Source organism: Microvirga sp. HS2, assembly GCF_055792805.1.
On record NZ_JBVVAJ010000027.1, the window covers coordinates 1 to 57177 of the forward strand.

The following is a 57177-nucleotide window of genomic DNA, read 5'->3' on the forward strand; positions in this document are numbered from 1 at the left end:
CCGCCGCCTGGGAAGCCGAGCGCAATCGCAACAGAGCCAAGGCGCATTGGCATTTCACCACCACGCAGGCTCGCTCCAAACTACGGCGGCTCTATCCTGCATGATCCCTGTGGCAAAGGACTACATGGCGATCATCGTAGGGTCCGTTCCCATCCTGAAGGACGGGAACCGCGAGGAGGCCCTTGCCGTCGCGCGTCAGGCCGCCGCCATGAACGTGGTCGCCGGCAAGCATTTCAATCGAGGGCAGCGGGCTTTCTTCTTCTCGCTCGCCTATCTCGGCTGGTTCGTCAGCGCTTATCTGTTTATTGGGGCGACGGCGGCCGTTCTGTTCGTCATGTGGCGCCGCCAGTTCATTTCCGATGCGCATGACGCGGCCCTGGGGCGTGAGAATGGTTAGAAACGTGAATTTGGAAGAACTCGAAGCCGTCCTGCTCTCGCTTCTCGACGAGCGCGGGCCCGGCAAGACCATCGGTCCGGTCGATGTGGCCCAGGCCGTCGGCGGGAATCAGCCGGAAGGCTGGGGGCCTCTCATGCAGCCGGTGCGGAAGGTGGCCGTGCGCCTGATGAAGGAAGGGCGGATCGTGATCCTGCGAAAGGGACGTCCGGTCGACCCCGACGATTTTCGCGGCACCTACAGGCTCGCGCTTCCCGCCGCCGCCGGTGAGGCGTGAGGGGCGGGGAACAGCACGTTCATGCGGCCTGTCAGGTAATAGCCAACGAGCCCGGCCCATTCCTTCGTGGCGACGTCGAGCCGCCGCAACCCGTCGGAAATGGACGCGAAGATGTAGAGATTGCTCGCGCCGCTGGTGCGGAAATCCACCGGATAGGGCGTGACGGGAAAGCCGACCTTGTCGAAGACGCCGACGGCACGGGGCATGTGCCACGCCGAGGTCACGAGCAGCCAGCGCTCGCCTTCCTGGGGCTGCACCAGCGCGCGCGAATAGATCGCGTTCTCGGACGTCGTACGCGAGCGATCCTCGATGATCATGCGAGCAGGATCGATGCCGATGCTCTTGAAGTAATCCGCGACGACGGGCGCCTCGTCGACGCCGTTGCCGAAGACCGTGCCGCCGCCACCGGAGATCAGGATGCGCGCCTGCGGATAGCGATGGGCCAACTCGATCGTGCCGAGGATGCGCTCCGCCGCCTCGTTGGCGGCGATGCTGCCCCGCGCAACGGAGTCCGACGCGTCGATGGCGCCGCCGAGAAGGACAATGCCGTCCACGGGCTTTCCGTCGTCCTTGAACTGGGGAAAGCGTTCTTCCAGAGGCACCATGAGAAAGGTGGCGATGGGCAGAAGGCCGAGGGCGATCGTCGTCACGGTCGTAATGAGCGCAAGGCCCAATCCGAAGGTCCGCAGGCGGCGGAACAGGGCGACGAGGAGGCTCAGCACGATCAGGCTGAGAAGCAGGTTGGATGGCGTGGCGAAGAACCAGGCGATCTTAGAGACGTAGTAAAACACCAGCCATCCTTCTGCGTTTGAGGTTTAAGCCTTCGACTCGGCTTCGTAGCGGGCCTTCGTTTCCGCGTTCGGCGGATAGAGGCCGGGGAGGGGAACGCCCTTCTCCACTTCGCGCATCACCCACAGCTCGTAGCGCTCCTGCTCGACGGCCGCTTTCGCCACGTCTGCGACGATGGCGGCGGGAATGACGACCACGCCGTCGCGGTCGGCAACGATCACGTCATCGGGGAAGATGGCGACGCCGCCGCACCCGATGGGCTCCTGCCAGCCGACGAAGGTAAGGCCCGCTACGGAGGGCGGCGCAGCCACGCCCGCGCACCAGACCGGAAGGTTCGTGCCTTCCACGCCCACGGCATCGCGCACGACGCCGTCCGTGATGAGCGCCGCGACGCCGCGCTTCTGCATGCGGGCCGTGAGAATGTCGCCGAAGATCCCGGCATCGGTCACGCCCATGGAATCGACGACCGCGATGCAACCCTCCGGCATGGCTTCGATGGCCGCGCGCGTGGAGATCGGGGAAGCCCAGGATTCCGGCGTCGCCAGATCTTCGCGGGCGGGAACGAAGCGCAGCGTGAAGGCGCGGCCCACCATCTTCTCCGTCGCGTTGAAGGCGGGCATGGGCCCCTTCATCCAGCAGCGGCGAATGCCTTTTTTCAGCAGAACCGTGGTGATGGTGGCGGTGGAGGCAGCGCGCAGGGCGTCGGCGATCGTCTTGTCGAGGGTCATGAGAGTTTCCTGACGTTAGGATAGGTTACTCATAGCGGGCGAGCGCGCGGAACGCCACCGCAAGACCTGCCATTCCTATGCACTATTATTTCGTGGTTGCAAGGGGCCAGGAATCACGTCTCGTTGATGGGCGCCCAGCGATGCGCGTCGTCCCCGCTGTCCCTGCCGTTCGCAGGAGCTTGTCTTTCAACGCTGTCACGGGAACGTGTGGACGATCTGAGCAAAATGCCGCATCTTTTTCCCGATGTCCGTCCGAAGCCACTCTGAATGGCGAGTTGACCTGGATGGGTGGCGGGTTCTTATGGCGATGGCCGGGAGCCGAGTCGCGCGTTCTGACACAGCGGCTGTTGAGGGGCAGAACATGTCGAAATTCCAGCGGGGCGGAAGTGCGGTTGCCGCAGGTGCCGATATGAGTGCCGAGCGTCCTTGGGTCGTGTTCAAACAGATCGGGCTGGTGGCGGCGCTGATCCTCCTGCCGCTCTTCTACGCTCTCGTCCCGCCGCTGGAGGATTACCCGAACCATCTGGCGCGGATGTACGCTCTTGCGACCATTCCCGGGAACGAGGCCTTGTCCCGCTTCTATGAGGTGGCCTGGGCGCCGGTCCCGAACCTCATCATGGACCTGATCGTTCCACCGCTGACGCCACTTCTCGGCGTCTATGCCGCGGGGCGGGTCTTCGTCGGGCTCACGCTCCTCCTCATGCTGCTGGGTCCCGTCGTGCTGCAGAGGGTTCTCAACGGCCGCTGGTCCGCCTGGCCTCTCGTCGGCGGCCTGTTCGTCTATAACGGCTTTCTCTTCACCGGCTTGATGAACTACCTGTTTGGGGTCGGCGTCGCTGTCTTCGGCCTCGCCGTCTGGATGGCCCTTTGCGACAGGCCTGTCGTCGTCCGGGCCATAGCCAGCGTCGCGTTCTGCGCCGTGCTCTATGTCTGCCACCTTTCGGCGCTGGGCCTCTATGGCCTCGGCATCGCCAGCTTCGAATTCTGGCGCCTGTGGACGCAAAAGGCGTGGCGGCCGATGCCGCTCGTGAGGAGCGCCTTGGCCCTCGGCGTGCCGTTCCTGCCGTTCCTCTATCTTCTCGTCACGAGCCCCACATGGGGACTCTCGAACGATGTCGTCTGGGAATCGCAAGGGAAGTTCGAGGCGATCACGCTGTTCTTCTCCGTCTACTCGGACTTTACCGACATTCCGTTCCTGATCCTCATTGCCGCGGCGATCGGGATCGCCATCCGGCGCGGACTGGTCCGCTTCCACCCGGCGGGTGTGATCGTGGCGGGCATTCTGACGATCGCTTTCCTGGCAATGCCCCGGATGGCGTTCGGCTCGTGGATGGCGGATCAGCGGCTGGTCGTCGGCATCTTCTTCATGACTCTCGGCTTCATCTCGGTCGATCTGAAGAAACTCGAAAACCACAACGCGTTCTTCGCGATCTGCCTTGTCGCCATCGCGTTTCGCATCGTCGACGTCTCCGCGCATTGGGTCGCCATTTCCCAGCCCCTTCTGGAACTCAAATCCTCGCTGCGCATGATGCAGCCCGGGTCGCGGCTCCTCGTCACTCAGGCGGACGATCCCGCCGAGGGTGCCATCGACGTGGCCCTGGCGCATGCGCCCAATCTGGCCCTGATCGAGAGGTCGGCTCTGGTGTCGCGGCTGTTCATCGTGCCGGGCAAGCAGATCCTGCACGCCCGCGCGGATCATGCCGCGCATGTGGATACGGAAGACGGCGACACGCCGACCATCAGCCGCGTGATCGTCGATGCCGACACGCACGGAGCTTCGGCCGACGGGCCGCATTATTGGGACCGCTGGCCGAACTTTTACGATTATCTGATCGTGCTCGGCACCGACCCCGACGAGACGGCCAATCCGGCGCCGGATCTCCTGCAGATCATGCACAACGGGCGAGGGTTCCAGCTCTACAAGGTCCGCAGGTCGTCCTAATTCCGGCTGGCGTGACCTATGCCGTCTTCGCGAACAGCTCGCGGCCGATCAGCATGCGTCGGATCTCGCTGGTGCCCGCGCCGATCTCGTAGAGCTTCGCATCGCGCAACAGGCGGCCTGTCGGGTAGTCGTTGATGTAGCCGTTGCCGCCGAGAAGCTGGATGGCGTCGAGAGCGCATTGCGTGGCTTTCTCCGCCGCATAGAGGATAGCGCCGGCGGCATCCTCGCGGGTGGTCTCACTCCGGTCGCAGGCTCTCGCCACCGCATAGACATAGGCCTTGGCGGCGTTCATGGTCACGTACATGTCGGCGACCTTGCCCTGGACGAGCTGGAATTCCCCGATGGGCTGGCCGAACTGCCTGCGCTCGTGAATGTAGGGAAGCACCACGTCCATGCAGGCCTGCATGATGCCTAAAGGCCCCGCGGCGAGCACGGCGCGCTCGTAGTCGAGGCCCGACATGAGCACGTTCACGCCCTTGCCGACCTGACCCAGCACGTTCTCCTCCGGCACCTCGCAATCCTCGAACACCAGTTCGCAGGTATCGGAGCCGCGCATGCCGAGCTTGTCGAGCTTCTGGTGCGTGGAAAAGCCCTTGAAACTTTTCTCGATGAGAAAGGCCGTGATGCCGCGCGGGCCGGCCTCCGGATCAGTCTTGGCGTAGACCACGAGAGTCTCGGCAATGGGCCCGTTGGTGATCCACATCTTGTTGCCGTTGAGAACGTAACGGTCCCCGCGCTTGTTCGCGCGGGTGCGCATGGAGACCACATCTGATCCGGAGCCGGGCTCCGACATCGCCAACGCGCCCACATGCTCGCCGGAAATCAGCTTCGGCAGATAGCGGCGCTTCTGATCGTCCGTGCCGTTGCGGCGGATCTGGTTGACGCAGAGATTGGAATGTGCGCCGTAGGAGAGGCCGACGGAAGCGGAGGCGCGGGAGATCTCCTCCATCGCGATCACGTGCTCGAGATAGCCGAGGCCGGTGCCGCCGTATTCCTCCTCGACCGTGATGCCATGGAGGCCGAGCTCGCCCATCTGAGGCCAGAGATCGCGTGGGAACTGGTTCGTGCGGTCGATCTCCTCGGCGCGGGGCGCGATCTTCTCCTGCGCGAAGTCGCGCACGGTCTCGCGGATCGCATCGGCGGTCTCGCCGAGGTCGAAATTGAAGGCTTGGGCGTTGCGTAGCATTCTTCCCTCCGGCTCCATTCCGCGATCCGGGATGGCCGGACCCGCGACGGGCATTGATTTTGTCCCCGCTATTTTGGTCAGCGTTGCTGCCCTTTTCAAGCTGACGCCAATTGGAAAATAGAGCAAGGCCGAAAGCACGGCGATGGGAGACGGCCTCGGCAAAATAAAACTCCCCCGTCGTTGGACGGGGGAGCTCGAGGACCACCTTCTCTTCTCGCTCCGGAAAGGAGAAAAGCCGGTCGGTTTTTCTCAGATCCTCACAGGATGAAGTCTCCGATCTTGAGATGGGCCTTGTTGCCGATCTTGATCTCGAACTCCGCGGCGGCATCCTTGTCCGTGTTGCCGTAGATGATGCCGTCCTTGTAGAGCAACTGGCCGGCCGCCGTGAACTTCTTGTTGCCGAACAGGAGCTTCGTGAAGGCGTTGTTGCCTTTCTTGGTGACGTTGGCGTCGATCTTGCTCAGATCGATGCGGTCCTGGCCGTGCGTGAAGTCGGTGATGAGCGCACGCCCCTTACCCTTGCCCGCATCCGCGGCGCTGCCGAAGGCGAAGATATCCTTGCCGGACTTGCCGGTGAGAACGTCCTTGCCTTGTCCGGCCTTGATGAAATCGTCGCCGCGGCTGCCATTCTTGAGGGCCTGCCACACGTCGTCGATCTCCCAGACCGCGCCGTCCGAGAACGCGATGTTCTCGAGGTAACCGCCATTGGGGGTCACGACGAAGTAGTCGTCGATGACGAGCCTCTGGCCATGCAGGAAGATCGCCAGATCGGCCTGGTCGTCGCCTGTCCTGGAGACGGAGACCTCCCTGGACGCGGCGAGGATGCTCAAGGTATCGACGCCATTGGAATCCGCGATGGTGTCGTTGCCGCCGCCGAAGGCCCAGCGATAGGTGTCGTTGCCGGCCCCGCCCATGAGCATGTCGTCTCCGGCGCCGCCGTCGAGCGTATCGTTGCCCAGGCCGCCCTGGAGGATGTCATTGCCGGTCGTGCCGAGAATGAGCTGATCGCCCTCCTGAGGAGGCAGAGGCGGGTCTTCGGGATCCGGATCGGGCTTCGGATTCGGAGCCGGATCCTCGTGCGGCGGAGGAGGTGGGTCTTCGGGATCCGGGATGGGTTCCGGATTGGGCGATGGGTCCGGGTCAGGGAACGGGCTTGGCCAGGGGCCGGGCGCCTCCTGGAGCACGGCAAGAACGTCGTTCAGGCTCCACTCGACACCATTTGCGAAGACGAGCTTCTCGATCTGACCGTTCTTGAAGGGCTCGTCGCTGAAGTATCCTTCGATGTAGAGGCGCGCCTCGATGTCGTCGCCGAACTGGATGATGAGCGGATAGCCCGGCTCGCCCAGGTGCGTATAGAACTTCAGCTGATCCGGCGTAGCATCGATGACGACCCTGTCGTCTCCGCCGTAATCGCGCACCACATCGCTGCCCTTGCCCGGGCCCCAGATATAGGTGTCGTCGCCCTCAGCGCCTTCGAGCAGATCCCGGCCGGCGCCGCCGTCGAGAGTGTCGTTTCCGTCGTATCCGTAGATGAGATTGTCGTCGTCTCCGCCGACAAGCACATCGTTTCCGGAGGTGCCGTGGATTTCCCGTGGCCAATGAGGCGGCTCCTCGGGCGGCGGCGGGGGCTCTTCCGGCGGATGCCCGTCGAGAATTCGGACCACATCCTCCAGATGCCACACGACGTGATCGGGCCCGAAGATCAGGTTCTCCACATAGCCGCCGTCTTCTCCGGCCAGGAAGTAGTTCCTGATCGTGACGCTCTCGCCATTGCGCAGGATGATCAGATCCGCATCGTTCGCCCCGCGGGCCAAAGTGACTTCGCTGTGCGAGAAATCCAGCACGAGCGTGTCGGTGCCGCCGTCGTCGATGATCTCATCGTTGCCGGATGCGCCGGGGCCCCAGGCGTAGACATCGTCGCCGTGCCCGCCTTGCAGGACATCGTTGCCGGCTTCTCCCTGAAGGACATCGTTGCCGTTGCCGCCGATGAGGGTGTCATCGCCGTCATGACCGAGGATGATGTTGTCCTCATCGCCGCCCACGAGCACGTCGTTGCCGTTGGTACCTTCGATCATTCCGGGCGGGTTTTCCGGCGGAGAGGGATCGCCAGGAGGCGGATAGGGCAGGCGCTCCAGAACATCCGCGCGGGTCAGAACGTCGCCGTTCGAAAAGACAAAGCGCTGAATGCTGCTCGCTTCGCTGTAGAAGTCCATGACGGTGAGCACGCCATTGGACGTGGCGAGGAGCAGATCGTCGTCCCCGATCGCATAGGACCAGGTGATGGAGCCGTCGAAGTCGATGCGCACAGTGTCGTCGCCGCTGTTGTCGACGATGACGTCGTCGCTGCCGCCGTCCCAAACGTAAACGTCGTTGCCGTCACCGCCGAAAAGGACGTCGTGGCCGTTGCCCCCGACAAGGGTGTCGTTGCCCTCGTATCCGAAGATGTGGTCGTCCTCGTCGGAGCCGACAAGCGCATCGTCACCGGAAGTGCCGTGGATTTCCCCCGGCCAGTGAGGCGGCTCCTCGGGCGGCGGTGGGGGCTCTTCCGGCGGAGGAGGCGGGGCCTCACCGGACACGGCCGCCAGCACCTCATCGAGATGCCAGACGGTTCCATCCGAGAAGACGATCTTCTCGATGTGGAGCGTGGGGTTGAAATAGCCCTGGACTTCGAGGACCGCCTCGCCGGAGGTGATCCGCAGCGTGGTCGTGTTCGGATCCTGCGTGAAGGTCAGTTGGGCCGACGTCGCATCGATCCGGATCGTGTCGTCACCCATGCCATCGAAGATGACGTCATGTGTGCCCGCCATAGGGCTGCCAGATGTAGGTGTCGTTGCCCCATCCCCCATTCAGCACGTCGTTGCCGGCGCCGCCGTCGAGGGTGTCGTCCCCATCGCCTCCGTCGAGCCAATCGTTCCCGCCGAGCCCCGCGATGGAGGTACCCTCCGCAGGCGCTCTGATGAAATCGTCGTAATCCGTCCCCACGATGGATGGAGAATCGTCGGTTGTACTCATAATGCCCCTCCAAGTGGCCAAGCCACCGGAGCATCTATGAAACTTTTCCTCCTTCTGGGAACTCTCCGAACGGGGAGGTTCAATCAGAAGATGCGCTCGATCCGGCGAAATCGGTGGGCGTGAACGTTGTTCCGCCTTCTGATCGAGCATCGGGTCCCAAGGGCACCGTTTTTGCGTCGAACAATGCTCGAAATTCAGAAGGGGAAAGCCGCGGACGGGGTGCTGTCACGTCCGACATTTGAGAATGTCTCGCAGCCCACCGCCCTTTTCCTCCCCTTGGGGCGAGGGAGCGGCTAGATGAGCCTACATCCAGCAAGACGCAGACCCAACCTCTCCCGTGCGAGAGAGGTCGACGCGCGTCGGAGCGTCGGGTGAGGGTTGCGCGCTCTCCGGAAAGACCTGTCACCCCTCACCCCAACCCTCTCCCTCAGGGAGAGGGAGCGCGCGGTCGCGACGGTTGTGCATTCTTGAGCATGCGCATCGCTCTGACTTTCCGCCCTCTATCCTCAATCCCTCCCTATGCAGGCGAGGGGGCGGTACAACTTATGGTGCAGGTAAGCCCACTCGCGGACATGCCCGCGAGGGTTGGGAGAGGAAAGCGCGTATGTCGAGGTTCTGTCGAGCCTAGTCGTCGATGCTCGCCGTCTGGACCGGATCGAGACCCTGGCACTTTCCGGCAGAGGCGAGCCTGCGGTAGTCGCGCGGGTCGCAGGCGCTCTGGACGAACATGCGCCACTGGTTCTCGGTGCCGTAGAACGTATTGCGGTCCACGTCGCCGTCGATGCCCGGCACGCGGCCGGTGGTGGTGAATTGCCAGAAGGTCCAGCGGCGGTCGGCGTAGCGCTCGTGCGGCTCTGCGGCGGTGCTGCGGATCCAGAAGGGATAATCGGTGAACTCGCCTTCCAAGATTTCCTTATGGAAGGTGATGTCTGTGTAGATGATCGGGCGCTTGCCAGTGTGCGCTTCCATCTCGCGCAGCATCACGCCGATCATGGCGAGGGCCTGCTCGCGCGGAACCTTCTTCGGGCAGTTTACGGACTGGCCGTTCCATTCCACGTCGAGGACCGGGGGGAGGGCCTCCGGGTCGGCCGGCACGTTCCTCTTGAACCAAGCCGCCTGCTCGTGGGCCGGACGGCACCAGAACACGAAGTGATAGGCCCCGCGCGGAACGCCGGCCTTCTTCGCGCCGTGCCAGTTTTCCATGAAGCGGCTGTCGATGTGGTCCCCGCCTTCGGTGGCCTTGATGAAGGCGAATTTCGTCCCCGCCTGACGCAGCGACGCCCAATCCACCGGTCCCTGCCACTTGGAGATGTCCACCCCGTGGATCGGGAGCCTGTGGGCGGTCGCAACGCCCTGGTGCGGGCGCGCGTCGCCCTTGGCCGGGTAGCGGCTCGTGGGGGAGATCGCGCAGGAGGCCAGTCCGAATGCGATGGCAGTCAGGGTGCCGAGGCGGGCAGCCCGAAAGATCGTCGTCAGACCGGAGCTTCTGGAGCGGCGGGAGGAACGGCGGCGTGTCGTCATCGGGCTTATCTGTCAGGAACGCAGAACTTGATCGCACCAGGGATGCCCCCAAACGGGTTAACATCCTCCTTACGACCAAGCTCTTGAAATCCTATTACAGATTAAACCACAGCGTGGCTATACCCAGGAAGGAGAAGAAGCCGACGATATCGGTGATGGTGGTGACGAAGGGGCCGGAGGAGACGGCGGGGTCCACGCCGAGGCGGTTGAGCCCCAGGGGCACGAAGATGCCGCCGAGCGCCGCGAAGATCAGGACGGTGATGAGGGCGAGCCCGATCACGAGGCCGATCTCGGGTGTCTGGAACCACAAAGCCGCCAGGCCGCCCATGATGACGGCGAAGACGATGCCGTTGAGAAGGCCGACCGCCGCCTCGCGCGAGATGATGCGCCAGGCGTTGGAGCGTCCGAGATCGCGGGTGGCCAGCGCCCGGACAGCCACCGTCATGGTCTGCGTTCCCGCATTGCCGCCCATGGAGGCGACGATGGGCATGAGGATGGCGAGCGCCACCATGTGCTGCAGCGAATGCTCGAACATGCGGATGACGCCCGCTGACAGAAAGGCGGTGCACATGTTGGCGAAGAGCCAGGGGAAGCGGCTGCGCTGAATGTAGAAGACGGTGTCCGACAGTTCCTCTTCCGGCTTCACGCCGCCGAGCTGCTTGATGTCGGCATCGGCCTCCTCTTCCAGCACGTCGACGATGTCGTCGACCAGGATCACGCCGACGAGGCGGTTCTCGGCATCCACCACGGCGGCGGAGACGAGGTTGAACCGTTCGAAGAGGCGGGCGACGTCCTCCTGGTGGTCTGTGGCCTCCACCCGGTCCGGCTCGTCGTCCATGATCTCCTGGATCGTGATGGGACGCTTCGAGCGCAGCAGCCGGTCGAGGGCGACCGCGCCGAGAAGATGCCCCGCCGGATCGATGACGAAGATCTCGTAGAACGTATCGGGCAGGTCCGCCGTCTCGCGCATGAAGTCGATGGTCTGGCCCACCGTCCAGAAGGGCGGCACGGCGATGAACTCGGTCTGCATGCGCCGGCCGGCGCTGTCTTCCGGGTAGTCGAGGGAGCGCTGGAGGGCGACGCGCTCCATGGCCGGAAGCTGATCGAGAACCTCGGCCTTTTCCTCTTCCGGCAGGCTTTCGAGAATCGTGACGGCGTCGTCGGAATCGAGGTCGCGCACGCCTTCCGCGACGGTCGAGGTTTCGAGCTCTTCGAGAATCTCCTCGCGGACGGCTTCGTCCACCTCGGTGAGCGCGGTGAAGTCGAAGGCCGATCCGAGCAGCTCGATCAGGCGCGGGCGCTGTTCCGGCGCCAGCGCTTCGAGGAGGTCGCCGAGTTCGGATTCGTGGAAGTCCTCCACCAGTTGCTGCAGGCGCTCGGAATCGGACGCGTCGATGGCGTCGGAGGCGGCGGCGAGGAATTCCGGATTGAGTTCGCCTTCCTCGTCCCGGAAGGTCAGAGGCTGAGGAACCGGCCCGTTGGGCGGTGGAAGAGTCGGGTTGTTGTCGACTTCCAGCATGAGCCTGTCCTCGGAATAGTGAGCGGGCCTTTTAGGGGCGTGAGGGCATGGGTGCAACGCGCCTGAAAGTCTCGTTCAGGGGATTGGTTAGTCGCCGTTCCTGCAAGATTGATTCAGGTTCACGAGAGTGAGCTTCGGGAACCTAGTGCGTTATGGGGAATGCGCAACAAAAAAGGCCCCGGAAGGGGGCCTTCTTGTCATGCCCGAAGGCATCCGATGAGTTGGTGCGGCCAAGAGGACTCGAACCTCCACGGGTCTCCCCACTAGCACCTCAAGCTAGCGCGTCTACCAATTCCGCCATGGCCGCGGAACTCGTCTTCAGGAGTGTCGCTCCCGAAGTGGTGGTGGCTCTAACAGATCGATCCGGGCGCCGCAAGCCCATCTTTTCACTCTGTCGCGAAACTCGACATTTCCTATGGGAAGATGTGCATCGCGAGACCATCAATCCCCATATGAAGGGCGGGTTCGGGGGGAATCGCGTGTTGACCGTCGTGGTTTTCCGGGCCCACAACATCGCGACATTGAGCAGAAGGTGAGAAGGTGTCGAACCTGCGGGACAGCTTGGCCGATCGGTTTTTGAGCGAGAGCGGATCCGATTCCGTGGAATGGGCGATCTCCGAGGGGCTGACGCCCTATGAGGCGGCGGTCGCCTTCATGGAGGCGCGGGTCCAGGCCATCGCCGACGGCGAGGCGCGCGAACTCGTCTGGCTCGTGGAGCATCCTCCGCTCTATACGGCCGGAACCTCGGCGCAGCCCGCGGATCTGGTGGATCCGAACCGGTTTCCGGTTCATCAGACTGGGCGGGGAGGGCAATACACCTATCACGGCCCCGGCCAGCGCGTGGCCTATGTGATGCTCGACCTGAAACGCCGGCAGCCCGATCTGCGGCGCTATGTGGCGGCCCTCGAAGCCTGGCTGATCGGGACGCTCGCGGAATTCAACGTCCGGGGCGAGCGCCGGGAGGACAGGGTCGGCGTGTGGGTGCGCCGTCCCGACAAGGGCGAGACGACCGAGGACAAGATCGCGGCCATCGGCATCCGGGTCCGGCGCTGGGCGACCTTTCACGGGATCAGCCTCAACGTGGAGCCGGACCTCTCCCATTTCAGCGGCATCGTTCCCTGCGGCGTGACCCAACATGGGGTGACGAGTCTGGTGGATCTTGGGATTCCCGTGACCATGCCGGAGGTCGACGCGGTCATGCGCAAAGCCTTCGAGGACATCTTCGGCCCGACCGAAAGAGTGGAGGCACCGTTGCTTCCTGGCCACGAGGGGTAGTTTTTCACATCCGCCATGGTCAGGCTTCTCCTCCTGGCCGCTTCGTGCTCTAAGCTAGAGCAAACGGATGATCATTGGCGGATATTTCATGCAGCGCACCCTCCTTGCTTCCCTTCTTCTCCTCGGCGTCTCGGCCTGCAGTTATCATCCCGATCCGACGGATCTGGTGAAGGTCGTCGATTCTCCTGCCGACGTGCGGGTATGCCAGCGCCTCGGAGAGGTGAGCCCCGTGGTTCCGACCACCCCCGGCTTCGGCTCTGCGTTCGACGGCATGAAGGAGGCGGTGGTCGCCCTGGGCGGCACGCATCTTTATCTGCAGCAGACCTCTCAGGACTGGTCCCTCGTGCGCGGCATCGCCTATCGCTGCGGCTCCAAGGTCATCCAGAGAGAGACCGTCATCCGGGCCAAGGGCTGACGACAGCTTCACGACGGCGCTGTGAGGGCTCCCTCGTCCCGGCGACTGACGGAGAGCCCTCCGGTTCAGCCGTGAAGGAGCCACCACAACAGGGAGCCTGACGCCGTGCCCGTCATAGCCACTTCCGCCGACCTCACGTCGGACAATGCGCGGGCGAACCGCGCCGCCTGGGCGGACCTCGCCCACGATCTCCAGGCCAAGCGGCAGGCCGCCGCCGAGGGCGGGCCTGCGAAGGCCCGGGAGCGCCATCTCGCACGCGGCAAGCTGCTACCGCGCGAGCGGGTGATGCGCCTCATCGATCCGGGCGCTCCCTTCCTGGAGATCGGCTCTCTCGCGGCCTACGGCATGTACGAGGACGCCATTCACGGGGCCGGGATCATCACCGGCATCGGGCGGGTCGAAGGCCGCGAGGTCATGATCGTCTGCAACGATTCGACCATCAAGGGCGGCACCTATTATCCGATGACCGTGAAGAAGCATCTCCGCGCGCAGGAGATCGCCCGCGAGAACCGTCTGCCCTGCATCTATCTGGTCGATTCCGGCGGCGCGAACCTGCCGCACCAGACGGAGGTCTTTCCGGATCGCGACCATTTCGGCCGCATCTTCTACAACCAGGCGACCCTGTCCTCGATGGGAATCCCGCAGATCGCCTGCGTCATGGGTTCTTGCACAGCAGGCGGCGCCTATGTGCCCGCCATGTCGGACGAGACCGTCATCGTGCGCCGCCAGGGCACGATTTTCCTGGGCGGCCCACCCCTGGTCAAGGCGGCGACGGGCGAGGTGGTCTCGGCGGAGGATCTCGGCGGCGCGGACGTCCATGCCCGCCAGTCGGGCGTCGCGGATCATTACGCCACCGACGACGTGCATGCGCTGGCCATCGTGCGCCGCATCGTCGGCACGCTCAACACGCGCAAGCGGATCGACATCGATCTCGCCGAGCCGGTGGAGCCGAAATACGCGATCGACGATCTCGATGCGATCGTGCCCACCGATCTCAAGAAGCAATACGACATCCGCGAGGTCATCGCGCGCCTCGTCGATGGTTCGGAGTTCGACGAATTCAAGCGGCTCTATGGCACCACGCTCGTGACGGGCTTCGCCCGGATCTGGGGCATGCCGGTTGGCATCGTCGCCAACAACGGCATCCTGTTTTCGGAAAGTGCGCAGAAGGGCGCGCATTTCATCGAGCTGTGCTGCCAGCGGCGCATCCCGCTGCTCTTCCTCCAGAACATCTCCGGATTCATGGTCGGCCGTCAGTACGAAGCGGGCGGCATCGCCAAGGATGGCGCGAAGCTCGTCACGGCCGTGGCCTGCGCCCAGGTGCCGAAGATCACGCTGCTCGTCGGCGGCTCGTTCGGCGCGGGCAATTACGGCATGTGTGGCCGCGCCTATTCTCCGCGCTTCCTGTTCACCTGGCCGAATTCGCGCATCTCGGTGATGGGCGGCGAGCAGGCGGCGAGCGTCCTCGCCACCGTGCGGCGCGACAACCTCGAAGCCGAAGGCAAGAGCTGGAGCGCGGAAGAGGAAGAGGCGTTCAAGGCTCCCATCCGCAGCAAGTACGAGGAGGAGGGCTCTCCTTATCATGCAACGGCCCGGCTTTGGGACGACGGCATCATCCTGCCCTCCGAGACCCGCCGGGTGCTGGCGCTGGCCTTCTCCGCCGCCTTGAACGCCCCCGTTCCGGAAACGAAATTCGGCGTGTTCAGGATGTAAGGTGCAGAATGGGGCTCGCTTTCGGAACCGGCCGGGGTTCGTCGGGATTTTCACGGCATGCCTACGAGCGCGCTTGAGACATACCGCTCCGACTACGCCGAGCAGATCGCGCGCCTGACCGATCTTCGTGACAGGCGCATCGAGAGGGCGTTCGCCACGGTTCCCCGCGAGGCATTTGTGCCTCCGCCCCCATGGACCACCATCAGCGCGGGAGTGGCTGTCCCGACGTCGGACATCGCCGCCATCTACGACAACGTCCTGATCGCCATCGATCCCGAGCGCGGCATCAACAACGGCGAACCCGCGCTTCATGCCGCCTGGCTCGACGCGGTGAGCCCCCAGCCGGGTGAAACGGTGGTCCATGTGGGTGCAGGGACAGGATACTACACGGCGATCCTGGCGCATCTCGTGGAGCCTGGCGGCCATGTGGACGCCTTCGAGTACGAGGCTGACCTCGCCGCGCAGGCGGCGCGCAACCTGGCGGGGTACACCCCTGTGACCGTCCATGCCGGATCGGCTTTCGGGCGGCCGTTGCCCGAGGCGGACGTGATCTACGTCAATGCCGGCGTCGTGGCGCCGGATGCCGAATGGCTGAAGGCCCTCAAGCCGGGCGGGCGGCTCATCTTTCCATGGCAGCCCCATAAGGGCTGGGGGCCTGCCATTCTGGTCCGTCGCAGGACAAGGGGCTTCAGCGCGAGGCCGCTCATGACCGTGGGCTTCATTTCGTGCAGCGGGACGACGGAGCGTTCCAAGTCTGCCGGCAAGCCTGCCGAGGCCGACCTTGGCGCCGTACGCTCGGTCTGGCTCGTCAGCGACCGCCTTCCCGACCGAACCGCACTGGCCGTCTACGAGCAGGTCTGGTTCTCGTCGGCTGAAGTCGAAGCTTAGGATACGCGGGCTTTGTGCGCGCCCGCACCTTACCTAGCGGAATCATCGGTTAGACTTTCCGTATAGGGAAGTGGTGAATGCCGGGCCGGAAGGTCTGTTATAGAGTATCCGACAGGTGGTTGAATTTGTTGCCTCCAAGCAACACCCAGAAACCTTCCTCATCCTGCCGTTCTTGGCCCGAGCGTCGCCGCGATCCCGCCATAAAGGGCGATCACCTGTAAAAGCCAGCTAAAGTGCTTCTAAACCAACGCTTTATGACGAAGCGCTCCAGGGGTATTGCCGATTAACTCTGTCGGACGGCCTGTTGCGAGGATCATTGCATCGGTGGCGCAGCACATGGCAGATCACGAAAGTTCCATCCTGGTGGGGGCTCTCGTGAGAACCGGATGGAAAAGAGATAAAAATCCATGCACGCGCGCCTGATCGACATATCGAAGTTGATGAACCGTCACATGACGGTAGCCGTCTGCGCGTTGGTCTTGCTCGGCTCGTCTTCTGCCTTTGCTCTCGACGCCGCGCCGCGTCCTCAGCCTCTCACGCCGGCGCTCGCGCCCGGCCTAGTTCCGACCGTGAAATACGGCTCGGTCCGCGAGGCCCTGCGCACAGGGATGCGCGATTACAACGCGGGCGACAAGCTCGGCGCCGCTGCAGCGCTCGAATACGCGGCGGGACAGGGGCACACCCTGGCGCTCTGGAAGCTGGGGCGGATGTATGCGGATGGCGACGGCGTCGAGCACGACGACCTGAGGGCATTCGAATATTTTTCCAGGCTCGCGGACCAGCATGCGGACGAGAGCCCGGATTCTCCGAACGCGATGGTCGTCTCAAGCGCCTTCGTGGCGCTCGGCTCCTATTTTCTCGACGGGATCAAGGGCACCTACGTGACGGCCAATCCGGGCCGGGCCGTGGAGATGTTCAACTACGCCGCGTCCTATTTCAGTGATTCCAACGCCCAGTACAATCTCGCCCGCCTCTACATGGAAGGAACGGGCGTTTCCCAGGATGTGCGGCAGGCCGCGCGCTGGTTCAACCTAGCGGCCGAGAAGGGGCATTCCCCGTCCCAGGCGCTCCTCGGACATATGCTGATCAATGGCCAGGGCGTGCCGCGCCAGCGGGCCAAGGGGCTCATGTGGCTGACGCTCGCCCGCGAATCCGCGGCGGCTTCCGGCAAGGACCAATGGATCGAGAGCCTGTATCAGGAAGCCTTCTCGTCCGCCGACGAGAGCGACCGCAAGCTCGCCCTCGCTCTTCTCGAGCAATACATCCAGTCGCGCCACTAGAGCATCGGATCGCGCGGCGTTCGATGCGGACCTGTCGTCGCGCTGACGGCGATTAGGCGATCTCCAGATCCACCATCACGGGCACGTGGTCGGAGGGCTTGTCCCAGCCGCGCACTTCCTTGCGGATCGACGCGCTTGTGAGCCTGTCCTGCGCCTGCGGAGACAGGAGGAGATGGTCGATGCGGATGCCGTTGTTCCGCTGGAAGGCTCCCGCCTGATAATCCCAGAACGAGTAGAGCCCCGCCTGGTCGCTGCAGGCGCGCAGGGCATCCGAGAAACCCAGGTTCAGCAGTTCCCGGAATTTTCTGCGGCTTTCCGGCTGGAAGAGGGCATCGTTCGCCCATGCCTCAGGATTGGCCGCGTCCTTGGGGTCCGGAATCACGTTGTAGTCGCCGCTGAGCACGAGGGGCTCCTCCAGCGCGAGAAGGCGGCGCGCATGGGTGTTCAGCCGGTCCATCCAGGCGAGCTTGTAGTCGAATTTGGGCGTGCCGATGGGGTTGCCGTTGGGCAGATAGATGGAGGCGACCCGCACGACGCCTTCCGACGTGGGGACGATGCCCTCGAGGTAGCGGGCCTGCTCGTCGCCTTCGTCCCCCGGCAGCCCTCGCCGCACATCCTCGAGCGGGCGCTTGGAGAGGATCGCGACGCCGTTATAGGTCTTCTGGCCGTGGGTGACGACGTTGTAGCCGAGCGCCTCGACCTCGGCCCTGGGAAACGCCTCGTCCATGCATTTCAGCTCCTGGAGGCAAAGCACGTCGGGATCGGCGCTCTTCACGAAGGTGGCGAGATGATCCAGTCGCTGCTTGATCGAGTTCACGTTCCAGGTGGCTATGCGCATCGTGTCCGTCTCGTCTTTCTCTGACAGCTTTCTTCGGATTTTCACGGAGAGCTTGCAAGGGGAACCGGACGCCATCCCCATGGCATCCCATAAAACCGTCCCGGTTCCATGCCATCGACAGCGCGACATGCTTTGCGCTACCACTCGGCGCGCCTGCGCTTTGGCGTGTCTTGAACGCGCCAGTGCCATGGGTCTGACGCTGGCAGCGCTCGTCCGCGCTCCCGAGGAAAGGTGACCGATGTCCCGCATTGAAATCCATGGCTATGCCATCGTCTCGGACAACGATTGCATTGCCGATGCGACGGGCCGGACGCCGGACGTGCTGCGCAACGATGCGGATTGGGCCTATTTCCAGGCGGAGCTCAACCGGTCCGACCTGACGGTCCTGGGGCGTCTGGGGCACGAGGCGAACCCGAATCCCCGAAACCGGACCCGCATGATCCTGTCCTCCTCGTCGCGGGGAATCGAGAGGCGCGCGGACGGCTGGTGGTGGAACCCGCAGGCTCTGTCGTGGGAGGAGGCCGTTCGCATGGTTCTGCCCTATGGCGGCCGAGTCGCGGTGCCGGGAGGGCGGCGGGTTTTCGATCTCTTCCTTCAGATCGGTTACGACGCCTTCCATCTCACGCGGGCCGAGGGAACCGTCGTCCCCGATGGCGTCCCGCTTTTCTCGGGATGCGAGGGCGGAACGAGAGCCGAGGCGATCCTCGCCGGGGCGGGCCTCAGGCCCGGCAATCGGCAGGTGATTGATCCGGCGGGCCCCGTCAGCCTTGTGGTATGGCGTCGCTGATCTGAAACTTCCCGAGCCTGCGCAGAGTTGATGTGCGGAACCCTTGTCGGGAGAAGCACATGCGCTTCACGATTCCAGCCGTTCGGATCGTCGCCGGCCTCGCGGCCGGCACTGCCTGGGCCCAGGGCTCGTCATCCGGAGGCTCGGGCTCCGGTGGGGGTGGCACGGGATCCTCTTCCGGCAGCACAGGAACCTCCGGCGGCACAGGGTCCTCCACCGGCAGCACAGGATCATCGTCCGGCGGCATGACGACAGCCCCGTCGACGGGCACGGCTCCCACGCCCGACAGCACCTCCACGCTCTCGCGTCCCATGCCGGGCGCGCAGACCCCCGCCAGCCCCGCGACCAATGCACGCCGGACTTCGCCGCCGCCGGATGGGGCGAACACTCCGCCGACCCCTCCGCCGGGCAGCGAGGGCAGCACGGGCGGCGCTGCGGAGAACAATGCGGCCGCCACGACCACGGGCGGCATCTCCGGCAACAACCAGCGTCCGGGGCAGCCCTCGGCCGTCCCGCCCTCTACAAGAGAGCAAAAGCTCCTCGAGGAAGGCCGGGAACTGGAGGAGAAGGCCAAGGAGGGCATCTGCCAGGGGTGTTGAGGCGCCGTCCTTGCCGCCGATCCGCGTATGCGCCCTTTTCCGGCCGGAATGATCCGGTTTCGAAAGGCCGGTAGAACAATGGCTTTCGCCGTCTCCGTAAGCATTCGTTAACCATGCGCGCGCATTCTTTTCCCGCGGCCGATGGAAGTGTTCCAGGCGATTCACCGGGGGTAGCGCTCATGACCGAAAAGAGTTTCGCAGACACGATCCGTGAGAGGATCGCGGCTGTTGAGGTGGTGACGGAGGCGATCGCGGGGCAGGGGAACGAAACCGACCTGCGGGATTTGCGCGTCCTGCTCATCAACACCATGAGCCTCCTGAGCCGCGACCCGGGCGTCGAAGCCGCCGTAGACGATCTCTACGCCGCTGCCCGGGAGACCGTGAAGGATGCCGTGGCCGGCGTTCATCCCGTGTCCAGGAACGTGCGCATTCTGCGCAGCGCCCTTGCCCGCTTCGCCGAGAGAGTGCCGGTCGTCTCCGGCCTGTCGGACGACGCCGACGACGCCCTTCGTTTCCGCGGCCTGGAGGCGGCTTACGCGGTTCAGCTCGAGCGCAGCTCGACAGAGGTTGCCGACGAAGAGCCGGAGGTTCGTTCCGCGGCCTGATTTTTTATGCTGCTCTCCAGCATTGGGCAGGCTGATCTTCCAGGAATTTTGCCCTGGTACAAGGTTCATTAAACGAGGGACATATCGTCATGTTCCTCGCACGGCGTGCCTATCGCGTCGCCGGGGTTCCTGATGTCACCACGATCACGGATTGCGATGTCGCCGACGGTGCGACCAGGCTGAACAATGCCATTCTCAAGAAGCTGACCAGAACGGGCGTGCTGAGCCCGAGCGTCTTCGTTGTCGGCAGCAAGGCGCACGATAAGAACGATTACATCATCTACAGCGGGAACAGGGGCACCCTGTCGTACGATCCGGATGGATCGGGGGCATTCCAGTCCCATTCTGTTCGAGAAGCTCAAGCCGGGTCTTGCAATCACGCACAGTGATTTCATAGTGATCTAGAGCATTTTTCCGCGAAGCGGTTCCGGTCGCCCTTTAAAATTCCCGTGCTCCCCAAACAAAAAGCCTCCCCGGATCGCTCCGGGGAGGCTCATTTTTTGGTTGGCCTTTAGATGACGATGAAGTCGGCGTAGGTCATCTTCAGGTTCTTGTCGAGCTGAGCGAACTTGACCGCAGCACCCTTGCCAGACCCGTCGGCATCGTAAGAGAGCGCGCCGGTCTTGTTGTCGTAGATGATGTAGTCGTTCGCGTCCTTCGCCTTCGGACCGATGGTGAAGAAGTCCTTGTTCAGCGTGCCCGTCTTGGTGAGCTTCTTGAAGATGGCGTTCTCCAGGTGGATCGTGTCGTCCGTCACGCTGAAGGCGGTGATGGTGTCCACGTTCGACTTGGCGTTCAGCGTCGTGTTGAACACGAACACATCCTTGCCTGCGTTACCGTTCAGGAGATCGTTGCCCAGGCCGCCATACAGCTTGTCGTTGCCGCTGCCGCCGGAGAGAGTGTCGTTCTTGGCTCCGCCGACGATGACGTCGTTTCCGGAGGTGCCGACGACCTTCTCGACCGCGACGTCGGTGACGCCGATGGTGAGGTACTCGATGTAGGTCCCGCCCTTGGCGTCCGTCACCTGCACCTTCACCTTGTGGCTCTTCGCCTGCTCGAAGTCGAGGGCGACACCGTTCGCAACCACCAGCTTGTTCCCGCTGATCGCGAACCGCCCGCCTGCGCTGTCGAGCAGCTTGTAGGTGAAGGTTTCCTCAGGATCCGAATCCTCGGCCGTGAGGGTCCCGATGACGGTCCCCTTGGCTGCGAACTCGGCAACGAGCGCCCCGGAGAGGGCGATATCCGTGGGTTTGTCGTTCTTCGTATCGATGACGAAGTTCCCACTGATCTCCCCGGTGCCCGCATTGCCCGCCACGTCCGCGAAGCCGTCCTTCACGGTAATGACGTTCGCCACGCCCTCGAAGCCTTCAGTCGGCGTGAACGTCGCCGTCCAGGTCAGGCCGTCTGCGGAGGCAAGGTTGGACAACTTTCCGTTTTCCACCTCGAGGTCGTCCAGACTCAGCTTCACCTTCTCCGAGAACGTGATGGTCACGCCAGCCGTCTCGCCGGTCCTCAGCACCGTGTCGCTCATGGCGATCGACTCGACGGTCGGGCCCTGAGTGTCGACGGTGAAGCGGTAGGTGGAGTTGGTGACGCGTCCGTTCGCAGCCTTGTCGAACGATGCAGCCGTGACGGTGTAGGTGCCGTCGGGCAGATCGCCGGTCGAAGGCAGCTCCCACTTCCCGCCCGCGTCCGCAACCGTCCAGAACTGGTATTCCTGACCGTTGTCGCCGGAGAGGATCACCAGGACCTTGCTGTCCACTTCGGCCGTGCCGCTGATCGTCTGAACGTTGACGTTCGTGATCCGGTCCGTGCCGTTCGAGCCCGTATCGTCGGAGATGCCGGTGATCTTGGGCGCCACCGACGTGGCGTCGATGGTGACCTCGATCGCGGCCGTCGTGGAGCTGTTGCCAGCCAGATCCGTGACGACGGCACGGAACCGGTACTCGCCATCGGCCAGGTTCTTCTGGGCAGCGGTCGTGGTTTCCCACTCTCCGTCATCCTTCGACACCTGATAGAGTACGGTAGCGCCAGGCTCGATATTCGACAGCGTCAGATCGAACGTCTTGTCCTGGGTGATGCCGTCGATGCTGCCGTCATTGTCGTCCAGGTTGTCGAAGGCCAGCGTGCCGGCATCCGGGGCTTCGGTGTCGAGGGTGAAGGTGATCGGCGTGATGTCCGACACGTTGCCGGCCTTGTCCGTCACGCGGACTGCGACCGTATGCTCGCCCTCGGCCAGAGCGCTCGGATCGTAGTCCTCGCTCCAGTCGCCGTCATCCACCTGATACCAAACCGTGGCGCCTTCCTCGGCGGTGACCGTCAGCGCACCATTGTTGGTGAGAAGATCGTCATCCGTGCCGCTGTCCTGGGTCAGCGCCACCTCCGGAGCATCCGGAGCCGTGGTGTCGATGGTGATCACCTTCGTGGTGGTGGTGAGGTTGCCAGCGGCATCCTTGGTCACCACCGTGATGGTGTGTTCGCCATCTTCGAGCACGGTCGCGTCGAAGGAGTAGCCGTCCTCCGTTTCCGTCAGATCGGTATCGCCGATCTTGGCGGACACGATGTCAGCGCCGGCTTCAGGCGTGATCGCCACGGCAACCGCATCGGTGGCCTCGGCCTTGCTGATGCCGTTCGCCTCACCGTCGACCGTGATCGCGGCATCCACCGGAGCCGTGGTGTCGATGGTGATCACCTTCGTGGTGATGGTCTCGTTGCCAGCGTCATCCCTGGTCACCACCGTGATGGTGTGATCGCCCTCTGCCAGTTCAGTGGCGTCGAAGGAGTAGACCCCATCCGTCACCGTGAGATCGGTATCGCCGATCTTGGCGGACACGATGGTCGCGCCGTCTTCGGGGGTGATCGTCACAGCAACCGCGTCGGTAGCCTCGTCCTTGTTGAGGCCATCGGTCTCGCCGGCGACCGTGATCGCGGCATTGGCCGGAGCGGTCCTGTCGAGGGTGAAGGTGATCGGCGTGATGTCCGACACGTTGCCGGCCTTGTCCGTCACGCGAACGACGACCGTATGCTCGCCGTCATCCAGGGCGCTGGGGTCGTAGTCCTCGATCCAATCGCCGCCATCCACCTGGTACTCGACCGTGGCGCCTTCCTCGGCATCGACCGTCAGCGCACCATTGTTGGTGAGAAGATCGCCGTCCGTGCCGCTGTCCTGGGTCAGCGCCACCACCGGAGCGTCCGGAGCCGTGGTGTCGATGGAGATCACCTTCGTGGTGGTGGTCTCGTTGCCGGCGGCATCCTTGGTCACCACGGTGATGGTGTGGTTGCCCTCTGCCAGCTTGGTTGCGTCGAAGGAGTAGACCCCATCCGTTACCGTGAGATCGGTATCGCCGATCTTGGCGGACACGATGGTCGCGCCGGTTTCGGGGGCGATGGTCACGGCGACCGCATCGGTGGCCTCGTCTTTGTTGAGGCCCTCGGTCTCACCGTCCACGTTGATCTCGGCATGCGCCGGGGGCGTGGAGTCGACGGTGATCACCTTCGTAGTGGTCGTCTGGTTTCCAGCGGCATCCTCCGTGACCACTTCGATAGCGTAGCTGCCGCTATTCAACGTGGGCAGGTGGAAGGAGTAGACGCCATCCGTCTCCGTGAGATGAACGTTGGAGCCGATCGTGGCCGACACGATCCGGATGCCAGGTTCCACATCGATGGACACGATCACGGGCTCAGCGAGCTCGGATGCGTTCAGGCTGTTCTCCTCGCCGGCCACGGCGATCACGGCCTCAGCGGGAGGCGTCTTGTCGAGGGTGAAGGTGACCGACGTCGAGGCTGACGCATTTCCGGCGTCATCCTTGGCGCGGACCTGGACCGTGTGTTCACCATTCGCGAGGCCGGTCGGGTCGTAGGTGGTGCTCCAGGTGGTGCCTCCATCCAGCGAGTACTCGACCGTGGCGCCGTTCTCCACGCCCTCGATCGTCAGCTCACCGCTATTGGTGATGCTGTCATCTGCCAAACCGCTGTCGGTCGTCAGGGCCACCGTCGGAACGGCCGGAGCCTTGGTGTCGATGGAGATCGCCTTGGTGGTGGTGGTCTCGTTGCCGGCGGCATCCTTGGTCACCACGGTGATGGTGTGGTTGCCCTCTGCCAGCTTGGTTGCGTCGAAGGAGTAGACCCCATCCGTCACCGTGAGATCGGTACCGCCGATCTTGGCCGACACTATGGTCGCACCGACTTCGGGCGTGATCGTCACGGCAACCGCATCGGTGGCCTCGGCCTTGTTGAGGCCATCGGCCTCACCGGCGACCGCAATTGCCGCATCCACCGGAGCCTTGGTGTCGAGCGTGAAGGTCACCTGGCTCACCTGGGACACGTTGCCGGCCGTGTCGGTCGCACGGACCTCGACCGTGTAGGCGCCGTCCGCCAGAGCGTTCGGATTGTAGGTTTCGGTCCAGGCGCCGCCATTCACCTTGTACTCGACCTTTGCGCCTGCCTCGGCGTTCACGGTCAGCGCGGCGCTGTTGGTGATGCTGTCGCCTGCCGAAGCGCTGTCGGTCGTCAGAGCCACCGCCGGAGCGACCGGAGCGGTGGTGTCGATGGTGACGTTGAGCGGAGCCGAAACAACAGATTCGTTGCCAGCCGCATCGGTTGCCTTGGCGGTCAGCGAATGCTGTCCGGAGGTCAGGGCGTTCGTCGTGACCGACCAGCTGCCACCGGCGTCAGCGGTGGCGCTTCCGATCACGTCGCCGTTGCCGTCATACACGGTGACGGTCGCGCCAGCTTCCGCCGTGCCCGTGAGGGTCGGGGTGGTGTCGCTGGTGATGCCGTCGTTGCTGGAAGCGCCTGTGTCGCTTGCCGCCGTCAGGACCGGAGCCGAGGGAGCGGCTGGCGCCAAGGTGTCGAAGGTCAGCGACGGGGCAGCGGCTGCGCCGCCTTCGTTGTTAGCCGCATCGGTGTATTTGCCTGCCGCGACCGTGATGCTGGCCGAGCCGCCGTTGGTTTTGTCATTCGGCGTGAAGGTCGCGGTGCGGGTCGTCCCGGTGCCGGAGAGGGCGCTGAGCGTGCCGCCGTCCACGACGATATCGTCCAGGGCGAAGCTCGCGCCCGGATCCTCGCTGAAGGTGAAGGTGATCGTGGCGGTCTCGCCGATCTTCAGCGCGGGCTTGTCCGACGTGATCGTCAGAGTCGGAGCTTTCGTGTCGACGGCGTAGCTGTCGCTGGAGAGGCCCGTGCCCGCGTTGCCAGCGGCATCGGTGAAGCCCGAGCCGACGGTCACCACGTTGTCACCGTCTTCGATGTCGGTGTCGGGCGTGAGGGTCCCGGTCCAGGTGATTCCGCCATCGGCTGAGGCGAGCCCGCCGATCGTGCCGTTGCCGACCGTCAGGTCGGACACGTCGAAGCCGGCGACCGCTTCAGAGAAGGTGATCGTCACAGTGGCCGTTTCGCCAGCCTTCAGGGCGGTGTCGCTCAGCGTCACCGACTGAACGGTCGGGGCGGTGGTGTCGAAGGACTGACCCGTCAGCGTCTTGTGTCCCGCGTTGCCGGCGAGGTCGGTCACGGTCGAGGTGATGGCGACGGACTCTGAGCCGTCGAATGCGTCCGGCTTGGCGGTGTAAACGTCCTTGCCGTTCTCCAGGGTGACGGTGAACAGGGTCGTCAGGTCAGTGACCGGGGCGCTATCCACGGTCACGGCAATGGCCGTGCCCGCATCGACCGAGAAGCTGTTGCCCGAGACGACGGGCGTGGGCGCTGTCGGGGCCTGGTTGTCGATGGTGACGGAGATGACATCCGAGACGGATGCGTTGCCTGCGTCGTCGGTGACCACGGCGCGGAACTGATACGCGCCGTCTGCCAAGTCGGACTGAGCGGCTATCGTCGTCGTCCAGCTAGCGCCGCCATCCGTGGAAACCTCATAGGCGACGGTAGAGCCGGGCTCGTTGCCGCTCAGGGTGAGGTCGAAGCTCTTGTCTTGAGTGATGAAATCCGAAGCGCTCGATCCGGTGTCGTCGAGGCCCGAGAAGGTGAGCGTACCGGCGGCCGGGGCAGCGGTGTCGACCGTCAGGGGACGCTCCACGGAGTCGAGCTCTGTGTCGCTTCCGTCAAAGAACTTTACTGTTACAGGACCGCTTAGCAGGCCACCGACTACCTCCGCGTCCAGCGTGTAGCTCCAGGTGGTGGCACCTTCGGTAAGCGGGATTGGGTATTCCACACCACCAATGTTGAGCGTTAGGTGATCGCCCAAAGCTGCGCCCTGAGGCAGCGTTCCCGTAATTGTCAGCGATTGACCGGCCTCGCTGGCATTGATGATATCGTCGGATGCAATAACATCCAGGGTAATAAATTCACCCATCTCAAACCCCCAGTGCTCGCCCTTTGGGCGAGTCTTGTCCATGTCGTCAGGCCGTCGAGAACGGCCCTTGTTCTGATTCGTGCTGGTGCCCTGCCGCTGCCAACCACGCGGGTAAGGGCTGTTCGTGGTTTCCGAAACGACATGAGCATACCCACGATGGGGTCTTCACTACCCAAACGGATAGTATGTGCCGGAGCGTTAGCTACCCAAATGGGCAGTGACGCCGGTCGGGCTCTCTATCCAAATGGGTAGGTCTGCTGCTCTGTGCTTTTCGGTCGCACAACAAGTGTCTGGCATCCGGGAAGCGGTTTGCTTTCTTTGCCTAGGCATGTTGTCCTTGCCGGAAAGAGGGATACTTCTGGCCTGTCAGAAGCGGCAATCGCCTAGAAAAAAGAAAACATAATGCCAGTAGCGGAAGCATTTTATGAGGCGGCGATCATTCCTGAGCTCTGGGGGAGGGCTCTCAATGTCGCCAGCTCGGCCTGGGGAGCTGACGGGATCGTCCTTTCGACCTATCCCGACTGCCTGGCGGGCCTGATCGGCTCGGAGGGGATGGACGAGTTCTGTGCCCGCTTCACCGCCGAGGGATGGCACAAGCGCGATATCCGCGCGGCGCGCGGCGTCCCATATGTCCGCAAGGGCAACGAGATCGTGACGGATCTCGACATCTTCTCGGAAGACGAGATGAAGCAACTGCCCTTCTACACCGATTTCCTGCAGGAGCTTGGCTTCACCTGGTTCGCCGGGACCATCCTGAACGAGGTCGGCGGTGTCCTCGTCAACCTCTCGGTTCACCGGCGTGCCGGACGGGAGCCTTTCTCGGAGGAGGATCTGGCCCCGCTTCGGCGCGATCTTCTGGACGTGAAGAGAGCGGCCCGCCTGACGGCCCGGAGCAGCCTTGCCTATGCCGAGGGCCTCGTCGACAGCCTCGAGCGTTTCGATTGCGGCGCCGTGCTGATCGACCGGGTCGGCCGCGTCATCCAGATGAACAAGAAGGCCGAAACCTATCTGGGAGAGCATCTGCAGATCGTTTCGTCCCGCCTCCGGTCCCCGCACCGGGAGGCCAACAAGGCGCTGCAGGAACTCGTGACGCACAGCGTTCAGCCGGTCGCCGAAGGCAAGGGCGGACCAGCCTCCGCCGTTCTCCAGCGCCCCAGCGATCTTCCGCTCGTGGTGCATTCCTACCCAATCATCCGGCAGGCGACGGATATCTTCCAGGGCGCACGCGCGCTCCTGCTGATCAGCAACCCCGGGCAGCGGCGCCCCCTGGCTCTGAAAGTGCTCCAGGAGGTCTTCCAGCTGACGCCCGCCGAGCTGCGCATCGCCGCATCACTCCTGCGCGGTCTGAATACGCAGCAGATCGCGGAAGAGCACCGGATAGGTCAGCAGACGGTCCGCTACCATCTGAAATCCATCTTCGCCAAGACGGACACATCCCATCAGGCGCAGCTCGTCAGCCTGCTGGCCCAATTCATCGACCATCAGCCGTAGACCTCGCAGAGCATCGGACGTGAGCAATCGGCCTCGAGCCGGGCCGGAGCGGCCTTCAGGGCATCGCTCCCGTCAGCGACGCGGCGAGGCGCGCGGCCAGGGCGGCGTTGTTCTTGACCAGGGCGATGTTGGTGGACAAGCTGCGTCCGCCGGTGGACTCGAACAGGAACGACAGCAGGAACGGCGTCACGGCCTTTCCGGTCACGCCTCGGTGTGCGGCCTCGGCAATCGCTTTTTCGATGAAGCCCTTCATTTCCCGCGCCGGAATCTCGGCGGCCTCCGGCACCGGGTTGGCGACGAGGGTGCCGCCTGTCAGATGCAGCGCCTCCGTGGTGCGGATGAGGTCGGCGATGGCATCGGGCGTGTCGAGCCTGACGGGAATGGGTAATCCGCTCGCCCGGCTCCAGAACGCCGGAAACTCGTCGGTCCGGTACCCGACGACCGGCACGCCCCGCGTCTCGAGATATTCCAGGGTCCGCGGCAGATCGAGGATCGCCTTGGCGCCGGCGCAGACCACCGCGACAGGCGTCCGGGCGAGTTCGTCGAGATCGGCCGAGATGTCCATGGTGCTCTCGACTCCCTGATGAACGCCGCCGATCCCGCCCGTGGCGAACACACGAATGCCCGCGAGGTGGGCGCAGATCATGGTCGCGGCGACCGTCGTCGCTCCGTGGCGCTTCGAGGCCACGGCATAGGGCAGGTCGGCACGGCTGAGCTTCATCACGTCCCGCGCGGTTCCCAGCCAGTCGAGATCCCTGTCCGCGAGGCCGATCTTGATGCGCCCGGCGATGACGGCGATCGTCGCAGGGACCGCGCCGTTCTCCCGCACGATGGCTTCGACCTCCCGCGCCGTCGCCACGTTCTGCGGGTGCGGCATGCCGTGGGTGATGATGGTGGATTCGAGAGCCACGACGGCTTTGCCCGTGTCGAGGGCCGCTCTCACCTCAGGCGCGACGTCGAGGAAGCGGCCAACCCTGTCATGGCCCATCAGAATTCTCCTTCACGATCCGGTCGGCATCCCGCGCCATGGCGGATTCCAGCAGCGCAAGCGAGAGATCCGGGCGCACGCTGGCCGGACACTCCATGGTCAATGCCGCCGCTACCGTACCCATTCGCACGGCCTGCGCCAAGGATCGGCCTTCGAGCAGGGCGACGAGCGTGGCGGCGATGAGAGCGTCACCGGCGCCGGTCGCGTCCACGACCCAGGCCGGGAGCGCGCCGACCCTCGTGCAGTCCGTGCGATCCATCGCGATCAGCCCGTCCCCGCCAAGCGTCAGGACGACCCGCTCGGGGCCGCGGGCGAGCAGCGCGGCCGCCGTTGCCTGGGGCGATGCGCCGGAATCGCCCAGAAGGGCCCGCGCCTCGTCCATGTTGAGGAACAGGAGCCCGACGCCGGTCAGGTCGCGTGGCAGGCGCATGACCTTTGCCGCCGAGACGGCGTCGATGGTGAGCATCGGGCAGCGCCCCCGGGCGAGCCCGATCAGCTCGTGCAGGGTGGGCGAGGGCAGATTGCAATCGGCGAAGATCCAGGACGGGGCAATCTCCGCCCAGATCCGGCGGAGGAAGGATGGGGTGAGAGCATCGAAGATCGCCATGTCGGCAAGCCCGAGGGAAAGATCGCCACCGGGCTCGAGGACGGCGACATATTCCGCCGTGGCGTGGTCGCCCGAGATCCCCACATGCCGGATGTCGATCGCCAGGCGTGTGAGCTCCGTCCGGATCGCGCGCCCGTTCTCGTCGTCTCCCAGAAGCGAGACGAGGGAGGATTTGGTCCCGAGCCGGGCGATGTTCTCCGCCACGTTTCGGGCCACTCCGCCGAACGAGCGCTCGGCCGTCGCAGGATTGGAGGTCCTTGGCTGGATGGGTGCGCGGGTGCGGTATTTCCGGTCGACGGTCGCCCCGCCGATGCAGACAACCCGCCGTGCTTCGGGATTCATCCATCCAGGCCTTTCGGGTGTGAGGTCTTGTCGGGCCGCAGGATACGGGAAGTCCTTAGCGAAGCCCATTTGGGGGCCATGACGACAGAAGAGAGGTACGCACGTCGTCCGCTGCCGGAGCCCTCGACGCGAAAGCCGGTCAAGCGAGCATCGCCGAATTTGATAATTTGGGACCAGTGCTGACTAATTCGGATAAGACAGCGGGCCGGTCATCCGCATTCGTTGAATCGCCGCGTTCGTCCATTAACATATGTGAACTTGATGAAAATCAAAGCTGTTTGTGCCCGAGTTTGGTCTTGATCGCTTTAAAGTGCGCCTGTTCCGATTATTTCTTTTAACCTATTGCGAGCAGCCATGGTGTCCGATCACATCGTGACTCCGTCCATGCCGGGTCATCGACCAGAGTTCGCATCACGGGCGGTGATCGCCGTGGCGAACTCCAGGCAGGTGCTTCCTTACGGATATATTCATCTGGGTGTCGCCCAGGATATCGCCCCGACCTTGCGGGATCTCGGTCTCGATCCGGATGCGATCATCCGGGAGGCGGGTCATGATCCGCATTTTTTCGATGACGGAGCAAACGTCATCCCGCACATGGCCCTCGGCCGGCTGCTGGCGATGTGCGTGGCCCGTACGAACTGCCCGCATTTCGGTCTTCTGGTCGGAAAGCGCGCGACAATCCTGTCTCTCGGCATGGTCGGCCGCCTGATGCAGCATTCGGAGACCGTCGGCGACGCTCTGCGCGCAGTCGTGTCATGCCTGGGTGTCCAGAACCGGGGGGCCGTGCCGTCGCTCGTGGTCAGCAACGATCTGGCCCTGTTCTCCTTCATGATCTACCAGCCCCATATCGAGAGCGCGGATCAGATCTCCGACGCAGCTCTTGCGGTCACCGTCAACGCCATTCGAACTCTCATCGGCTCCGACTGGAACCCGACCGAGGTGCTCCTGCCGAGGGTCGTTCCGCAGGACGTCGAGCCGTATGCGCGGCACTTTCGCGCCCCGGTCCGGTTCGATCAGGAGAGTGCGACCATCGTGTTTCCCGCGCGCGACCTGGCGCGCCGGATTCCCGGCGCCGATCCTCTGATGAGAGCCCTGCTGGAGGAGCGGATCGAACACATGACCGGTTCCGCACCGGATTTCGCGGACGGAATCCGGCGCTTGCTGCGAACCCGCCTGACCAGCAACCGCTGTTCGGCGGAGGATATCGCCGAGCTGATGGCGATGCACCGGCGGACCTTGAGCCGCCGTCTCAAGGACAGTGGGGCCGGATACCGAGCGATCACGAACGAGATCCGCTTCGAGATCGCCCGGCAATTGCTGGAGGATACCGAGGTGTCGCTCTGCCAGATCGCAGCGGCTCTCGGCTATTCGGAGGCCAGCGCCTTTACCCGCGCGTTCCGGCGTTGGTCGGGCCGAACTCCGACCGCCTGGCGAGCCAAGGGACGCCAGCGGTAAAGCGCCGGGGCGTGCCAGGAGGCTGTCCCTCCGGCCTGCCGGGTGCGGAGCGGCTGCCTGTCGGAATTGACGGTCGGATCATCGATCATTGCCCAGGCCGATCGGGCCATGGGCGGCTGGACAGGAACAGAGCGTGAGAGGGATAGGGCAGAGGATATGGATCGGCGCCTTGTGGGCGATGGCCGCCCTCGTCTCGGTCCACGTGAACGGTGCGGCGGGCGCTCAAACGGCACCGGCTTCTGCTCCCACTGCAGCTCCCGCTCATCCTCCAGCGCAAGTCGGTGAGCTTCTGCGGCTCCTGGAGGATCCCGCCGTTCGCCAATGGATCGACCAGCAGCGGCAACCATCTCCTCCTCCTGCCGACGTCACGCAGCAGACGACCCTGTCCGAGGCGCTCGTCATGCGCATCGCCGCGATCAGAGGGCAATTCATGGCGCTCGCAGCGGCGGTTCCTCGTCTGCCGGAGGAGACCAGACGGGGCGCGGAGCTGTTGTCGGCGGAGCTTCAAAGCCGGCCCATGGTGAACATCCTTCTCCTGGTCTTCGGGTTTCTCGGGCTCGGCATCGGCGTCGAGTGGCTCTTCGTCAGGGCGACGGCCCGGGCGCGGGAGCGGCTCCTCACGGCCTCGCGAGAAACGGTGGGCGCGCGCGCGAAAGCGATCGGGTTGCGCTTCGCGCTCGGGCTGACCCATGTGGCGATCTTCGGCATCGGGAGCATCGGCGCCTTTCTGGTTCTCGACTGGCCGCCCCTGCTAAGGCGCATCGTCCTTGCCTATCTGGTCGCAGCGCTCCTGCTGCGGCTTGCTCTCCTCGTCAGCCGGATTCTGCTCGCGCCCGGAGGCGCGGAGCGCGCAGACTCCAGCAGCCTCCGCATCATTCCCCTCAGCGACGATGGAGCCTGGTTCTGGCATTGCCGCGCGATGCTGTTCATCGGCTGGTTCGTCTTCGGATGGGCCACGGTCGAGACAGCCCGGACGCTCGGGTTCTCGAACGATGGGCGCAGAGTGGTGGCGTATTTCCTTGGAATCGGCCTTCTGGCCGCAGCCCTGGAAGCCGTCTGGCGGCGGCCCGGCTCACTCCCGGCCGCCCAGGATCTCGAACGGCCGACGCGGCGCCACCATCTCGGAAGCTGGCTGATGTCGATTTACCTCGTCCTCCTGTGGGGGCTCTGGGTCGGGGGGCTCATGGGCCTCTTCTGGCTCTCGGTCGTCGCCGTCACTCTGCCGCAGGCCGTGACGATCACCCAGCGTTCGGTTCGCAACCTCCTTCGTCCCCAAGGAGCCGAAGAGATCGCCTCCAATCACGAGATGAGTGCCGTTTACCTCGACCGGGGGATCCGCGCCCTTCTGATCGCCGGAGCCGCCCTGTTCCTCGCCTGGGTCTGGCAGATCGATCTCGTCGAACTGACCAGTCGGGATACCGCGATCACGCGGCTGGTGCGGGGTGTTTTGAGCAGTCTGGTGATCCTGCTCGTCGCGGACTTCACCTGGCAGGTGGTGAAGACCCAGATCGACCGCAGGCTCGCGCGCATTCAGGCCGGGACGGTCCCCGGCAGCGAAGAGGCACTGAAGCAGGCACGGCTCCGGACGCTGCTGCCGCTCTTTCGGATGACGGCCTTCATCGTTCTCGCCGTGGTGGCCGTGCTGATGGCGCTCTCGTCGCTCGGTGTGGAGATCGCGCCTCTGATCGCCGGCGCCGGGATCGCGGGCGTCGCCGTGGGGTTCGGATCGCAGGCCCTGGTGCGGGACGTCATCAGCGGGATCTTCTATCTTCTCGATGATGCGTTTCGCGTGGGCGAATACATCCAGAGCGGCAACTACAAGGGCACTGTCGAATCCCTCGGCTTCCGCTCCGTGAAGCTGCGGCATCATCGAGGACCGATCTACACCGTGCCTTATGGACAGCTAGGGGCGGTCGAGAACATGAGCCGCGACTGGGTCATCGACAAGATGACCATCAACGTGACCTACGACACGGATCTCGACCAGACCAAAAAGATCATCAAGCAGGTGGGCAAGGAGCTGGTGTCGGATCCCGAGTTCGCGCCGAACATCATCGAGCCCCTCAAAATGCAAGGCGTGGAGCAGTTCGGGGATTTCGCCATTCAGCTCCGCCTGAAGATGATGACCCGCCCCGGCGAGCAGTTCGCGATCCGTCGCAAGGCCTTCGCGATGCTCAAGAAGGCCTTCGACGAGAACGGGATCCATTTCGCATTTCCGACCGTGCAGGTGTCAGGCCGCGGCGAGACCGAACCGGCGGCCGCGCAGCACGCGCTCAAGCTCGTCAAGGGAACGCCGCCGGAGTAGTGCCGCGCGGTCCGATGTGAGACCAGAGAATTTTTCTCGGCCAAACGGACCCGTTTCGCTGAGAAACGCGTCAGGCGAGATAACGCTCGACCAGGCGAGCCCAAAGGGCGGCGCCCGTGGTCAGGCTCGCGTCGGCGAAGTCGTATTTCGAGCTGTGCAGAATGGCGGAATTTGTGCCGTTGCCGAGCCGCAGGAAGCTGCCCGGCTTGTGCTCGAGGAAATAGGCGAAATCCTCACTTCCGGGGATCAGGTGGCAGGTCGATACCCTGTCGGATCCGATCAGTTCCTCTGCCACGGCGCGGGCGAAGGCCGTCTCCTCTTCGGAATTGACGACGACTGGGTAACCCCGCTCATAGTCGATCTCGGCGGTGGCGCCGTAGCCGTCGACGACGGACCGCGTCAGCTTGACGATGCGCTCCTGCAGGAGATCGCGGATCTTCGGATCGAAGGAGCGGACGCTGAGCGCGAGCTTCGCATATTCCGGAATGACGTTGACGGCGTTGCCCGCGTGGATCGTTCCCACGGTGACGACGGCCGTTTGGGTCGGATCGATGTTGCGCGAAACGATGGTCTGCAGCGAGACGACCAGATTGCACGCAACCACGACCGGGTCGATGGTGAGATGGGGGCGAGAGGCATGGCCGCCTTTGCCCGTGATGGTGATGTGGACGGTGTCGGACGAGGCCATCATCGGGCCGGAGCGCAGAAGGATGTTGCCTTCCGGCGCGCCGGGATGGTTGTGCAGGCCGAAGATGGCGTCGAAGGGAAAGCGCTCGAACAGGCCGTCGGCGATCATCGCCTGGGCACCGCTGAACTTGCCGGCCTCTTCGGCCGGTTGGAAGATCAGCGTGACGGTGCCGTTGAAGCGGCGGGTCCGGGCCAGGTATTCGGCTGCTCCCAGCAGCACGGTCGTATGGCCGTCGTGGCCGCACGCATGCATCTTGCCGGGCGATTGGCTCGCATAGGCCAAGCCGGTTTCCTCCACGATCGGGAGCGCGTCCATATCGGCGCGAATGGCGATGCCCTTTTGCCCGTCGCCGACGCTCAGGCGCGCAACGACGCCATGCCCGCCGACATTGCGGGTGACTTCAAAGCCCCAGCCTTCCAGCTTCTCGGCGACGAACCGTGCCGTTTCGGCCTCCTCGAAGGACAGTTCCGGATGGGTGTGGAGGTGATGGCGGATGCCGGTGAGCTCCGCTTCCATGGCGTCGAAGTCCGAGACCCTGGCGAAGACGTTGTCGTTGAGCATGAAATTCGTCCAGATGGCGGTGAAAGGCTGCGTTGAAAAATGGGCCGGCGCTGATCAGAGGAAGCGTGACAGGAAGGCCTTCGTGCGAGGATGCTGCGGGTTTCCGATCACCTCCTCGGGGCTGCCCATCTCGACGATCTTGCCGCCGTCCATGAACACGACCCGGTCCGCCGCCTCGCGGGCGAAGCCGATCTCATGGGTGACGACGATCATGGTGAGCCCCTGCTTGGCAAGATCGCGCATGGTCGCCAGCACCTCGCCGACCAGTTCAGGGTCGAGCGCCGATGTCGGCTCGTCGAACAGCATCAGCTTGGGCTTGATCGCCAAGGCGCGGGCAATCGCGACGCGCTGCTGCTGGCCGCCGGACAGCTGGCGCGGATAATTGCCGGCCTTTTCCGACAATCCGACCCGCTCCAGGAGCTTCAAGGCGTTTCGCGTCGCCTCCTGGCGGCTCTCGCCGTGAATGCCCACGGGCGCCTCGATGATGTTCTGCAGCACCGTCATATGCGGATAGAGGTTGAACTGCTGGAACACCATGCCGATCTTCCGGCGCTGACGGGCGATGCCGTTGGCGGAGAGCTTCTCCAGCCGCCCGTTGCGAAGCCGGTAGCCGATCTGCTCGCCGTCCACCGCGATGAAGCCCTGGTTGATGGCTTCCAGGTGGTTGATGCAGCGCAGGAACGTCGATTTTCCGGAGCCCGAGGGGCCGAGGATCACGACGACCTCTCCCGGCATGACGTCGAGATCGATGCCCTTCAGCACTTCGAGATGATCGAAGGACTTGTGAACGTCATGGGCCTGGACGAGAGGCTTCATGGACTGGGCGGCGCTCAATGGCTTGCCTCCTGTACGGCCGCACCGGCGAGCACCGGCTTGTCGGCGGCTCTGTTGCGGCGTTCGCTGCGGCCGTAATAGGCCTCGATGTAGCTCTGCCCAACGTTGAGGATCGAGGTGATGAGCAGGTACCAGATGACCGCCACGAGCAGCATCGGAATGATCTCGAAGGTGCGGTTGTAGATCGACTGCACCGAATAGAGCAGGTCGGCCATCGCGATCACGCTGACGAGAGAGGTGGCCTTGATCATGCTGATCAGCTGATTGCCGGTCGGCGGCACGATCGAGCGCATGGCCTGCGGAATGATGATGCGCCACAGGGCCCGGGCCCGCGTCATGCCGAAGGCTTCGGCCGTTTCGGTCTGGCCGCGGTCCACGGAGAGAAGGCCGCCGCGGATGATCTCCGCCATATAGGCCGCCTCGTTCAGCGCGAGGCCGACGATCGCGGCCGTCATCGGCGTGATCACCGAATTCGTATCCCAGCTTGCGAGCGTCGGGCCGAAGGGGATCGCGATCGAAAGCCGCGGAAACAGCGTGGACAGGTTGTACCAGAAGATGAGCTGCACGAGCAGCGGCGTGCCCCGGAAGAACCAGATGAACAGGGCGGCGAGCGAGTTCGCGAGCCGGTCCTTCGACATGCGGGCGATGGCGAGCACCAAGCCGAGGACCGTGCCGAGCGCCATCGCGACCACGGTCAGTCCAAGGCTGACATAGAGGCCCTTGATGACCGTCGGATCGAAGAAATAGGCGATGACGACGGGCCAGCCGAAGTTTTCGTTATGAGCGACGATCCAGGCGAAGTTCGCCGCCACGAGAAGAATGACGGCCCAGAGGATCAATCGGCCCAGGCGGAAGGGAGCGTGGGCCGTCGCCACGTCCCGGAAGGGCGCATCGCCGGAGGGCGATGCGCTCGACAGATCGAGCCGGCTCATTTCGGCAGCACTCCACCAAGGTTGATGCCGGGCTCCTTGATCATGTTGTTCTCAAGGTTCCACTTCTTCATGATCGTGGCGTAGGTTCCGTTGCTCATCAGAAGCTTAATCGTATCGAGAAGCAGCGGCCCGAGCGGCGAACCCTTGGGTACGACGGCGCCCTGATAGAGATCCTCGAAGCCGTTCTTCTGCCCGACGCCGGTCAGTTCGAGCTGGCCGTTGGCTTGGGCGACGAAGTAGGTGAGGGGAGCCTGCGAGGAGAAGAACGCGTCGGCGCGCTTCGAACGAACGGAGAGGATCGAGCTCGGCTGGTCCGTATAGGACTGAACCGTGAGAGGCTCCTTGCCGTCGGCCTTGCACTTTTCCGCCTGGGCCTGGATCACGCGTTCGGCGGAGCCGCCCGCCATGACGGCGATGCGGTTGCCGCAGGCCGTGTCCAGGGAGGTGATGCCCTTGGGATTGCCCTTCTGAACGGCGAAGACGACGAATTCCTGAACCCAGTCGACGAAGTCGTTGGCCTCTTCGCGGCTCTTGAAGTCGCCGACGGGACCGAACGCGAACTGGTAGCGCCCGGAATTGACGCCCGCGAGAAGCGCCGGCAGGCCGCCGACCGTGACATGCTCGATCTTGATGCCGAGAACCTGGCCGATGGCGTCCGTCAGGTCGCTGCTGGCGCCGCTCATCTCGGTGCCGGTGACGATCTCATAGGGAGGGAACGACCCGTTGTTGACCGAGATCATCTTGCCCTCGGCGCGGATATTCTCCGGCAGGCGCGCCCGCAATTCCTCGTTCACGCTCTGCTTCGGGATGGCGGCTTCCTGTGCGATGGCCGGACCTGCAAGAGTCAGGACGGCGAGTGCGGCGGAGGCGATGAGTTTCGAATACATGCGAGAGGCCCTTTCTGTTTGAGGACGCCGGTTCAGGTCATCAGTCACTCTGAAAAAGTTCATTTGGCGCGTGCCTGCCAGGGAAAGAGATCGGCGGGCGTCAGCGCGCGCGGCAGAATCTTCTGCTCGTAAAGCTCGGTGGCGAAGTCGCTGATCATCTTCTCGTTCTCCTCGAAGCCGCTGATGTTCCAGGAGGGCGGCAGATCGGCGGCGCAACGGCGGAGCTCGTCGATCATCCAGGGAGTGGTGTCCGCGTATTTCTCGCGCTTCTGCAGCCACATGCGCTGAGACGCGTCGATCAGTTCGCTGAGCTCGTCCATGACCCATGGATTATCCCGCACGATCTCGGCCTTGAGGCCGATCAGGTGCATGCCCGGCACATAGCCGACCTCGTGGAAATAGGCGACCTCTGCCGACCGGAAGTCGTCGAGGACCTGGCGGAGCGGGGAATCCTGATCGAAGAATCCCGGCGGCATGAAGGGGGTGAAGATCGCATCCAGGCCGCCATCCTTGAGGAGGTCGACCATCGGCCGCTCGCCGGGAGCTGCTTCGATGCGGCCCGGGCGGCCGAACCCGTCGAGCCGGTCCGTGATGGGATGGGCTTCCGTCAGACGGCCCGCGTACCACATGGCGTCCTCGACGCCGACGCCTTCGCGGCGGATCGCAGCGCGGGTCCAGGTGTTGCCGGAATCCCGCCAGCCCGTCACGCCGATCTTTTTGCCGGCGAGATCCGACAGCTTGCGGATCGGGCTCTCCTTCGTGGTGATGATGCACCGATGACGGAAGCCGCGCATGATGAAGTTCGGGATGCCCACGACGCTGTCGTCCTCGTCATGCCGCAATTGCGAATAGCGGCTGAAGGACATTTCCGCCCCTTCATAGGAGGGGTCTCGGGCGACATTGGAGATGAGAGTGCCGACGCGATCGACCTTGATGTCGAGGCGCGGGGACCGGACATCGCCCAGGACCAGAGGTGTCATGTAATCCCAGTCGCGGAGGGCGAGACGGAGGGTCAGTGGCATCGGCATTCACTCGCAGCAAACTTGTCCTATGTGTAATTAAAATGTTCACATCATGTTGATCAAACTCTATTATGTTATTGAACATTAAATTTGGTGTTGTATGGCCGAGAGCAGAGACGCGCATTGGTTCACTGATAAGCTCACCGACAGGAGCATTCGCGGGATCGCTCTTGAAACCAGGGCCCTGATCCGGGCAGGCGCACTTCCCGTCGGGACGAAGCTGCCCCCGATCCGCGATCTCGCATTTGCCCTCGGGGTCAGTCCTGCGACGATCTCGGAGGCCTGGAGCGAGCTGCGGCGCCAGAAGATCATCAGCGGACGAGGGCGAAACGGCACCTGGGTCAGCGGCGATCGTTTCGTCGCGAAGCCGAACCGCCTCGGAAGCTCCGGCCATTACGGCGAGGACATCCTGAACCTGACTGCGGCCGTTCCCGACGTTCGGTTGCTGCCGCCGCTTGCGGAAGCAATGGCATACGGCGCCTCGGCGGAGAACCTCAACAGCTACGAGCGCAACCGGATCCTGCCGGAACTGGAGGAGGAGGTGAGGAAGACCTGGCCCTACGAGCCGGAAGCCTTCCTCGCGACGAATGGGGGCTACAACGCGGTCTATACGCTGGTTCACGCTTTGCTCCCGCCGGGAGCATCCGTTGCGATCGAGAATCCGACAGGCATGCGCCTGCTCGATATCCTGGAGGACCGGGGAGTGCGGATCGTGCCGGTCGAATGCGACGGCGAAGGACCGCTCCCCTCGGCCCTCGAGGCGGCGCTGAAGACAAGGCCCGCCGCCTTCATCTTTCAGCCGCGCCTGCATTCCGTCACAGGCCAGGGCGTCAGCCGAGAACGCCTGGAAGCGCTCGGCGAGATTCTGAAGGACGCCGATACGCTCATCGTCGAGGACGATGGCGCCGGGGATATTTCCGAATCTCCACGCCATTCCCTCGGGGGACGGTTCCCGAACCGGGTCATCCACATCCTGTCGTTTTCGAAAACGCATGGTCCCGATTTGCGGCTCGCCGTCCTCTCCAGCACCCGGTCGATCGTCGATCAGATCCAATCGTACCGGAGCTTCAGCGCCGGCTGGACGAGCCGCATCCTGCAGGCCGCCACCGCTTGGTTGTTGCGAGATCCGGCAACGCAGGAATCCATCGATCACGCTCGCGCGGTTTATCATGGCCGGCGCGCCCATCTGGTCAGCGCTCTGCAAGGGAGAGGAATCCAGGCCATGCACGGTGCGGGTTTGTGCGCCTGGGTTCCAGTGGCCTCCGAGCCGTTCGCCATGGTGACGCTGGCCGCCCACGGAATTGCTGTTCACCCGGGCGCGAAGTTCTCCAACCTGCCGACCTCTCATTTGCGCATTGCGACGGCCACCCTGTCGGATCGGTACGAGGAAGTGGCGGACTTGATCGCGCTGGCAGCCGGGACGTGATGGGGCGCGAAGCCGGATTGCGTTTCGGTTTCAGGATGTCGCGCATCATGGGGCGTCGGTGCGACCGGGTGGGGCGATTGCTCGGTGTGGCGCGACCTAACCTCTCCCCTGATCTCCGGATGTTTCCGAGATCAGCTTTCGCTGACGCAGGTCGGGAACACCCGACTTGCGATGGGAGAGGGCGGACCAAGGGTCCGGGGCGACCCGCTTTCCGAAAAGGCCTGGAACCCTTCACCCCAACCCTCCCCCTGAGGGAGAGGGCGGGTCCCTCTTAAGGGCAGGGAGAAAGCGCCACTTCGGGTCTGTGCGGGTCGGGTCTGAAACGGTCGGTTAACCGAGAAAGTGCATGCTTCCCTTGCGTGAATCAGGGACTGGGCGGGCCCTCAGCTGGAGACGATTGCCCATGACGGAGAAGACCCTAAACGAAGCCATCGAAGAGAGATTGAAGATGATCCCTCCGATCGTGAAAGCGATACAGGCCGGAGGAGAGGAGGCCTATCTTCGCGACCTTCAGACCCTTTTGAGAAAGAACCTGGCCAGCCTTCTGGCGCTGTTCGAGCGCGATCCCGGCCTCGACGCCGCGACCACCGATCTTTACGCGGCGGCGGCCGCCATCGTGAGGGACGTCGCGGTCGCCTCGCAGCCCTATGCGCGCAAGCGCCGCCTGCTCAAGGAAGCGCAGATGCGCTTCGAGGAGCGGATCGCGTTGGCACGGCCCAGAGAGCGTAAGCCGACGGCCTCCTGGCGCCAGAGCGAGCTTTTCCTTGCTGCCTGACGAATGTCGCCCGGCCGGGTCAGTGCTTGCCCTGCCGGTCGACGCTCCTGAAGAGATGGGGCGGGGCTACATGTTGACAAACCGTATGGATATTTTCCTGTCGCCTTGCTAGGGCTCTTCAGTAAGGGAATGGGGCTTGCATGGCGACTGGCATTTCGATCAGGAACGAGACAACCGGCATCGACTATATCGATACGCAACTGCACGGGACGAAGTGGAACACTCCGTACCTGACCTACAGCTTCCCAACCAGCGCGAGCGAATTGTCCGACTACGGCGCGGGTAGGACGATCGATTCCACGTACTTCAGTACGATGGGTTTCCTCGAACAGCTCGCCTTCCGCTCCATCCTCAAAAGCTGGGCCGACGTGTCGGGCCTGGTCTTTACGGAGGTCGCATCCGGCGGCGACATTCGATCCTATTGGTACCGGGACAGCGCCAATTTTACGGCGCGCGTCCTGGATTTTCCCTCAGCCGCGCCCGAAGGTGGCGACATTCAACTCGGCCATGCTCTCGGAGGCGATTGGTCGTTTGGCGGGTACAGCTATTTCACCCTTCTTCACGAAGTCGGTCATGCGCTCGGCCTGAAGCACCCACAGGACAGCAGCAACGGGTTCCCGGCAGCGGACGCATCCTTGGATTCCATCGAAGTGTCGGTGATGAGCTACCGGAGCTTCGCGGGAGCGCCGATCGGTTCATACAGTATGCTCTCGGGCAGCTATCCCTGGGCCCCGATGCTGAATGACATCGCCGCCATTCAGCACCTGTACGGCGCCAACTGGAGAACGAACAGCGGGGATACCACCTACACTTTCGACCCGCAGGCGGATGTCATCTTCCAAACGATCTGGGACGGCGGCGGCACCGATACCTACAATTTCGCGAGTTACAGCACGGACCTGACGATCAGTCTGGTTCCTGGCGCCTGGGCCAGCCTCGGCAAGCAATACGCGGTTCTGGACTACACAACTTTCGACGAAATCGTTCCAACCGTGCTGGCGCGGGGCAATATCGCGAATGCCTATCTCTACCAGGGCGATACGCGCTCGCTGATCGAGAATGCCACCGGAGGGTCCGGCAACGATCGGCTCATCGGTAATCAGGCGGCGAACCGCCTGATCGGCGGATCCGGGAGCGATACGCTGACCGGCGGCAGCGGGGATGACACGTTTTCCGGAACCGTCAGCCAACTCAGCGGCGATACGATCACCGATTTCAGCTCCGGCGACCGGATCGTCGTCTCGGGTGCCGATCTCTCCTCGCTTCATCGGCAGTCCGTGGCCGGTGCCCTGGATCTCGGCGGGGGCGGCGTCCTGACGCTTCTCGGGGGCTTTGCCAGCCGGATCTGGAACATCGTCTACAATACGGTCACCAAGCAGACGACCCTCCTGCTCAATACGCTGCCGGTGGCCGCCAATGACCGCGCCGATGCGGATGCCCAGGGCAGGGCCAGCGGCAACGTCATTCTCGGCAACGCGGAAGGAATGGGCCGTGACACGGATCCCGATCACGATGCTCTGACGGTTGCTCTGGGAACGGGGCCGCGCTACGGCACCCTCACTCTCAACGCGGACGGAACGTACTCCTACGTCGCCGATGCCGATGTGCTGCGCACGCTCGGTGCCGGAAAGACGCTGACGGACACCTTCACCTACATCGTCAGCGACCCGAACGGCGGTATGGACAGCGCCACCGTATCGATCGTTCTACGCGCGAAGGACGACATCGTTTCAGGCGGTGTCGGGAACGACCGCCTCGTGGCCGGGAACGGCAACGACATCCTGTTCGGCGATCGGGGCAACGACACGCTCTTTGGCGCTGGCGGCCATGATCGTCTGGATGGCGGCATCGGCGACGACCGTCTCAACGGCGGCACCGGTCACGACACTATGGTCGGCGGCACGGGCAACGACATCTACTGGGTCGACTCGCGCTACGATCGGGTCGTGGAGAACCGCAGTGCCGGAAACGACACCGTGTATAGCTCCGTCAACTACACGCTGGGTGCGAACCTCGAGACACTGGTTCTGACGGGCGCGGCGACGAACGGCACGGGCAATGCTCTCGCCAATGTCCTGCGCGCCTCCAACAACAGCACGATTCTCAAGGGCTTGGACGGCAACGACAAGCTGTATGGCGGCAGCGGGCGCGACCGTCTCGACGGCGGCAGCGGCCATGACACGCTCAGCGGCGGTGCGGGCAGCGACACCCTGGTCGGCGGCAGCGGCGACGACGTGCTCTATGGCGGCCTGGGAGCCGATCACCTCGACGGGGGGAAGGGCCGCGACTCCTTCGTATTCAACACCAAACCCGGCAAGGGCGAGGTCGACACGATCCTGGGGTTCAACCCGTTCGACGACAGGATCCTGCTGGACAACGCAGTCTTCAAGGCGCTCGGCAAGACCGGAAAGCTCAGCGCGGATGCGTTTCACTGGGGCTGCCAGGCAGCCGACGCCAACGACCGCATCCTCTACGATATCTTCACGGGTGCCTTGTACTACGATGCGGACGGCAACCGTGCGGAAGCGGCGGTGCAATTCGCCAAGATCAGCCCGTGGCTGCTGCTGTCCTATGACGACTTCAGGATCATTTAGGGACCGGGCCGCAGCATGGCCCGCCCGAGGACGTCGACGAGCCGCGTGTCGTCCGATTGCGCAACGTTGAATCGGAGGAAGGACCCGGCCGTCTGCGAGACGCTGAACACGTTGCCCGGTGCGAGGACGATGTTCTCGTCCACGGCCCTGCGGGCGAGCGCAGCGGAGTCCTGCCCCTCTGGAAGGCGGCACCATAGGTAGAAGCCGCCGCGCGGCATGAGCCATGGCCGGATCCCGAGGGGCGCCAGTCGGGCGGCCATCGCGTGCCTGGCCCGCGTCAGGCGCTGGCGCAGCTCATGCATGTGCTTGCGATAGCCGCCACCCACGAGAACGCTCTCGATGAGCTCGGCCGCGACCGGGCTCGGCCCGCCGAAGCGGGTGGCGACCTGGAGATCGATCAGGCCTTCGATCCAGTCGGCTCGCGCCGCGATGTAGCCGCAGCGGATCGAGGCGGACAGCGTCTTCGAAAAGCTGCCGATCCGAATGACTCGGTCGAGGCCATCGAGCACCGCGAGGCGCGGTGAGGGCTCCGGCTCGAAATCGGCAAAGATATCGTCCTCGACGATCGTCAGATCATGGGCCGCGGCGGCGCTCAGTATCTTGTGCGCCGTCTGCGGCGAGAGGGTCGCGCCGGTTGGGTTGTGGAGCGCAGAATTGGTGATGTAGAGGCGTGGCCGTTCCGCAATCAGCACCGCCTCGAAGGCCGCCACGTCGGGCCCGGACGGTGTGTACGGAACGCCGACGATCCTGACCTGATGGGCCCGAAGCAGCGCCTGAAAATTGAAATAGCCCGGATCGTCCACCAGCACCGTGTCGCCGGGTCTCAGCAGGAAACGGCAGATCAGGTCGAGCGCCTGCGTTCCCGAGCCGGTCAGCATGATCTGCTCGGGAAGGGGCTCTATGCCTTCTTCGGCGAACCGGCCGAGCAGCCATCGGCGCAGGCGCGGGGAGCCGCGCGTGCCCCCGTAATCGGCGAGCATGGAATCGTCTGCCCGCGCGAGGGTCCGCAGGGCGCGGCGAAGAGCGGCGTTCGGCATCCAGTCCGCCGGAAGCCAGCCACATCCGGGTTTCATCACCGCAGGATCGGCGTCCAGCGACTGCCGTGAAACCCAGAACGGGTCGACCGCCCTGTCGCGCTGCGGCTCCGCCGGCGCCAAAGCAAGCGGCGGAAGGGCATTGCCTGCGACGTAGAAACCGGACCCGGGCCGCGCGCGGATCAGGCCCTCGGCGACAAGCCGGTCATAGGCCTCCACGACGGTGGACGGCGACACTCCCATGGCGGCCGCAAGGCTCCGGATCGAGGGAAGCCGATCGCCGGAGACCACGGCGCGGCTCGACACTTTCGAACGGATTGCCGCCATCACCTCGCCGGTCCGCGTCGGATTGCCGTTCTTCATGTGAGGTCCATCGATTGTGTGGCCTTCTGTGCCCATACGGTTTTGTCAAATTGTATTGCACCGTCTCTGTTTCGACCAGCCTCGGAACCGTATGGTCCAGGCTGAAAGAGAGGCAATATGGATCGGACGACGGACGCGTGGGGCAGTGGCCTTCTGGGTGTCATCATCTTCAGCGGCTCGCTGCCGGCGACGCGGGTCGCCGTCGGCGATTTCTCGCCCTTGTTTCTGACGTCCGCTCGCGCGGTGATCGCCGCGATCCTCGGAGCGATCTTCCTCGCGGGCCTCCGGCAGGCAAGGCCTGAGCGCCGCGACCTCGGCTCGCTCGTCGTGGTCGCTCTCGGAGTCGTGGTCGGGTTTCCGCTGCTGACGGCGCTCGCGCTCCGGCACATCACCTCGGCGCATTCCATCGTCTTCATCGGTCTCCTGCCGCTCGCAACCGCCATCTTCGGCGTCCTGCGAGGCGGCGAGCGGCCCAAGCCCGTCTTCTGGCTGTTTTCCGGAGTTGGTGCTGCGACGGTTGCGGGCTTTGCTCTCTTCAACAGCGATGCAGGCTCGCTCGCGGGCGATCTGCTGATGGTGGCCGCCGTCGTGGTGTGTGGCCTCGGCTATGCCGAGGGAGCTACTCTGTCTCGAAGATTGGGCGGCTGGCAGGTCATCTCATGGGCTCTGCTTCTGTCGCTGCCGATCATGGGAATACTCGCGCTGATCACGGTCCCGGTATCCTGGAGCGCCATCGGCGGCCCGGCCTGGCTCGGGCTCGCCTATGTGTCGGTCTTCAGCATGCTGATCGGCTTCGTCTTCTGGTATCGCGGCCTCGCGCTCGGAGGCATCGCGGGGGTCGGGCAGCTGCAGCTGCTGCAGCCTTTCTTCGGTCTGGCGCTGGCAGGCCTCCTGCTGGAAGAGCCGGTCGCCTGGACGATGATCGCGGCGACGGGGCTCGTCGTCCTGTGCGTCGCCGGTGCCAAGCGTTTTGCCTAGTAGTCCGTTTCCTCGGCTTTCGATCCTAGCATGAGGTGCTTGCGCACAGGGCATCATGCGGCGTCGCGTGCGCTTGTCCTGCAGCAACAAATCTCCGCTTCGACCGTTCGGTCTGCGCCGGGATGATCGCATCCGGCGAGAGGGAGGGAACTTCCATGACGAGGATCTATCTGATGGCCGCTCTGCTTCTCGGCACGGCCGCCATGGCGCAGGATCAAACACCCCTCGGCTCGACCGATGCCACTCCGCCTCCCGCCGGATTCTGGCGCGCTTCGGATCTGATCGGTCACAATGTGGTCGCCTCCAACGGAGAAACGGTCGGCACGGTTTCGGACGTCATCCTCAGCCGTGAGGGCCGCGTCAGCGGATATGTGATCTCCGTGGGCGGCGTTGCGGGCGTCGGCGCGCGAACGGTGGCGGTCCCACCCTATGACGTGCGGATCGATCCGGTGGAGACGACCGCCTCGACCGGAATGGTGCGTGGCAACCTGCCTGCCAGCACGGCAGCGGGCGCGAAGGCGCGAGCCGATATGCAGGTGAGCAATGTTCTCGCGCCCGAGCGGATCACGGTCAATATTCCGCAGGACGAGCTCAAGTCCGCTCCGCCATTCTCGAAGAGATGACCGCTCCCGGATCAAGGCATCCGACCGGACGGTCGTCGCAACGCGACGTTCTCATCGGCCAAGCGCTCATCGGCCGGGCGTTTCCGGCGTCACCGGATGCCCCTGCGGGGGCGCCCCTGCGATGGATCCCGTAGCCCCCGGCGGCTCGTTGCGGTTCACGAAAACGAGCCACAGCGCCGCGCATACAAGGATGACGAGGATCGCGGCAATGGAGAGGGCGAGCCAGTTGCCTTGCCTCATGGCGATCTCCTTCCGGAGCGATGCTGCGCCGGGGGAAAGCTCCCCCGGCCTGACGTCGTGATGGTCGGCGACTGGTCACCCCGAAGCGACCCGTGGCTCAGGGACGGCATGCCACATCAGGAGCCGATCGCAACGAACAGGTATTGATCCTCGCGTTTCACGCGCAGGAGAACCGGCTTCTTGTTCTGCTGGGCCTGCGACCAGGCGTTGGCGACGTCCGAGGGCGCGGACACGGGCTGGTTATTGGCAGAGACGATCACGTCGCCTTCTTTCAGTCCATTCTCGGCTGCCGGGCTGTTCGGCTCCACCCGCTGGACCAGAACGCCGGAGGTGCCGGGCGCGAGGCCGAGCTGGTCCCGCGCCGCGTCCGGGATCGGGCTCAGGGCAAGGCCGAGCCGCTTTCCGGCATCCTGCTGTTCGAGCGAGCCCATCTGGGTGGATTGCTCTTCCTTCCGTTGGCCGACAGTGACCTTCAGATCCTGTGTCTTGCCGCCGCGCACGACCGTCAGCGTCGCTTCCGATCCGGGCTTCACGGCTGCGACGGCGCGCGACAGGCTGCGTCCGCTCTCGACAGGCTTGTCGTTGAACCTGACGACGATATCGCCCGACTGGGCGCCGGCCTTCTCGGCCGGCCCGCCGGGCTCGACCGAGGCGACGAGGACGCCCTTCTCATCCGGTCGCCCGAGCGCCTGTGCGATGGCGGGCGTGATTTCCTGAAGGCGCAGCCCGATGAAGCCGCGCTCGATATGGCCGGTCTGAATGAGCTGATTGGCGACGGCCTGGGCGGTTCGGGACGGGACCGCGAAACCGATGCCGATATTGGTACCTGTCGGGGAGAAGATGGCGGTGTTGACACCGATGACCGCGCCGGCCGCGTTGAACAGGGGGCCGCCGGAATTGCCTCGGTTGATGGAGGCGTCGGTCTGGATGTAGTCGTCGTAAGGACCCGATTGAATGTCGCGGGCACGGGCGGACACGACGCCGACGGTCACCGTTCCTCCGAGCCCGAAGGGGCTTCCGATGGCGATCGCCCACGAGCCCGGCTCGGCCGCGTCAGAATCGCCCCACGTCGCCACGGTCATGTTCGGCTGCGGGTCGACCTTCAGCACGGCGATGTCTGTCGCAGGGTCCCGACCGACCAGTTTGGCCGGGACATTCGTATTCTCGCCGAACACGACGTGGATTTCCTCCGCTCCTTGGACCACGTGATTGTTCGTGACGATGTAGCCGTCCTGGCTGATCACGAATCCCGAGCCGAGCGCCTGGCGGATCTGCTGCTCCTGCTGGTCCGGATGCTCACCGTAATAGCGACGGAAGAACTCGCGAAAGGGGAGGTCGTCGGGCAGGGACTGAATCTGGCTCTGTTCCTGCACGTGCTGGCGTGTGGTGATCGCCACGACCGACGGCATCTTCTGCTTCACGACCGCGGTGAAATCGGCCGGGACTTGAGCCTGCTGAGCGAGAACCGGCACTGCCGGCATCGAGAGAGCGGCAGCCGACAGCGCGCCGGCGAACACGGTGGCGCGAAGATGGGCTTTGATGGACTGGCGGAGCATTCGATCAATCCTCCTGCAGGTGTGAAAGAGAGGAAATCCACGGTGGCTGTCCGCATGGCTCGAATTGATGGTGCAGCATGTCGAACCGGCGATCCGCTCGTTGCGATTGCAACGTCAACAGATGTGGACCTGCATCGTAGAGACGCTTCGCGCACCACTTTGTTTCAGCTTGGCCGAAAAGCCCGCCCGGCGCGGATCGGCGCAGCCTTGGTGGCGAATGCCGACGTGTGCTTCCGTCCTGACCTGACAGCTGCGTGCGCCGGGGCTTCCGCCGTTCGATCGGGCTTGCTCGTCGGGGCGCTCCCAAGGAAGCGCTTCTCTGAAAGCTGCTTCAGGAACAGACCTTTGCCGCCGACGTTGAGGTTGGAACTCGCACATGTGGAGAAGGACCATGAGTCAAGCCACGACGACCACCGATCACGATGAGATCCGCCGGTGGGCGGAGGAGCGCGGCGGCCGGCCTTCGGTTGTTCGGACGAGGAGAGGCCGGGGCGGGATTCTTCGCTTCGATTTCGGCGAGCCTGAGGAGGCGTTCGAAGAAATCTCCTGGGATGAATTCTTCCGGATCTTCGACGACAACGATCTGGCCTTCCTGCACCAGGACATCCTCGGGGCGGACCAGACGAGTCGCTTCTTCAAGTTCATCGAACGAGAGACAGCCCCCGTGAAGCGCTCTTCGGCGAAATCCGCCACGAGGAGCGCCTCGGCACGAGCGCCGCGGAAGGCGGCCGGCGCGGCGACCCGGTCCGGCGCGTCGAAGACGGGCGGAGCAAAGCGCGCCGCTGCGCGCACGTCGTCGGCCTCTGCGGATGGCCGCAAGAGCACCGCTCGCAAAACCAGCACTGCTCGTGCAAGAACTGCCGGCGCCGCGAAACGGGCGAGTGCGGCGAAGTCCGCTTCGCAAGGGGCGTCGTCCGCTCGCGCGACGAAAGCAGCGGCCCCCAAGAAGGCCGCTTCCCGCAAGACGACATCCACCGCCCGCAAGACGACAGCGACCGCACGAAAGAGCCCCACGCGCCGTTCTGCGACCGCATCCAGGGCAACCGAAGCGCGACCCGGGCGAGCGGCAAAAGCCACGGGCACGACAGCCCGCTCCGCCGTAAGAACCCGTGCCGCGACCGCCAAAAGCAGCGCCAAGAGCGCCGTCAAGCGTAGTGCCAAGAGCACCGCTAAGACGAGCGCGAGGAAGACGGGAACCGCTTCAGGCGCAACGAAGCGCCGCGCCGCTGCGTCGTCGACCGGTCTGAAGGGTGCGAGCAAGTCGACGCGGAAGACCGGCGGTTCCTCGAAATCGGGTCCGCGCAAGCCGCGCTAGCCGAATTCGGGAGAACCGGAGGTCCGCATCAGCAAGAATTCGACCCGGTTGTCGGGTACGATCATGGATATGGGATGCGCTTCCTGGCACCCTCCCTCGTCATCCCCGGCCTTGTGCCGGGGATCCACGTCTTCGAGGTGCGGCGGTTCCTGAGGACGTGATGGCTGGAACGAGCCCGGCCATGACGAGAGATGGCCATGACGAGGAAAGACGGAATTGGCCTCCTGGCTATCGTTTCGCCGCGTCGAGCGGCCGTCGCGCGGCGGGGCCGCCGACCATGATCCCGTCCGTCAGCGGATTGAAACTGGTCAGGCGGCTGTAATCGCCCGGTGAACCGTCTTTGGACCCCAGCGCCGTCCCGATCGGCTCGATCCCGGTAATTTCGATTCGCGTGCTGGCAAGCCCCTCGGCCATGACGAGGTTGAACAAGGTGCCGGCGTTCCTCGGGGCCAGCCTGATGCAGCCATGGGAGGCCGGAGACCCGAGCCGGCCGACGGCGCTGCTTCCGTGAATGGCGTGGCCGGCATCGGTAAAGAAGATCGAATGCGGCATGGGAGCATCGTCCCATTCCTTGGAATAATGCTCCTTCGCCAGCCGGGACGGGGCGAAGGTGCCCGTCGGCGTGGCGTAGTCTCCCAGGCCTGTCGATACGGGCCATGAATATCGCTCGGTGCCGTCCACCGCCACGGTCATGCGTTGTGTCGTCTTGTCGACGAGAATGGAGATCTCGGCCGCTCCTGCAGGGGATATGGCTGCGAAAGCGGCAAGGCATGCAGCCACAAGCGAGGTCTCTTTGCCCATCGGTTCGTCTCCGCCTGCTGTCCGGATCGTCGTGTCAGGACACACGACAGGATGACGGTGGAAAACGGCTCAGGTTCCGCGCCAGGCTCCGATTTCTCGCATCGGCCGCAGTTGCGCTTCCCGGGCAGGGAGGGGGAGCGATCCCGCGATACGGCCAAGCTGACGCCTAATTGCCACGTTCTCCCGGACAATGCCCCTCCAAACAAAGGGGTTGTCATGATCGCTCGTCTCGTTCTGGGCTGCGCGTTAGCCGCCTGCGTTCTGCCGGCTGCCGCCGCGGACCGCGCCACCATCGATGCTCTCGTGGCGCAGCACGCGAAGGTCCATGGCGTGCCCGCGGCTCTCGTACACCGGGTCATCCAGCGGGAGAGCGGTTACAATCCTCAAGCGGCCCACCGAGGCTTTCTCGGTCTCATGCAGATCCGCTACGCCACGGCGCGCGGCATGGGATATACGGGGCCGGCATCGGGGCTGCTCGATGCCAATACCAATCTCACCTATGCGGTCCCCTATCTCGCCAACGCCTATACGGTGGCCGGGGGCAATATCGATCGCGCCGTTGCCCTGTATTCGCGCGGCTATTACTACGAAGCCAAAAGAAAAGGCCTGTTGGGCCAGCTCAGAAACGCTGCGAGCGGACCCACGACGACGGGAGGAATCTCGCCCACGCTCTCGGCGTCCGTCTCCGCTGCAGAGCGTTAGCGCCCTCACGGCGGCGTTGCAGTAAATGCTTCCTCAGGCGTCTTGAAAATACCCCTTTTGCCCAGCTCCAATGGTGTTCGGTTCGCTTGTGAAGTTCAGGTTCGACCGACACAATTCCTCGGAATCGCATCACGGGATCGCATTGATGAAGCAGCAGACTGGAACGTTGGAAGCCTCGCCCGCCCGGAACTCGTCCCGTCAGGCGAAGGCTGCGCCGAACGGGGAGGCATACCTGCCGAGCAGCCCGCCTCCGCAGCCCCTTGGTGCCCATAGTTCCGAGGAAATCGCGAACCCGCTGTACATTCTGGCCGGGATCACCCTGGGCCTTCCCGTCCTCGCGATGATGCTGGTGATCGGTGTGAATTCCGGCGTCCAGGAGGGGACCTTCGCGACGCTCGCGACATTCGTCGTGCTGTCGGCCTTCGTGGTCGCGGCGATCTTCGAGATCAAGCGGCTCGCCGACCTGCCCTCCGATCAGGACCATCCTTGAGAGCCAGCCCCACAAGCCTTTGCCTGACTTCAGGCGGTCCGCCGAAAATGAGACGCCTGAACCAAGCTTGAACGACGCCTTCGGAGAACTCCGAAGGGTCTTTGTTGCGCTGTCCGAGCACAGGGTTGCCGGGCCGCAACCGGCTATGTCGGGTCGTTTTTAGGCCTTCGGAGCCGTCTTGTTCCGATTCCCGCTAAGCTCCTGTTTTGTAACCAAAAGGCAGGGCTCGCAGCGGCGGATCATTGCCGGTCATGAACAGGGAATCCAGCCAATTCACATCGGCAGGGTTGGCAATTTTGCCTGGACGGGGTAGACAAACCCCATCGAAGGCAGCGATATCCGCTGCTCGGTTCGCCGGATCCAGGCAATTTCCCGCTCTGACGGGTTGATCAATATCGCCTGATCCAGTCTTTCAACTGTTCTCCTGTCTAGCATTACACTGTGGAGGTCGCCCCTAACCTTTTAGGCAGGGGAAAACGGAGGTTTGATGACTGATAAAGACGATACCGTGCGCAGCGCTGCTGCGGCCCTATCGGCTGATAAGATCGTCCTTCGCAACGTATTCAAAGTGTTCGGCTCGAACATTCCGCGAGCCGTCGACCTGATTAAGTCCGGACAAGGCAAGGATGCCGTCCGGGCCGAGACGCGCTGCACCATCGGAGTCAACAACGCGAATTTCAGCATCAAGGACGGCGAGATTTTCGTGGTCATGGGGCTGTCCGGCTCCGGCAAATCGACTCTCCTGCGCCTGTTGAACCGGCTGATCGACCCGACCCTTGGCTCTATCATGGTGGACGGCCAGGATGTGACGAAGATGGGTAAGCGCGACCTGATCGCGTTGCGCCGCCGCGACATGAGCATGGTCTTCCAGAATTTTGCGCTTCTCCCCAACCGCACGGTTCTGGCCAACACCGCCTTCGGACTGGAAGTGGCCGGCGTGTCCGAAAAGGAGCGTCACGACAAGGCTCTCCGGGCGCTCGAAGCCGTCGGTCTCGGCCGCTATGCGGCGAGCCGTCCCGATGAACTCTCCGGCGGCATGAAGCAGCGCGTCGGTCTGGCGCGCGCACTCGCCAACGAGCCGACGATCCTCCTCATGGATGAGGCCTTCTCGGCTCTCGATCCGCTGATCCGAACCGAGATGCAGGACGAGCTTCTCCGCCTTCAGGCCGAGCACAGCCGCACGATCGTGTTCGTCAGCCATGATCTCGACGAGGCGATGCGCATCGGGGACCGCATCGCCATCATGCAGGACGGCGTCGTCGTGCAGGTCGGCACGCCGGAAGAGATCGTGATGAACCCGGCGAACGATTATGTCCGCTCGTTCTTCCGGAACGTGGACGTGACCCATGTCTTCCGCGCGGGCGACATTGCCCGCCACAGCCAGATCACCCTGATCGACCGCGCCGGTCTGAGCGTCCATGCCGCGCTTGAGCGTATCAGGGCCCACGATCGCGACGTCGCGATCGTGGTCGCACGCGACAAGCGCTACCAGGGCATGGTCAGCGCCGAGTCGCTCAAGGATGCCGTGCGTGCCGGCGGGCCCGATCCCTATCGGCGGGCCTTCCTGCCCGACATGGCTCCCATCGAGGCCGATGCGCCGGTGGCGCAGGTCATGGGCCGGGTCGCCGAGAGCCGGTGGCCCGTGCCGGTTGTGGATGGCGCCGGACGCTATGTCGGCACCATCTCCAAGTCGTCCCTTCTCATGACGCTCGACCGCGCAGCCTGAACACGTCTTCCGCGCGAAGGATACACTCATGGATCTCGAACTGAGCATCGGCGCTGCTGCCAGCGCCGCTGTCGAGTATACGCTCGACCATTTCTCCCCCACGCTGGATGCCATCGCGGATGTCATCGGCTTTTTCGCCAACAGCATCAGGGATGGTTTGTCATGGCTGCCGCCGTGGGCCTTCATCGGCCTCGTGGCGCTCTTCGCCCTCTGGCGGGTCGGCTGGACCTTCGCCGTCCTCTGCGGGGCGGCTCTTTTTCTCATCGTCGGGATGGGCTTGTGGAAGGAGACCATCGAGACGCTCGCCCTCGTCATTGCGGCGACGGCGTTCGCCATCGCGCTCGGCATTCCGCTCGGCATCCTCATGGCCCGTAGCGCCGTGATGGCGGCCGGCACGCGCCCGCTGCTCGATCTGATGCAGACGATGCCGGCCTTCGTCTATCTCATCCCGGCGGCGATGTTCTTCGGTCTGGGGGCCGTGCCCGGCACCATCGCGACCGTCATCTTTTCGATGCCGCCGGTGGTGCGGCTCACGGCCTTGGGCCTGACGCAGGTGAACCGCGAATTCGTGGAGGCTGGGCTCGCCTTCGGCTGCACCGACCGCCAGCTCCTGTTCAAGGTGCAGTTCCCGCTGGCTCTTCCGTCCATCATGGCCGGCATCAACCAGACCATCATGCTGGGGCTCTCGATGGTGGTGATCGCCTCCATGATCGGCGCGGGAGGCCTGGGCAACACGGTGCTGACGGGCATTCAGCGTCTCGATGTGGGGTTAGGCTTCGAGGGCGGCCTCGCCGTCGTCATCCTGGCCATCATCCTCGACCGGCTGACGCAGAGCCTCTCACGGCCGGCCGCCTTGCCGCTCTCGCTCCTTGCCGCCCGCCGCGCCGGAGCGAAGCAGCCCATCGCCGGACTTAAGACCGCGCCTGTCGAGGCAGGCGTATGACGACGGACATGGGATCGGACCATCGGTCCCGTGCTCGACAACCAAAGAGCGGAAAGGAGAACCCTATGCTCAAGACCTTCGCCCGGATCGCCCTCGCGGCGGCCCTGACCACAGGCCTTGCGGGCACGCTGCAGGCGCAGGAGGAGAAGAAGCCGGTCAAGATCGGCTGGACCGCCTGGGCCGACGCGGAGTTCGTCACCAAGCTCGCCAAGAAGCTCATCGAGGACAATTATTCTCAGAAGGTCGAGCTTGTTCAGACCGACATCGCGCCGCAATACCAGGGCGTCGCGAAGGGCGACATCGACGCGATGATGATGGCCTGGCTGCCCGAGACCCATAAGGATTATTGGAAGCGCGTGGGCGACAAGGTCGTCACCCTCGGCGTTCTCTACACGGACGCGAAGCTCGGATGGGTGGTGCCGAGCTATGTTCCGAAGGAGGAACTCGCATCCATCGCCGACCTCGCCAAGCCCGAAGTGAAGGAAAAGCTCAAGGGCAAGGTCCAGGGCATCGACCCCGGCGCGGGCCTCACCCGGCTGTCCAAGGACGCCATCAAGACCTACGACCTGAGCGGGTACGACCTGACGACCGCCAGCGACGCCGCCATGGTGTCGGCCCTGGATCGTGCGGTCCGCCGGAAGGAGTGGATCGTGGTGACGGGCTGGAGCCCCCATTGGATGTTCGGCAAGTACGAGCTGCGCTATCTCGACGATCCCAAGCACGCGCTGGGCGGCATCGAGCGGGTCTACGCGCTCGCCCGCAAGGGCTTCCAGAGCGACTACCCGGAAGTCGCACAGTTCTTGATGCGCATGCATCTTCCGCTCAACGAGCTCGAATCCGCGATGTCGGATGCGAATGAAACCTCGGTCGACAAAGCGGTCGAGAACTACATCAGCGAGCATCCCGCGCGGGTCAAATACTGGCTCACCGGCGAGATGAGCTCCGCGTCGTAGTCGCGTCGCATCGTTCGACCTCGTGAATGAAATGACGAGCCGCCGGGCCACCCGGCGGCTCTTTTGCGATCAGGTCACTGCCGCCGGCGCAGGGCGAGCCACGTGATGTCGTCAGATTGCTCCGCGTCGCGCACGAAATCCGTCAGGGCCCGGTAGGCCCGCTGCATCAACGCCTGAACCGAGGAGGCCTCGCGCTCGCGCAGGCAGAGCGCCTTCAACCGGTCCTCACCGAAGGCTTCGTTCTCCGGATTGAAGGCCTCTGTGATGCCGTCCGTGAACGTGACGAGCAGGTCGCCCGGCAGCAGCGTCAGGCGCTCGACGCTGTAGTCCTGGTCCTCCATCACTGCGAGAGCCATGTCCCCGGTCGCGTCGAGATAGCGCGCGCTGCCCGCGGCGCTCACCAGGAGGGGCGGGTTGTGGCCCGCATTGACGTAGACGAGTTCGCCCGTGGTGACGTCCAGCACGCCGTAGAAGAGGGTCACGAACAGCATCTGCTCGTTCTCGCGAGCAAGAAGGTTGTTGACGCTCTCGATGCATCGCGCTGGATCGGGCTCGTAGAGAGCGGTGGCCCGGAGCAGGGTGCGCGTAATCGCCATGAACAGGGAGGCGGGAACGCCCTTTCCCGACACGTCCCCAATCATCAGGACATATTTGTCCTCCGTGAGAGCGAAGCAGTCGAAGAAGTCTCCCCCGACCTCCTTGGCCGCGATCATGCCTCCATCGACATCGATGGCATCGATGGCCGGAAAGGTCGCCGGCACCATGGCGAGCTGCACCTGACGGGCGATCTCGAGTTCCTGCTGGATGCCGGCGAGCTTCGTCTTCGTGACGAGGGAGTCGCGAAGATCCGCGATCAGCTCGTTCAACCGGAGATGCTGCTGGGTGATGCGGCTCGACAATTGCTGCAGCACCTGGGGCAACAGAGCGAAATCCGTATCGTCGCGGCCATGCACCGGTTGCGTGTCGAGGATGGTGAGGATCTCGTCCCGTCCATTCGAATCGAGGGTGCTGGCGAGCTCTTTCATCCTGCCCCGGATGAGCCGCTCCTGTCGCCGGCGTTGCCGGGTCTGCTGGAGGCGCAGCCGGTCGAGAGCGACGGCGTTGTCGCGGAAATGGCTGACCGTTTGCGCGATACGCCCGATCTCGTCGTCGCCGGTCGCCGCGACCCGGGCACTCGTGTCGCCTCGCGCGAGCGCGTTCAGCACCTTGGTCGTGCGCTCGAGGGGCCGAAAGGCCCGGATCAGATAAACATAAAGCCCCGCCACGAGCAGGAGGACGAAAAGGAGGGACCCCGCCATGCTAAGGCTTTTGATCCGCTCCGCCGGGGCCAGGGTATCGGTTGCGTCGTCGAGGGTGACCAGCAGGCCGGCGAGGCCGCCGTTCAAGTCGCTGGCCGGCACTCCGACCAGAGAGTAGATGCGCCCGTCGAGTTCCTGTGTCGCGATGTTCGCGCTGCGCAGGGGCAGGCGAGGCTGGAGCCTATGCCATAAACCCGCATCCGTTCCAACGACCATTCGGCCGCGCGGATTGATCAGAAACGCATCGGTCTTCAGGATCCCTGCGAACCGGCCCAGGACGTCTGCCGCATCGAGGCCCAGGGTCGCGACAATGGCGTTGCTCCCTCCGCTGCGGAGCGGGAATGTCTTCGCGATGAGGAAACGCTCCGGTGCGCTTTGCCAAAGGCCTGCCTTGCTCGCGCCTGCGGCCACCTCGGCGAGAGTGGTCAGGTCGAGCGCCCGTTCGCTGTCGAGCGCGCGCCCGGTCGAATGCAGCACCTCGCCGTTGCCGCGCGACAATTCGAGGACGGCGAGCGTTTCGCGGATCGGGCCGAATTCGGCATTGATGACGTTTGAGGTCTGGCCGGCGCCGCCGCTGTCGATGACCCGGAGAAGCGAAGGACTCCGCAGCGCCTCTGCCATTCGATCGAGCCGCTCCACTTCGGAACGGATCAACTGCTGCCAGAGCGCGCTTTGTCCGCTCGTCGCCACGGAGGAGAGCCGCTGCGCCGAAATCGTCTCGCTCTGGCGTGAGGCCCAGAGCAAACCGCACACGATCAGCAATGCGCCTGCGGATGCGATGATGGAAAGTCGATGGCGCAACAACATCAGAGCGTCTTCTCCGCAGCCGGTTCAGAAGCGAAGCGGCGCCCGCGGCAGGCCCGTTCGAGGGTCTCGTCGATCACGGGTGCCAAGCTGTCATCGAAGTCGATGGCCCGGAGGCTCTCAGCCTGAAAGTGCATCGCCGCATAGCGTGCATTCACCTCGCGCGCGAGGTCGCGCGCCTCCTGCAGGGGCGCGTCCACGGGAGTGGCCGTATTGACGGTCGCCTCTTGTGCGAAATCACCTCGGCCCAAAGCATCGATCACGCCCGCAAGATGTCGGCGGGCCCGCTTCAGTGGCCGAAACACCAGGCACCAGAGGAGAGCGGCTGTCGCCAACGCGGCAGCCAGAGCGATGATCAGGACCTGGACGTGAAGG

General features: G+C 64.1%; 47 protein-coding genes, 1 tRNA gene and 1 pseudogene (1 of these 49 only partly in view). 26 read left to right on the forward strand and 23 right to left on the reverse strand.

What is annotated here, in order from left to right; translation table 11 throughout:
- The first annotated feature begins 124 nt into the window (after window positions 1-124).
- Together ACS5Q0_RS19895 and ACS5Q0_RS19900 are read left to right on the forward strand one after the other, a co-directional pair.
- Window positions 125-397: a DUF599 family protein gene (locus tag ACS5Q0_RS19895; RefSeq protein ID WP_473128384.1), complete on the forward strand. Its 273-nt coding sequence runs from the start codon at window positions 125-127 to the stop codon at window positions 395-397.
- Window positions 390-671: a DUF3253 domain-containing protein gene (locus ACS5Q0_RS19900; protein WP_473128385.1), complete on the forward strand. Its 282-nt coding sequence runs from the start codon at window positions 390-392 to the stop codon at window positions 669-671. The genes ACS5Q0_RS19895 and ACS5Q0_RS19900 overlap by 8 nt, the downstream gene beginning before the upstream one ends.
- Here the strand turns inward: ACS5Q0_RS19900 and ACS5Q0_RS19905 are convergent.
- Both ACS5Q0_RS19905 and ACS5Q0_RS19910 read right to left on the reverse strand, forming a co-directional pair.
- Entirely contained in the window at window positions 632-1462 is an 831-nt protein-coding gene (locus ACS5Q0_RS19905) for a YdcF family protein (RefSeq protein WP_473128386.1), read from the reverse strand. The genes ACS5Q0_RS19900 and ACS5Q0_RS19905 overlap by 40 nt on opposite strands.
- Before the next feature lie 24 nt (window positions 1463-1486).
- Entirely contained in the window at window positions 1487-2188 is a 702-nt protein-coding gene (locus tag ACS5Q0_RS19910) for a ribonuclease activity regulator RraA (RefSeq protein ID WP_473128387.1), read from the reverse strand.
- Window positions 2189-2549: 361 nt separating this feature from the next.
- Between ACS5Q0_RS19910 and ACS5Q0_RS19915 the strand changes: the two genes are divergently transcribed.
- Window positions 2550-4130 carry a hypothetical protein gene (locus tag ACS5Q0_RS19915; RefSeq protein WP_473128388.1) on the forward strand — a complete coding sequence of 527 codons (1581 nt, stop codon included), beginning with the start codon at window positions 2550-2552 and terminating at the stop codon, window positions 4128-4130.
- Between the two features lie 16 nt (window positions 4131-4146).
- Here the strand turns inward: ACS5Q0_RS19915 and ACS5Q0_RS19920 are convergent, their stop codons facing one another.
- The 6 genes from ACS5Q0_RS19920 to ACS5Q0_RS19945 form a co-directional block, all read right to left on the reverse strand.
- On the reverse strand, window positions 4147-5316 hold the full coding sequence (locus ACS5Q0_RS19920) for an isovaleryl-CoA dehydrogenase (RefSeq protein ID WP_473128389.1): 1170 nt from the start codon (window positions 5314-5316) through the stop codon (window positions 4147-4149).
- A gap of 257 nt (window positions 5317-5573) precedes the next feature.
- Entirely contained in the window at window positions 5574-8123 is a 2550-nt protein-coding gene (locus tag ACS5Q0_RS19925; protein WP_473128390.1) for a calcium-binding protein, read from the reverse strand.
- Entirely contained in the window at window positions 8107-8328 is a 222-nt protein-coding gene (locus ACS5Q0_RS19930; protein WP_473128391.1) for a hypothetical protein, read from the reverse strand. Before ACS5Q0_RS19930 ends, ACS5Q0_RS19925 begins: the two co-directional genes overlap by 17 nt.
- Before the next feature lie 624 nt (window positions 8329-8952).
- On the reverse strand, window positions 8953-9849 hold the full coding sequence (locus ACS5Q0_RS19935; protein WP_473128392.1) for a glycoside hydrolase family 25 protein: 897 nt from the start codon (window positions 9847-9849) through the stop codon (window positions 8953-8955).
- 94 nt (window positions 9850-9943) lie between these two features.
- Complete coding sequence (gene mgtE, locus ACS5Q0_RS19940; protein WP_473128393.1) at window positions 9944-11368, reverse strand: magnesium transporter; 1425 nt, start codon at window positions 11366-11368, stop codon at window positions 9944-9946.
- Between the two features lie 222 nt (window positions 11369-11590).
- Window positions 11591-11675 (reverse strand) — tRNA-Leu (locus ACS5Q0_RS19945).
- Between the two features lie 233 nt (window positions 11676-11908).
- Between ACS5Q0_RS19945 and lipB the strand changes: the two genes are divergently transcribed.
- From lipB to ACS5Q0_RS19970, 5 genes are all read left to right on the forward strand, one after another.
- The gene (gene lipB, locus ACS5Q0_RS19950) at window positions 11909-12643 is read left to right on the forward strand and encodes a lipoyl(octanoyl) transferase LipB (RefSeq protein ID WP_473128394.1); all 735 of its coding nucleotides are present in this window, start codon (window positions 11909-11911) and stop codon (window positions 12641-12643) included.
- An 88-nt stretch (window positions 12644-12731) separates the two neighbouring features.
- The gene (locus ACS5Q0_RS19955) at window positions 12732-13058 is read left to right on the forward strand and encodes a hypothetical protein (RefSeq protein WP_473128395.1); all 327 of its coding nucleotides are present in this window, start codon (window positions 12732-12734) and stop codon (window positions 13056-13058) included.
- 105 nt (window positions 13059-13163) lie between these two features.
- Window positions 13164-14771 (forward strand): carboxyl transferase domain-containing protein, encoded by a 1608-nt coding sequence (locus ACS5Q0_RS19960; RefSeq protein WP_473128396.1) that lies wholly within the window; start codon window positions 13164-13166, stop codon window positions 14769-14771.
- Between the two features lie 57 nt (window positions 14772-14828).
- Window positions 14829-15659, forward strand: a complete 831-nt coding sequence (locus ACS5Q0_RS19965; RefSeq protein WP_473128397.1) for a protein-L-isoaspartate O-methyltransferase family protein — start codon at window positions 14829-14831, stop codon at window positions 15657-15659.
- Window positions 15660-16099: 440 nt separating this feature from the next.
- Window positions 16100-16939: a tetratricopeptide repeat protein gene (locus ACS5Q0_RS19970; RefSeq protein WP_473128441.1), complete on the forward strand. Its 840-nt coding sequence runs from the start codon at window positions 16100-16102 to the stop codon at window positions 16937-16939.
- Between the two features lie 52 nt (window positions 16940-16991).
- Here the strand turns inward: ACS5Q0_RS19970 and xth are convergent, their stop codons facing one another.
- Window positions 16992-17777: an exodeoxyribonuclease III gene (xth, locus tag ACS5Q0_RS19975; RefSeq protein ID WP_473128398.1), complete on the reverse strand. Its 786-nt coding sequence runs from the start codon at window positions 17775-17777 to the stop codon at window positions 16992-16994.
- Between the two features lie 238 nt (window positions 17778-18015).
- On the opposite strand from xth, the gene ACS5Q0_RS19980 reads away from it, so the two are divergent.
- The 4 genes from ACS5Q0_RS19980 to ACS5Q0_RS19995 all read left to right on the forward strand — a co-directional run bounded on the left by ACS5Q0_RS19980 (window position 18016) and on the right by ACS5Q0_RS19995 (window position 20157).
- Entirely contained in the window at window positions 18016-18564 is a 549-nt protein-coding gene (locus ACS5Q0_RS19980) for a hypothetical protein (protein ID WP_473128399.1), read from the forward strand.
- Window positions 18565-18623: 59 nt separating this feature from the next.
- Window positions 18624-19163, forward strand: a complete 540-nt coding sequence (locus tag ACS5Q0_RS19985; RefSeq protein ID WP_473128400.1) for a hypothetical protein — start codon at window positions 18624-18626, stop codon at window positions 19161-19163.
- Between the two features lie 179 nt (window positions 19164-19342).
- The gene (locus ACS5Q0_RS19990; protein WP_473128401.1) at window positions 19343-19768 is read left to right on the forward strand and encodes a hypothetical protein; all 426 of its coding nucleotides are present in this window, start codon (window positions 19343-19345) and stop codon (window positions 19766-19768) included.
- 89 nt (window positions 19769-19857) lie between these two features.
- Window positions 19858-20157, forward strand: a complete 300-nt coding sequence (locus ACS5Q0_RS19995; RefSeq protein WP_473128402.1) for a hypothetical protein — start codon at window positions 19858-19860, stop codon at window positions 20155-20157.
- A gap of 122 nt (window positions 20158-20279) precedes the next feature.
- Here ACS5Q0_RS19995 and ACS5Q0_RS20000 read toward each other — a convergent pair whose 3' ends face one another.
- The gene (locus ACS5Q0_RS20000) at window positions 20280-26069 is read right to left on the reverse strand and encodes an Ig-like domain-containing protein (protein ID WP_473128403.1); all 5790 of its coding nucleotides are present in this window, start codon (window positions 26067-26069) and stop codon (window positions 20280-20282) included.
- 402 nt (window positions 26070-26471) lie between these two features.
- Here ACS5Q0_RS20000 and ACS5Q0_RS20005 point away from each other — a divergent pair, with 402 nt between their 5' ends.
- Entirely contained in the window at window positions 26472-27560 is a 1089-nt protein-coding gene (locus ACS5Q0_RS20005; RefSeq protein WP_473128404.1) for a helix-turn-helix transcriptional regulator, read from the forward strand.
- Between the two features lie 55 nt (window positions 27561-27615).
- On the opposite strand, the gene ACS5Q0_RS20010 is transcribed toward ACS5Q0_RS20005, so the two are convergent.
- Complete coding sequence (locus tag ACS5Q0_RS20010) at window positions 27616-28548, reverse strand: pseudouridine-5'-phosphate glycosidase (protein WP_473128405.1); 933 nt, start codon at window positions 28546-28548, stop codon at window positions 27616-27618.
- Window positions 28538-29497: a carbohydrate kinase family protein gene (locus ACS5Q0_RS20015; RefSeq protein WP_473128406.1), complete on the reverse strand. Its 960-nt coding sequence runs from the start codon at window positions 29495-29497 to the stop codon at window positions 28538-28540. Before ACS5Q0_RS20015 ends, ACS5Q0_RS20010 begins: the two co-directional genes overlap by 11 nt.
- A 354-nt stretch (window positions 29498-29851) precedes the next feature.
- On the opposite strand from ACS5Q0_RS20015, the gene ACS5Q0_RS20020 reads away from it, so the two are divergent.
- Both ACS5Q0_RS20020 and ACS5Q0_RS20025 read left to right on the forward strand, forming a co-directional pair.
- Window positions 29852-30952: an AraC family transcriptional regulator gene (locus tag ACS5Q0_RS20020; protein ID WP_473128407.1), complete on the forward strand. Its 1101-nt coding sequence runs from the start codon at window positions 29852-29854 to the stop codon at window positions 30950-30952.
- 133 nt (window positions 30953-31085) lie between these two features.
- A complete protein-coding gene (locus tag ACS5Q0_RS20025) occupies window positions 31086-33257 on the forward strand; it encodes a mechanosensitive ion channel family protein (protein ID WP_473128408.1) in 2172 nt (723 codons plus the stop codon).
- Between the two features lie 70 nt (window positions 33258-33327).
- Here ACS5Q0_RS20025 and ACS5Q0_RS20030 read toward each other — a convergent pair whose 3' ends face one another.
- Genes ACS5Q0_RS20030 through ACS5Q0_RS20050 form a run of 5 tightly spaced genes read right to left on the reverse strand, consistent with a single transcriptional unit; the run spans window position 33328 to window position 38181 of the window.
- Complete coding sequence (locus ACS5Q0_RS20030) at window positions 33328-34506, reverse strand: M20 aminoacylase family protein (protein WP_473128409.1); 1179 nt, start codon at window positions 34504-34506, stop codon at window positions 33328-33330.
- A gap of 54 nt (window positions 34507-34560) precedes the next feature.
- Window positions 34561-35322, reverse strand: a complete 762-nt coding sequence (locus ACS5Q0_RS20035) for an amino acid ABC transporter ATP-binding protein (RefSeq protein WP_473128442.1) — start codon at window positions 35320-35322, stop codon at window positions 34561-34563.
- Between the two features lie 14 nt (window positions 35323-35336).
- Window positions 35337-36272 (reverse strand): amino acid ABC transporter permease, encoded by a 936-nt coding sequence (locus tag ACS5Q0_RS20040; RefSeq protein ID WP_473128410.1) that lies wholly within the window; start codon window positions 36270-36272, stop codon window positions 35337-35339.
- Window positions 36269-37159: an ABC transporter substrate-binding protein gene (locus ACS5Q0_RS20045; RefSeq protein WP_473128411.1), complete on the reverse strand. Its 891-nt coding sequence runs from the start codon at window positions 37157-37159 to the stop codon at window positions 36269-36271. Before ACS5Q0_RS20045 ends, ACS5Q0_RS20040 begins: the two co-directional genes overlap by 4 nt.
- A 59-nt stretch (window positions 37160-37218) precedes the next feature.
- Window positions 37219-38181 (reverse strand): ABC transporter substrate-binding protein, encoded by a 963-nt coding sequence (locus ACS5Q0_RS20050; protein WP_473128412.1) that lies wholly within the window; start codon window positions 38179-38181, stop codon window positions 37219-37221.
- A gap of 100 nt (window positions 38182-38281) precedes the next feature.
- On the opposite strand from ACS5Q0_RS20050, the gene ACS5Q0_RS20055 reads away from it, so the two are divergent.
- The 3 genes from ACS5Q0_RS20055 (at window position 38282) to ACS5Q0_RS20065 (ending at window position 42976) form a co-directional block, all read left to right on the forward strand.
- Window positions 38282-39607 (forward strand): aminotransferase-like domain-containing protein, encoded by a 1326-nt coding sequence (locus tag ACS5Q0_RS20055; RefSeq protein ID WP_473128413.1) that lies wholly within the window; start codon window positions 38282-38284, stop codon window positions 39605-39607.
- A 403-nt stretch (window positions 39608-40010) separates the two neighbouring features.
- Window positions 40011-40382, forward strand: coding sequence for a hypothetical protein (locus ACS5Q0_RS20060; protein WP_473128414.1), 372 nt, complete (start codon window positions 40011-40013; stop codon window positions 40380-40382).
- A 140-nt stretch (window positions 40383-40522) separates the two neighbouring features.
- Complete coding sequence (locus ACS5Q0_RS20065) at window positions 40523-42976, forward strand: M10 family metallopeptidase (protein WP_473128415.1); 2454 nt, start codon at window positions 40523-40525, stop codon at window positions 42974-42976.
- Here the strand turns inward: ACS5Q0_RS20065 and ACS5Q0_RS20070 are convergent.
- Window positions 42973-44373: an aminotransferase-like domain-containing protein gene (locus tag ACS5Q0_RS20070; RefSeq protein WP_473128416.1), complete on the reverse strand. Its 1401-nt coding sequence runs from the start codon at window positions 44371-44373 to the stop codon at window positions 42973-42975. The two genes, ACS5Q0_RS20065 and ACS5Q0_RS20070, sit on opposite strands and share 4 nt — an antisense overlap.
- 117 nt (window positions 44374-44490) lie before the next feature.
- Between ACS5Q0_RS20070 and ACS5Q0_RS20075 the strand changes: the two genes are divergently transcribed.
- A complete protein-coding gene (locus ACS5Q0_RS20075; protein WP_473128417.1) occupies window positions 44491-45351 on the forward strand; it encodes a DMT family transporter in 861 nt (286 codons plus the stop codon).
- A 155-nt stretch (window positions 45352-45506) separates the two neighbouring features.
- Window positions 45507-45974: a PRC-barrel domain-containing protein gene (locus ACS5Q0_RS20080; protein WP_473128418.1), complete on the forward strand. Its 468-nt coding sequence runs from the start codon at window positions 45507-45509 to the stop codon at window positions 45972-45974.
- Between the two features lie 66 nt (window positions 45975-46040).
- Here ACS5Q0_RS20080 and ACS5Q0_RS20085 read toward each other — a convergent pair whose 3' ends face one another.
- Both ACS5Q0_RS20085 and ACS5Q0_RS20090 read right to left on the reverse strand, forming a co-directional pair.
- On the reverse strand, window positions 46041-46214 hold the full coding sequence (locus tag ACS5Q0_RS20085; RefSeq protein ID WP_473128419.1) for a hypothetical protein: 174 nt from the start codon (window positions 46212-46214) through the stop codon (window positions 46041-46043).
- A 116-nt stretch (window positions 46215-46330) separates the two neighbouring features.
- Complete coding sequence (locus ACS5Q0_RS20090) at window positions 46331-47770, reverse strand: DegQ family serine endoprotease (protein ID WP_473128420.1); 1440 nt, start codon at window positions 47768-47770, stop codon at window positions 46331-46333.
- A gap of 391 nt (window positions 47771-48161) precedes the next feature.
- Here ACS5Q0_RS20090 and ACS5Q0_RS20095 point away from each other — a divergent pair.
- Window positions 48162-48422, forward strand: a pseudogene (locus ACS5Q0_RS20095) (hypothetical protein); the annotation flags it as partial.
- 891 nt (window positions 48423-49313) lie between these two features.
- Here ACS5Q0_RS20095 and ACS5Q0_RS20100 read toward each other — a convergent pair.
- A complete protein-coding gene (locus tag ACS5Q0_RS20100; protein WP_473128421.1) occupies window positions 49314-49886 on the reverse strand; it encodes a L,D-transpeptidase in 573 nt (190 codons plus the stop codon).
- 216 nt (window positions 49887-50102) lie between these two features.
- On the opposite strand from ACS5Q0_RS20100, the gene ACS5Q0_RS20105 reads away from it, so the two are divergent.
- The 5 genes from ACS5Q0_RS20105 to ACS5Q0_RS20125 all read left to right on the forward strand — a co-directional run bounded on the left by ACS5Q0_RS20105 (window position 50103) and on the right by ACS5Q0_RS20125 (window position 54700).
- Window positions 50103-50588, forward strand: a complete 486-nt coding sequence (locus ACS5Q0_RS20105) for a transglycosylase SLT domain-containing protein (protein ID WP_473128422.1) — start codon at window positions 50103-50105, stop codon at window positions 50586-50588.
- Between the two features lie 145 nt (window positions 50589-50733).
- Window positions 50734-51078 carry a hypothetical protein gene (locus tag ACS5Q0_RS20110; RefSeq protein WP_473128423.1) on the forward strand — a complete coding sequence of 115 codons (345 nt, stop codon included), beginning with the start codon at window positions 50734-50736 and terminating at the stop codon, window positions 51076-51078.
- A gap of 487 nt (window positions 51079-51565) precedes the next feature.
- Window positions 51566-52804 carry a glycine betaine/L-proline ABC transporter ATP-binding protein ProV gene (gene proV / locus ACS5Q0_RS20115; RefSeq protein ID WP_473128424.1) on the forward strand — a complete coding sequence of 413 codons (1239 nt, stop codon included), beginning with the start codon at window positions 51566-51568 and terminating at the stop codon, window positions 52802-52804.
- Between the two features lie 28 nt (window positions 52805-52832).
- Window positions 52833-53747 carry an ABC transporter permease gene (locus ACS5Q0_RS20120; protein ID WP_473128425.1) on the forward strand — a complete coding sequence of 305 codons (915 nt, stop codon included), beginning with the start codon at window positions 52833-52835 and terminating at the stop codon, window positions 53745-53747.
- A 65-nt stretch (window positions 53748-53812) separates the two neighbouring features.
- A complete protein-coding gene (locus tag ACS5Q0_RS20125) occupies window positions 53813-54700 on the forward strand; it encodes a glycine betaine ABC transporter substrate-binding protein (protein ID WP_473128426.1) in 888 nt (295 codons plus the stop codon).
- A gap of 74 nt (window positions 54701-54774) precedes the next feature.
- Here ACS5Q0_RS20125 and ACS5Q0_RS20130 read toward each other — a convergent pair whose 3' ends face one another.
- Window positions 54775-56805: a SpoIIE family protein phosphatase gene (locus ACS5Q0_RS20130; RefSeq protein ID WP_473128427.1), complete on the reverse strand. Its 2031-nt coding sequence runs from the start codon at window positions 56803-56805 to the stop codon at window positions 54775-54777.
- On the reverse strand, window positions 56805-57177 hold the end of the coding sequence (locus tag ACS5Q0_RS20135) for a hypothetical protein (protein WP_473128428.1). 440 nt of this gene lie beyond the right edge of the window; 373 of the gene's 813 nt are visible here — the last part of the coding sequence; its start codon lies off the right edge, out of view — the gene reads right to left on this strand; it ends in the stop codon at window positions 56805-56807. Before ACS5Q0_RS20135 ends, ACS5Q0_RS20130 begins: the two co-directional genes overlap by 1 nt.

Bases quoted from the DNA above. Each gene is read 5' to 3' on its own strand.
- ACS5Q0_RS19900 (WP_473128385.1), top strand. From the start codon at position 390: ATGGTTAGAAACGTGAATTTGGAAGAACTCGAAGCCGTCCTGCTCTCG.
- ACS5Q0_RS19925 (WP_473128390.1), bottom strand. From the start codon at position 8,123: ATGGCGGGCACACATGACGTCATCTTCGATGGCATGGGTGACGACACG.
- ACS5Q0_RS20015 (WP_473128406.1), bottom strand. From the start codon at position 29,497: ATGAATCCCGAAGCACGGCGGGTTGTCTGCATCGGCGGGGCGACCGTC.
- ACS5Q0_RS20070 (WP_473128416.1), bottom strand. From the start codon at position 44,373: ATGAAGAACGGCAATCCGACGCGGACCGGCGAGGTGATGGCGGCAATC.
- ACS5Q0_RS19920 (WP_473128389.1), bottom strand. From the start codon at position 5,316: ATGCTACGCAACGCCCAAGCCTTCAATTTCGACCTCGGCGAGACCGCC.
- ACS5Q0_RS20120 (WP_473128425.1), top strand. From the start codon at position 52,833: ATGGATCTCGAACTGAGCATCGGCGCTGCTGCCAGCGCCGCTGTCGAG.
- ACS5Q0_RS20125 (WP_473128426.1), top strand. From the start codon at position 53,813: ATGCTCAAGACCTTCGCCCGGATCGCCCTCGCGGCGGCCCTGACCACA.
- ACS5Q0_RS19935 (WP_473128392.1), bottom strand. From the start codon at position 9,849: ATGACGACACGCCGCCGTTCCTCCCGCCGCTCCAGAAGCTCCGGTCTG.
- ACS5Q0_RS20110 (WP_473128423.1), top strand. From the start codon at position 50,734: ATGAAGCAGCAGACTGGAACGTTGGAAGCCTCGCCCGCCCGGAACTCG.
- ACS5Q0_RS19930 (WP_473128391.1), bottom strand. From the start codon at position 8,328: ATGAGTACAACCGACGATTCTCCATCCATCGTGGGGACGGATTACGAC.
- ACS5Q0_RS20100 (WP_473128421.1), bottom strand. From the start codon at position 49,886: ATGGGCAAAGAGACCTCGCTTGTGGCTGCATGCCTTGCCGCTTTCGCA.
- ACS5Q0_RS19995 (WP_473128402.1), top strand. From the start codon at position 19,858: ATGTTCCTCGCACGGCGTGCCTATCGCGTCGCCGGGGTTCCTGATGTC.
- ACS5Q0_RS19985 (WP_473128400.1), top strand. From the start codon at position 18,624: ATGCGCTTCACGATTCCAGCCGTTCGGATCGTCGCCGGCCTCGCGGCC.
- ACS5Q0_RS20000 (WP_473128403.1), bottom strand. From the start codon at position 26,069: ATGGGTGAATTTATTACCCTGGATGTTATTGCATCCGACGATATCATC.
- xth (WP_473128398.1), bottom strand. From the start codon at position 17,777: ATGCGCATAGCCACCTGGAACGTGAACTCGATCAAGCAGCGACTGGAT.
- ACS5Q0_RS20010 (WP_473128405.1), bottom strand. From the start codon at position 28,548: ATGGGCCATGACAGGGTTGGCCGCTTCCTCGACGTCGCGCCTGAGGTG.
- ACS5Q0_RS19910 (WP_473128387.1), bottom strand. From the start codon at position 2,188: ATGACCCTCGACAAGACGATCGCCGACGCCCTGCGCGCTGCCTCCACC.
- ACS5Q0_RS19970 (WP_473128441.1), top strand. From the start codon at position 16,100: ATGAACCGTCACATGACGGTAGCCGTCTGCGCGTTGGTCTTGCTCGGC.
- ACS5Q0_RS20130 (WP_473128427.1), bottom strand. From the start codon at position 56,805: ATGTTGTTGCGCCATCGACTTTCCATCATCGCATCCGCAGGCGCATTG.
- ACS5Q0_RS20075 (WP_473128417.1), top strand. From the start codon at position 44,491: ATGGATCGGACGACGGACGCGTGGGGCAGTGGCCTTCTGGGTGTCATC.
- ACS5Q0_RS20030 (WP_473128409.1), bottom strand. From the start codon at position 34,506: ATGCTCAACGACAACGTCTTCGCCAGGGTCTCGGACTTCGACGCCATG.
- ACS5Q0_RS20045 (WP_473128411.1), bottom strand. From the start codon at position 37,159: ATGTATTCGAAACTCATCGCCTCCGCCGCACTCGCCGTCCTGACTCTT.
- ACS5Q0_RS20085 (WP_473128419.1), bottom strand. From the start codon at position 46,214: ATGAGGCAAGGCAACTGGCTCGCCCTCTCCATTGCCGCGATCCTCGTC.
- ACS5Q0_RS19965 (WP_473128397.1), top strand. From the start codon at position 14,829: ATGCCTACGAGCGCGCTTGAGACATACCGCTCCGACTACGCCGAGCAG.
- ACS5Q0_RS20090 (WP_473128420.1), bottom strand. From the start codon at position 47,770: ATGCTCCGCCAGTCCATCAAAGCCCATCTTCGCGCCACCGTGTTCGCC.
- ACS5Q0_RS19915 (WP_473128388.1), top strand. From the start codon at position 2,550: ATGTCGAAATTCCAGCGGGGCGGAAGTGCGGTTGCCGCAGGTGCCGAT.
- ACS5Q0_RS20050 (WP_473128412.1), bottom strand. From the start codon at position 38,181: ATGCCACTGACCCTCCGTCTCGCCCTCCGCGACTGGGATTACATGACA.
- ACS5Q0_RS20035 (WP_473128442.1), bottom strand. From the start codon at position 35,322: ATGAAGCCTCTCGTCCAGGCCCATGACGTTCACAAGTCCTTCGATCAT.
- ACS5Q0_RS20080 (WP_473128418.1), top strand. From the start codon at position 45,507: ATGACGAGGATCTATCTGATGGCCGCTCTGCTTCTCGGCACGGCCGCC.
- proV (WP_473128424.1), top strand. From the start codon at position 51,566: ATGACTGATAAAGACGATACCGTGCGCAGCGCTGCTGCGGCCCTATCG.
- ACS5Q0_RS19980 (WP_473128399.1), top strand. From the start codon at position 18,016: ATGTCCCGCATTGAAATCCATGGCTATGCCATCGTCTCGGACAACGAT.
- mgtE (WP_473128393.1), bottom strand. From the start codon at position 11,368: ATGCTGGAAGTCGACAACAACCCGACTCTTCCACCGCCCAACGGGCCG.
- ACS5Q0_RS19895 (WP_473128384.1), top strand. From the start codon at position 125: ATGGCGATCATCGTAGGGTCCGTTCCCATCCTGAAGGACGGGAACCGC.
- ACS5Q0_RS20105 (WP_473128422.1), top strand. From the start codon at position 50,103: ATGATCGCTCGTCTCGTTCTGGGCTGCGCGTTAGCCGCCTGCGTTCTG.
- ACS5Q0_RS20055 (WP_473128413.1), top strand. From the start codon at position 38,282: ATGGCCGAGAGCAGAGACGCGCATTGGTTCACTGATAAGCTCACCGAC.
- ACS5Q0_RS19990 (WP_473128401.1), top strand. From the start codon at position 19,343: ATGACCGAAAAGAGTTTCGCAGACACGATCCGTGAGAGGATCGCGGCT.
- ACS5Q0_RS20040 (WP_473128410.1), bottom strand. From the start codon at position 36,272: ATGAGCCGGCTCGATCTGTCGAGCGCATCGCCCTCCGGCGATGCGCCC.
- ACS5Q0_RS20005 (WP_473128404.1), top strand. From the start codon at position 26,472: ATGCCAGTAGCGGAAGCATTTTATGAGGCGGCGATCATTCCTGAGCTC.
- ACS5Q0_RS20060 (WP_473128414.1), top strand. From the start codon at position 40,011: ATGACGGAGAAGACCCTAAACGAAGCCATCGAAGAGAGATTGAAGATG.
- ACS5Q0_RS19955 (WP_473128395.1), top strand. From the start codon at position 12,732: ATGCAGCGCACCCTCCTTGCTTCCCTTCTTCTCCTCGGCGTCTCGGCC.
- ACS5Q0_RS20065 (WP_473128415.1), top strand. From the start codon at position 40,523: ATGGCGACTGGCATTTCGATCAGGAACGAGACAACCGGCATCGACTAT.
- ACS5Q0_RS20020 (WP_473128407.1), top strand. From the start codon at position 29,852: ATGGTGTCCGATCACATCGTGACTCCGTCCATGCCGGGTCATCGACCA.